Origin of the sequence: Limnohabitans sp. Hippo3 (genome assembly GCF_003063665.1) — a bacterium.
In the GTDB taxonomy this organism is placed as follows: Bacteria; Pseudomonadota; Gammaproteobacteria; order Burkholderiales; family Burkholderiaceae_C; genus Limnohabitans_A.
The window spans coordinates 1-54,719 of sequence record NZ_NESF01000002.1 but is presented as its reverse complement, the minus strand read 5'-3'; the positions used below and the strand labels follow the sequence as shown (position 1 = coordinate 54,719).

The window sequence follows — 54,719 nt, the reverse complement described above, 5'->3', positions numbered from 1 at the left end:
CTTGGCACCCGGTGTGCAACCGATTGCCGAAGTCTTGCCCGGCTACGAGTCCAACACCTGGTTTGGTTTGTTTGGTCCCAAAGGTTTGCCACCCGAAGTGGTGAGCCGTGTGAACGCAGCGGCCAACCAAGTGCTGCAGGACCCGGAAGTCATCGACAAGCTGCAACGCCTGGGCATTGAGCCCGTGGGGGGCACGCCCGCTCAGTTCAGCGCCATGCTGGCCAAAGAGTCGGCCAAGTGGAAAAAGATCATCACCGAACGCAAGATCACCTTGGAATGACATGAACTTCGACTACCAGTTCCCCTACACCAGCACCCGCTTGCCGCTGTTTGCGCGCAATGTGGTGTCCACCTCTCACCCGCTGGCCGCGCAAGCGGGTTTGCGCATGATGCTCAAGGGTGGCAACGCGGTCGATGCCGCCATCGCCGCTGCCGCCGTGATCACCCTGACCGAGCCGGTCAGCTGCGGCCTGGGCTCGGATGCGTTTGCCATTCTTTGGGACGGCAAAGAACTGCACGGCCTCAACTCGTCTGGCCCCGCGCCCGCCACCTGGACACCGGAATACTTTCACCACAAATACGGCGCCGAGACCAAAACACCGCCCAAGCGCGGCTTTGACTCGGTCTCCGTGCCTGGTGCCGTCGCTGGATGGGTGGCCCTGAGCGACCGCTTTGGCAAGCTGCCTTTTGCCGATTTGATGGAGCCCGCCATCGAGGTGGCCGAGCGCGGCTATCTGATCCCCGTGGTGGTGCAGCAAAAGTGGGCGGCCGCCACCCCAGAGTTGCAGTCGCAACCGGGCTTTGCACAAAGCTTTTTGCCCTGGGGCCGTGCGCCGCAAGTGGGCGAGTTGTTCCAGTTCAAGAACGCGGCGCGTGGACTCAAGGCCATTGCCGCCACCAAAGGCCAGGCGCTGTATGGCGGTGAGATCGCCGAAGCGATTGAAAAATTCGCCAAAGAGAACGGCGGCAGCATCACCGCCAAAGACCTGGCCGACTTCAAGCCCGAGTGGGTCAAGCCCATGGCGCAAGACTACCGGGGCTACACCCTGCACGAGATCCCGCCCAACGGCCAAGGCATCGCCGCTTTGATCGCATTGGGCATCCTGTCCAACTTCGATCTGGCCAGCCACAAGGTCGATAGCGCCGATTCGCAGCACCTGCAGATCGAGGCCATGAAGCTCGCTTTTGCCGACGTGTACCGCTACGTGGCCGACCCGCGCTTCATGGAGCTGCCGCCCGAGCAAATGCTCGACCCAGCTTATCTGGCCAGCCGCGCCAAGCTGATCGACATGAAAAAGGCGCAAGACTTCAAGGCGGGCAACCCGGTCAAGGGCGGCACGATTTACCTCACGGCCGCCGATGAAAACGGCATGATGATCAGCTTCATCCAGAGCAACTACATGGGCTTTGGCTCGGGCGTGGTCGAACCCACTTACGGCATCAGCTTGCAAAACCGGGGCCATGGTTTCAGCACCGACCTGCAAGGCCAAAACCCCGCCAACCTGGTCATGCCAGGCAAGCGGCCGTTCCAGACCATCATCCCGGCCTTCCTCACCAAAGACGGTCAGCCTGTGATGAGCTACGGTGTGATGGGCGGCAACATGCAGCCGCAGGGCCACATGCAAACCCTGGTGCGCATGCTCGACTACGGGCAGAACCCGCAAGCGGCCTGCGACGCACCGCGCTGGCGCTTCAACACGGGCCTGAACATCAACGTCGAAGCGGCAATGAATGGCCAGACCGTGCAAGAGCTGATCGCACGCGGCCACCAGCTCGACATCATCAACGACTCCTACCAGGACTTTGGCGCTGGCCAGTTCATTTGGCGCATGGGCGATCCGGCCGTGCAAGGCTACCAAGTAGCCAGTGACCCGCGGCGCGACGGTCAAGCAGTGGGCTTTTGATGGCGGTGAGCCCAGCCCCGCAACTGAGCACAGGACTTTTGCTGGCGATGACTGGCTCCATCGCATTCAGCGGCAAGGCCATCATCGTCAAGCTGGCTTACCGCTATGGTGTGGATGCGGTGACCTTGGTCATGTACCGCATGCTGTTTGCATTGCCCTGGTTTGTGCTCATGGCCTGGTGGGCCGGGCGTGGCAAAGCGGCCTTGACCCGGCGCGACTGGCTGGGCGTGGTGGGTTTGGGCTTTTGTGGTTATTACCTGTCGAGCTTTCTGGACTTCTGGGGGCTGGAGTACATCAGCGCCTCACTCGAGCGCTTGATCCTTTACCTCAACCCCACCTTGGTCCTGGTGCTGGGTTGGGTGCTGTTCAAGAAGCGCATCACACACCGCCAAGGCGTGGCCATGGCCATCAGCTATGCCGGGGTGTTGTTGGTGTTTGGTCATGAAGTTAGTCTGGCCGGAACGCATGCCGCGCTGGGGGCGTTTTTGGTGTTGCTCAGTGCCATCACCTATGCCACCTACCTGACCTACAGCGGGCAAATGGTGCAGCGCCTGGGGGCCTTGCGCCTGGCCGGGTTGGCCACCACCGTGGCCTGTTTTTTCTGTATTCTGCAGTTTGCGCTGCTCAAGCCGATGGCCAGTGCCCAGGTGCCCGAACAGGTGCTGTGGCTGTCATTGTTGAACGCCATCGCCTGCACGGTGCTGCCGGTACTTCTGGTCATGATGGCGATCGAGCGCATCGGTGCGGGGCTCACCGCGCAAACCGGCATGATTGGCCCTATGTCCACCTTGTTGATGGGCGTGTGGTTGCTGGACGAACCCTTTAACATCTGGATCATTGCCGGGACCTTGCTGGTCTTGAGCGGTGTGTTTTGGGTCACGCGGCCTGCTGGCCGTGTACCGTCATGAGGCCCGTGGGTCGCACAACATCAACTTTTTGGAGATTGACATGGATTTGGGCATCGCAGGCAAATGGGCTTTGGTCGGTGGCGCAAGCAAAGGCTTGGGCTGGGGTTGCGCACGGGCTTTGGCGCAGGAAGGCGTGAATGTGGTCATGGTGGCACGTGGCGGCGAGGTGCTGAACAAAGCCGTCGATGACTTGCGTGCCGAAACAGGCGGCAAGGTTCAGCTGATCGGCGTGGCGGTGGACATCACCACCGAAGCTGGCCGCGAAGCCATCTGGAATGTGCCCGGCGGCCCCGGCAAGGACTATGACATCGTGGTCACCAACGCAGGCGGCCCACCGCCCGGCGACTTCCGCGACTGGAATCGCGAGGCCTGGATCAAGGCGATCGATGCCAACATGCTCACGCCCATCGAACTCATCAAAGCCACGGTGGACCGCATGGCTGCCCGTGGTTTTGGCCGCATCGTGAACATCACCTCCAGCGCCGTCAAAGCGCCCATCGACGTGTTGGGCCTGTCCAACGGTGCCCGCAGTGGCCTCACGGGTTTTGTGGCCGGGGCTTCACGCAGCGCCATCGCCGCCAAAGGCGTGACCATCAACAACCTGCTGCCCGGCAAATTCGACACCGACCGCATCCGCTCGACCCTGCCCGTCATGGCGCAAAAGGTGGGCAAGACGGTGGAAGAGCTGCGTGCGATCCAGCAAGCGCAAATCCCGGCGGGCCGTTATGGCAACCCGCAGGAGTTTGGCGCGATCTGCGCCTTTCTGTGCAGCCAGCATGCGGCCTACATGACGGGCCAGAACGTGCTGGCCGATGGTGGGTCTTACGCCGGGACGTTTTAAGCCCGGGTGCCTTGTCCGGGTTCAGACATTCGGCTGCAGGGGCAGCCCGGCGGGTCATCCCTGCGTGGCGAGCCCTTGCTCGCGAATCTCAGCTGGCATCGTGCTTTCAATGCCGTGACGACACCCAAATGCCACCGATGATCATTGCAAACGCCAGCGCGTGAAACAACTGTGGCAGCTCGCCCAGAAAAGCCGCCGAGAAGATGGCCGCGAACAGCGGTGTGAGGTTGGCAAAAAAGCCGGCCACTGCGGGGCCTGCCCGCTGGATGCCGAGGCCCCAGCAGCGGTAGGCCAGCACGGCCGGGCCGATGGCCACAAAAGCCAAGGCGCTGATCAGTGGCCAGCCCCAGGTGATGTGGGCATCGGTCAAACCCCATTCCAGGCCCGCAAACAGGCCGGACCAGGCCAGGCCAAACACCACTTGCGCGAGCAAAAATGCGGCCCAGTCCTGGCGAATGGCTTCGGGCTCGTCCTTGCGGCTGAGCAGCCAGCTGTACCAGGACCAACACGCCACGGCCAGCAAGATGAACAAATCGCCAATCACCAGGCGCACGGCCAAAAGCTGCGCCCAGTCGCCTCGCGACAGCACCACCAGCACTCCAACGATTGACAGCGCTGCGCCATACACCTGGGCGCGGCGCACCGGAGCCTGAAAAAACAGCGCCCCGATGGCCAGCATCCAGACCGGGCCACTGGCGGCCACCAAGGTCACATTCAGTGGGGTGGAGGTTTGCAGCGCCAGGTATTGCAGCGCGTTGTAGCAGCCCACGCCCAGTAAGCTGAGCAAGGCAAAACGCCGCCAGTGGGGCCATAGCCCACTGCTGCGGCGCAAAACCCAGGAAGCCAGCGGCAACAAAATCACGAAGGCCACGGCCCAGCGCAATAGGTTGAGTGTGATGGGCGGCACCAGGGTGTTGACCAAGCGGCCGATGACCGCGTTGCCAGCCCACAGCAGGGGGGGCACGGTCAGCATCAAGGCCGTGCCGGGAGAGAGTTTTTGGGACATGCGGCACTGTATCGGCATTCGGGTTTTCCCGCTGTCGCCGACCTGTCCCCACCCCGAACGCCGGCTCGTGATTCGTGGCAAAGTCACGCATCGTTTGCTTTCACACTTTCAGGAGAAATTCACATGACCCTTGCAGTCCAGATCGATCAACACGGTGGTCCCGAAGTCATGAAACTGGTCGATGTGACCGTGGGCGAACCCGGTCCCGGCGAGATCCGCATCCGCCACAAGGCCATTGGCCTGAACTTCATCGACGTTTACCAGCGCAGCGGCTTGTACCAGCTGCCCATGCCGCTCAAGTTGGGCATGGAAGCCTCGGGTGTGGTTGAGGCCGTAGGCGAAGGCGTGACGCACCTGAAGGTGGGTGACCGCGCAGCGTACGCCAGCCAGCCACCCGGCAGCTACTGCGAAGTGCGTGTGATGCCTGCCAAGTGCGTGTGCAAGCTGCCCGATGCGATCTCGTTCGAAACAGGCGCGGCCATGATGCTCAAGGGCCTGACAGCCCAATATTTGCTCAAGCGCACGCTGCCCCAGGGCGGCTTGAAAGCAGGTGACTTTGTGCTGTTCCATGCCGCTGCTGGCGGCGTGGGCCTGATCGCCTGCCAGTGGGCCAAGGCTTTGGGCCTGCGCCTGATCGGCACGGCGGGCAGCGATGCCAAGTGCGCACTGGCCAAAGCCAATGGCGCGGAGTTCTGCATCAACTACGCCACCGAAGACTTTCAGGCCAAGGTCAAAGAGATCACGGGCGGCGCGGGCGTGAAAGTGGTGTACGACTCGGTGGGCAAAGACACCTGGGACAAGTCGCTCGACTGCCTGGCCCCGTTTGGCCTGATGGCCAGCTTTGGCAATGCCTCAGGCCCTGTGCCGCCGTTCCCCCCCGGCATCCTGGGCAACAAGGGTTCGATCTATGTGACACGCCAGACCTTGTTCAGCCACATCACCACACGCGAAAACACACAGGCCATGGCCGATGAACTGTTCGAGGCAGTGACCAGCGGCAAGGTCAAGATCCATATCGAACAGACCTTCCCTTTGGCGCAGATCCAGGAGGCCCACAAGGCACTGGAAGCCCGCAAGACCACGGGTTGCACCATCATCACTTTGTGATGGTCGAGGCGTTGGCGCTGACCAGCGTCGGCCCAAGATGAAAAAACCGCTGACCTGAGAGGGCAGCGGTTTTTTTATTGGGCGATTGACCTGAATCAGGCCGCCAACTTGGCCTTCGGTGCAATGGTTTCCAGCGCATCGCGAAGGTGCTGCAGCGTGCGCGGCACCTGGTGCCACTTGTCCAGACCGAACAGGCCCATGCGGAAGGTGCGGAAGTCGGCGGGCTCGTCGCACTGCAGGGGCACCCCTGCGGCCGTCTGCAGACCCAAGGCCAGGAACTTTTTGCTGCTCTGGATCTCGGGGTCGGTGGTGTAGCTCACCACCACACCGGGTGCTTCAAAGCCGGGCGCGGCCACGCTGGGGAAGCCGTGCTCCAGCAGCAAGGCGCGCACCGCGCGGCCCAGCGTCATTTGCTCTTCGCGCACCTTGGCAAAGCCGTAGGCCTCGGTTTCCAGCATGGCTTCCTGCAGGCGCTGCAGCGCGTCGGTGGGCAAGGTGGTGTGGTACATGTGGCCACCGCCTTCGTAGGTCTCCATCACCTGCAGCCATTTTTTGAGGTCCATGGCAAAGGTGGTGCTGGTGGTGTTGTCGATGGCCTGGCGGGCACGTGCGCTCATCATGACCATGGCGCAGCAAGGTGAGCTGCTCCAGCCTTTTTGCGGGGCGCTGATCAGCACATCGACGCCTGTGGCCTTCATGTCCACCCACATCGCGCCCGAGGCGATGCAGTCGAGCACGAACAGGCCGCCCACGGCATGCACCGCATCGGCCACGGCCTTGAGGTAATCGTCGGGCAGGATCATGCCGGCCGCAGTCTCGACGTGCGGGGCAAACACCAAGGCGGGTTTTTCGGCGGCTATGGCGGCGGTCACTTCGGCGATCGGGGCCGGAGCCCAGGCCGCTTGCGCGCCGTCTGCGATGCGGCGGGCCTTGAGTACGCTGTGGCTCTTGGGGATCTGGCCCATGTCAAAAATCTGCGTCCAGCGGAAGCTGAACCAGCCGTTGCGGATCACCATCACATGCTGGCCAGTAGCGAACTGGCGGGCCACCGACTCCATGCCGAAGGTGCCGCTGCCGGGGACCAGCGCGACCGAGTGCGCGCCGTACACGGTTTTGAGCATGCGCGAGATGTCGGTCATCACGCCGCCAAAGCGCTTGGACATGTGGTTCAGGGCGCGGTCGGTGTAGACCACCGAGAATTCGAGCAGACCATCGGGGTCGATGTGGGGCAGCAATCCGGGCATGGGGATCTCCGTGTTTTTCAATCAGGTCGACCAGCTTACATGAGATCTGGCCATTGTGGGTGTTGGCCACCGGGCGGTGCAGATGGCCTCATCAGTCGCTTCCCGCCAGCAAATCGGCCCTCCGCACCGCCCATTGGCCAACTCGGTGGGGTTGAAGGTGCAGGCGGTGTGGCTCAACGCCCGCGCCGGACCCGCAAAATTTCGTCCAGGATCAGCAGAGCCGCACCCACGCTGATGCCGCTGTCGGCCACATTGAAGGCCGGGAAGTGCCAGCCACCCCAGTAAAAATCCAGAAAGTCGACCACGTAGCCGTGCAGCAGGCGGTCAATCACATTGCCAATGGCTCCGCCCAGGATGAGCGCGATGGCCAGGCAAAAGAGTTTTTGGCCCGCGTGCGAGCGCAGCATCCAGACCATGAAGAGGGCCGCCACCACGCCGATGCCGGTGAAAAACCAGCGCTGCCAGCCGCCAGCACCCGCCAGAAACGAAAACGCCGCGCCGTGGTTGTGCACCCGCACCAGGTTGAAAAACGAGGTGATGGGCGTGCTGTCGCCCAGCTGAAAGGCGCCCAGCACCAGCACCTTGGTGAACTGGTCGATCAACAGCACCAAGAGGGCGATGCCCAGCCAGAGCGCCATGCCGGGGCTTTTGCCGGAGCCGCCTTTGCCGAATTTTCTGGAGCTGGCCATGGGTTTGCCTTGTGTGGTGGGTGCTTGAATTTCAGGCGACCTGGCGGGTTTCGCCCGCGCCGTGCAGGTTGCTCACGCAGCGGCCGCAGATCGTGGGGTGGGCGGTATCAACACCCACGTCGTCCGCGTAGTGCCAGCAGCGCTCGCATTTGGTGGCTTGGCTGGGCGTTACTTGCACGGCCAATGCATCGCCCGCCTGCAAAGTGACTTTGGAGGTGATGAACACGAACTTGATGTCCGCGCCCAGGCTGGCCAGCAAGGCGTGGTCAGCGGCAGGCGCGGTGAGCGTGATCTCGGCTTGCAGCGAGGCCCCCACCTGGCCAGCAGAGCGCAGGTTTTCGATGTCCTTGTTCACCAGGTCGCGGATTTCGCGGATGCGGGCCCATTTGGTGAGCAACGCGGCATCGGCCGCACCGAAGTCGCTGAAGGTTTCCAGGAAGATGGACTCCGACTGGCCAAAGGTGCTCCAGGCTTCTTCGGCGGTGAAGGACAGGAAGGGCGCCATCCAGCGCAGCATGCCGTGGGTGATGCGGTAGAGCGCGGTTTGCGCACTGCGGCGGGCCAGCGACTTGGGCGCGGTGGTGTACAGGCGGTCCTTGAGCACATCCAGATAGAACGCGCCCAGGTCTTCCGAGCAGTAGATCTGCAGCTTGGAGACCACGGGGTGGAATTCGTACATGTCGAAGTGGGCGCGGATGTCGGCCTGCAACTGGGCAGCGCGGGCCAGCGCAAAGCGGTCGATTTCCAGCAGCTGGTCATCGGGCACGGCATCAAGCGCCGGGTCGAAGTCGCTCACGTTGGCCAGCAAAAAACGCAAGGTGTTGCGGATGCGGCGGTAGGCATCGACCACGCGGGCCAGGATCTTGTCGTCGATGTTCAGGTCGCCCGAGTAATCGGTGGACGCCACCCACAGGCGCACGATTTCAGCGCCCATTTTGCTGGTCACGGTTTGCGGGTCCACCGTGTTACCCAAACTCTTGCTCATCTTGCGGCCCTGGCCGTCGGTGGCAAAGCCGTGGGTCAAGAGGCCCCGGTAAGGCGCGCGATCGTACAGGGCGCAGCCCAGCAAGAGCGAAGAGTGGAACCAACCGCGGTGCTGGTCGTGGCCTTCCAGGTACAGGTCGGCCTCAGGACCTTCGTTGTGAAACGGCGGCACGCCGTAAGCATACTTGTGGCTGCCGCGCAGCACATGCTGGAAGGTACTTCCCGAGTCAAACCAGACCTCCAGGATGTCGGTGCTCTTGGTGTAGTGGGGCGCGTCTTGTGCGCCCAGCATCTCTTCCACCGTCACCCGGCTCCAGGCTTCGATACCGCCTTTTTCAACGATGTCCGCAGCCTGGTCCAGGATTTCCATGGTGCGCGGGTGCAGCTCGCCGCTGTCCTTGTGCAGGAAGAAAGGCACGGGCACGCCCCATGAGCGCTGGCGCGAGATGCACCAGTCCGGGCGGTTGGCGATCATGTCGCGCAGGCGCGATTTGCCGTTCTCAGGGTAGAACTGGGTTTGCTCGATGGCGTCGAGCGCCAGCTGGCGCAGGGTTTTGGGCGCTTTGTCCTTCGTGAACACACCCTCGCCCTCGTCCATGCGCACAAACCACTGGGCGGCGGCGCGGTAGATGACGGGCGTTTTGTGACGCCAGCAGTGCGGGTAGCTGTGGGTGATGGTCACGGTGGACAGCAAGCGGCCCGCGCCCCGCAGGGCGTCCAGGATGATCGGAATGGCTTTCCAGATGTGCAGGCCGCCGAACAGGGGGAAGTCGGCCGCGTAGGTGCCATTGCCTTGCACCGGGTTGAGGATGTCGTCGTACTTCAGGCCGTTGGCGATGCAGGAGTTGAAGTCGTCCACGCCGTATGCGGGCGAGGAGTGGACCAGGCCTGTGCCGTCGCTGTCGCTGACGTATTCGGCCAGGTACACGGGAGTCAGGCGCTTGTAGCCCTCGTTCACGTCGTACAAGGGGTGGCGGAAGTTCAGGCCGCCCAGCGCCGTGCCTTTGGCGGTGGCCAGCACCGTGCCGCCTTGCAGGCCAAAGCGCTCCAGGCATTTTTCCACCAGCGATTCGGCCAGCACCAGGCAGCCCTTGTCGGTTTGCACCAGCGCATAGGTCAGCTCGGGGTGGGCGTTCAGGGCCTGGTTGGCGGGGATGGTCCAGGCGGTGGTGGTCCAGATCACGGCAAAGCCGCTTTGGCCCGCGGGCAGTGCCGTCAAGCCAAAGGCGGCAGCGAGCTTGGCTGCGTCATCGGTTTCAAAGGCCACGTCCAGCGTGTCGCTTTGTTTGTCCTGGTATTCGATCTCGAACTCGGCCAGCGAAGATCCGCAGTCAAAACACCAGTACACGGGCTTGAGGCCCCGGTACACAAAGCCGCGCTCGATCACGCGTTTGAAGGCGCGGATTTCACCGGCTTCGTTGGCCGGGTCCATGGTGCGGTAAGGACGCTCCCAGTCGCCCAGCACGCCCAGGCGCTTGAAGTCTTCGCGCTGCTGGCTGATTTGCTCGGTGGCAAATGCGCGGCTCTTGGCCTGCATGTCATCGCGGCTCAGGTTGCGGCCGTGCAGTTTTTCAATCGCGTTTTCGATCGGCAGGCCGTGGCAGTCCCAGCCGGGGATGTATTGCGCGTCAAAGCCAGCGAGCTGCTTGGACTTGACGATCATGTCCTTGAGCACTTTGTTGAGTGCGTGGCCGATGTGCAGCTTGCCGTTGGCATAGGGCGGGCCGTCGTGCAGCACGAACAGTGGGGCACCCTGGCGGGCGGCGCGCAGTTTTTTGTACAGACCGCCGTCGTTCCATTCTTTCACCCAGCTCGGCTCGCGCTTGGGCAGGTCGCCGCGCATCGGGAAGGGGGTGTCCATCATGTTGATGCGGGTGTCGGGGTTCTGGGTTTTGTCGGTCATGGTGCGTCGGGTCGAGAGGGCTTCGACAAGCTCAGCCCGAGCGGCGGGCCGTTCGGAGAGATCAAGAGGGGGTGGGCCGTGGAGGTCGTTCGCCCTGAGCCTGTCGAAGGGCAGCAAACGAGGGCCGGAGCGTCAAATTCGGTCGCGGGTGGTTTGGCGGCTGGTTTCACCATGGCGGGAGGCAAACCACGCTTGTGCATCGTCGCAGTCTTTGGCAATGCCCTGTGTCAGGGCGTCCAGACCGTCGTATTTGAGCTCGTCGTGTAATTTATGCAGCAAGTCCACGCGGATGATTTTACCGTAGCCCCCCTCGGCCCCCAGATGGGCGGGCCAGTCGAAGGCGTGGGTCTCGAGCAGCACGCGCCCGCCATTCACATCGTTCGGGTCCAGCGAGGGCCGGATGCCTAAGTTGGCTACGCCCTTCAGGGCCTGTTCGGCCAGGCCATGCACCTGCACCACAAAGATGCCGCTGGCGGCTGGTTTCCAGTGCGAGAAACGCAAATTCAACGTCCGAAAGCCGTCGCCAGCGCCTTGCGCTGTGGCGGCCAACTCGCGGCCCAATTTGCGCCCATGCACCACATGGCCGCTGATGCTGTAGGGGCGACCCAGCAGAGCGGCCACGTCCTGCATGCGGCCCTGGCCCAGTGCCTCGCGCACGGCCGAGCTGGACACGCGCAGGCCATGCACCTCGTAGCTGTTCATGCGGGCTACGTCAAAGCCCAGGCGCTGGCCTGCGGCGTCGAGCATGGCGTAGTCACCCGCGCGTTTGGCGCCAAAGCGGAAATCGTCGCCCACCAGCACGTAGCGCACGCCCAGGCCCCGGGCCAGCACCTGCTGGATGAAGTCTTCGGGCGACTGGCTGGCCAGCCGCGCATCAAAAGGCAGCACCACCACCTGGTCCACGCCACAGCGCTCGAGCTCCTGCAGTTTGTCGCGCAGCGTGGCGATGCGGGCCGGGGCCAGATCGGGCTTGTTTAGGGCCTTGGCAAAGTAGTCACGGGGGTGGGGCTCGAAGGTCATCACGCAGCTGGGCACGTCGCGGTGCGCGGCTTCGCTGCGCAAGAGGGCCAGCATGGCCTGGTGGCCACGGTGTACACCGTCGAAGTTGCCAATGGTCAGAGCGCAAGCGGGGGCCAAGTCGGGGTGGTGGAAGCCTCGGAAAACCTTCATGTCGCTGCTCATGTCCTGCCTGTGCGCTGGGCAAGCGCCAGCTTTCACGGATTTGTCAATGTAAGAGGGTATATTGTGACTGAGCCCGATTCCCCAGCGGTGGCACCCCAGCGCTCGGGGCCCAATCGAGACGGAACTTTTCGTGTCAGTGGTTTTTTTGAACTGTTGGATGGAGGCGTCTGTGAAGGTTTTGAAACTCTCGGCCCAAGGCTTGCCGCAATCGTGGATCACGCTGGAGCAGGCGGTCACGCATTACGCGGCCGATGAGGTGCGTTGGGAAGCGGGTCAGCAAGTGGCCGTTTTTCATGGCGGACACAACGCGCTCACCGGACAGCAATCCATCATCACCGTCAACAGCATCATCGGCACCCAGGGCGTGCCTCGCATCAACCCGTTTGACATGCGCCCGGGCCTCACCAACACCAAACTGTTTGTGCGCGACCGCAACCTGTGCGCGTATTGCGGTGGGCATTTCCATGAGTCGGTGTTGACCCGTGAACACATCGTGCCCCTGTGCCAGAACGGTCCCGACCACTGGATGAACGTGGTCACGGCTTGCCGCTCCTGCAACCACCGCAAAAGCAGCCGCACGCCCGAACAAGCCAAGATGCCTTTGCTGTACGCGCCCTATGTGCCCAGCCTGTGGGAGGACTTCATCCTGCGCAACCGCCGCATCCTGGCTGACCAGATGGCGTTTTTGATGGCACATGTCCCCAAGAATTCACGTTTGATGGCCTGAACGGGCAGCTTGGCCAGGCGGCTTGCGTTGGCGGGCAAAGCGCCGCATCATCACTTCCTGAAAACAAAAAAACACATACCCGCTGGCTTCCAAGGCTACGCCCGGGTATTGGGGCTTTCAGGGAGACTGACCATGCACCATCCACTCTTGGCTTTTTTGCCGGGCAGCGACGCAGCAGGCCTTAAGGCCAGTACCTCACAACTGCCTCTGATTCAGCCCCCCACTTTGAGCCTGAGCCGACGCACCAGCTTGTCGGTCCTGGTCCTGTCGCCTTGGCTGATGCCAAGTGTTCGGGCCCAGGCCTCGGGGCCGGTTCAGTCTGGGGGATCGCGTGGCGTTCAGCTGGCCATGCCCTGGCCTCCAGGACGCTCCCCGCAAGGTTTTCTGTTGAGCGAAAAATTTGACGGTGTTCGGGCGGTTTGGGATGGGCAGGACTTGCGTTTTCGCAGTGGCCGGGTGATTGCGGCCCCGGCTTGGTTCTTGTCGGCGCTGCCCCGGGTGGCGCTCGACGGCGAGCTGTGGATGGCGCGCGGGGCGTTTGACCGGCTCTCGGGTGTGGTGCGCCAGGCCGAACCCGACAACGAGGCCTGGCGGGCGGTGAAGTACCTGGTGTTTGACGCGCCTGGCCATGCCGCCCCGTTTGCGCAGCGGGTAGCTTTTGTGCAATCCACACTGGCGCAAGCGCAGCAGCCCTGGCTGGTGCCCGTGGCGCAGCGCGAGGTGAGCGATGCCCGCGCTTTGCAAGCCTTGTTGCAGGACACAGTGCGCCAAGGCGGCGAGGGGCTGATGCTGCACCGGACCGATGCCATGTGGCAGCCCGGCCGCAGCGATGCGCTCTTCAAGCTCAAGCCCGAGCCTGATGAAGAGGGCTTGGTGGTGGGCCACCAGCCGGGCAAGGGGCGTTTGGCGGGCATGACCGGGGCTTTGCTGGTGCAGATGCCGTCGGGCCAGCGCTTTGCCTTGGGGTCTGGATTGAGCGATGCTCAGCGCCGCAACCCGCCGCCCGTGGGGGCTTGGGTCACTTACCGTTACCGCGAGCGCACACCCTCGGGTTTGCCGCGTTTTGCTTCTTTTTTGCGGGTGCGCGAGTCGGAGTGAGCCATCAAGGCTATTCAGAACCTCTAAAAATTTGCAACCTTAATTTAATGTGCATACAATAAAATGGTGAAGATTGGATTCGATCCAGCCAAAAACGCCACCAACATAGCGAGCCGAGGTTTGCCGTTTGAGCTTGTCGAGCAGCTTGACTGGGCCCATGCGCTGATGGAGGAAGACACCCGCAAAGCCTATGGAGAGCGGCGATTTCAGGTGCTAGGGTTCATCGGGGGGCGGTTCACGTCGTTGTATTCACGCCGCGCGAAGGCAGGGTGCATGTCATCAGTTTGCGCAAGGCCAATTCGAGAGAGGTCAAGAGATATGCCAAAACGCCCAAATCCAGAACTGATTGATTCCGACAACCCGGAATGGACGGATGCAGACTTTGCCCGCGCCCGCCCTGCAGCAGAGGTGTTGCCCGAGCTGTTCGGGAACCAGGCCGTACAGACGATGCTCAAGCCACGCGGGCGACCCCGCTCTGAGGTCGTCAAAGAACGCATCACCATCCGCTTGGATGCAGATGTGCTGGAAGCTTTCCGTTCCACCGGTAAGGGTTGGCAGACCCGAATGAATGACGCCATGCGTGACTGGGTGCGAGCCCACTCTCCGGTGTAGCCAACCGGAAGTTTTGAGCATCAAAAAGGCCCCACTCGGGGCCTGCTTGTTGGGCTGCTCATTCAGAAGAATCTGATTTTTAGCCGCAAGCCGGAAGGGCGCACGGGTCGGGCTCAGAGGCACTTCGCTTTGCCACATCGCCCGGCCAGTGCAGCCCTCCCCGCTTGCTCGGGTTCCTGGTTCTCTTCAGGCGAACACGCCTGCCGTCTCCTGCATGCGGGCCGACACTTCGCCCAGCTGGTGCAGGGTGTCACCAAAGGTCATGTCCAGCTGCGTCAATTTCTTGAAGTAGTGGCTCACGATGTACTCGTCGGTGACGGCAATGCCGCCGTGCAGCTGCACCGCTTGCTGGCCGATGAAACGCATGGACACGCCCAGCTGGTACTTGGCACGGGCCTGGGCGCGGCGGCGCTCGTCGGCGGGCGCGTGCAGCTTGAGGCTGGCGTAGTAGCTCATCGAGCGGCCCAGCTCCAGCTGCATCTTCATGTCGGCCACGCGGTGGCGCAGGGCCTGGAAGCTGGCAATCGCCACCCCAAACTGCTTGCGCGTGTTCATGTAGTCCACGGTGATGGCCATGGTTTTGTCCATCACGCCCACGGCTTCGGCGCAGGTGCAGGCGATGCCGATGTCCACGGCTTCTTCCAAAGCGCTCAGGCCGTTCAGGGTAATCAGCTGCGCGGGGGCTTGCTTGAGCACGACTTCGGCAGCGCGTGAGCCGTCTTGCGTGCCGTAGGCCTGGGTGCTCACACCGCTGGCGCTGCGCTCCACCAAAAACAGGGCGATCTGGCCGTTCACGGTGGCGGGCACCACAAAGGCATCGGCCTGGTCACCCACAGCCACCACGCTCTTGGTGCCGGTCACGGTCCAGGCGCCGCCCGATTCGCTGGCAAGCGCAGCGCAGCGGTTCAGTTGGTAGCGGGCAGCGCGCTCTTGATGCGTCAGCACCACGATGGCTTCGCCTGCCGCGATGCGCGGCAACCAAGCGGCTTGCAGGGCAGCCGGGGCGTGGGTTTGCAGCGTGGCGCTGGTGATCAGGGTTTGGGTCAGGGGTTCGAGCACGATGCCGCGGCCGAGTTCTTCCATGGCCACCATGGCTTCGGTGGGGCCCATGCCCATCCCGCCGTGCTCTTCGCTCACGTACAGGCCCGTCAGGCCCAGCTCGGCCATTTCGCCGTAAGCAGCGCGGTCAAAACCGCCTGCAGCGACGATGGCGCGGCGGCGGTCAAAGTCGTAGCCCTTGTCCACCCATTTGCGCACCGCGTCGCGCAGTTGTTCCTGGTCGTCAGAAAAATCGAAATCCATGTGTGTCTCCTTAACCCAGAACTGTCTGGGCGACGATGTTGCGTTGCACTTCGTTGCTGCCGCCGTAAATGGTGGTCTTGCGCATGTTGAAGTAGTTGGCGGCCAGGGGGGCGTTGGCCAGCGTGCCGCCGGGGAAGTTGCCCTGCCAGCCTGCGTCCATGGCTTCGAAGATGAAGGGCAGGGCAAAGGGGCCTGCGGCTTGCATCATCAGCTCGGTGTAGCGTTGCTGGATCTCGCTGCCCTTGATCTTCAAGAGGCCTGCGATGTCGAGCGAGTTTTTGCCGGATTTTTCGGCCGACAAGACGCGCAGCACCAGCATCTCCAGCGCCACGATGTCGACTTCGAGCTTGGCGATCTCGTCACGGAAACGCAGGTCGTCGTACACGCCTTCGGTTTTGGCGATGCGCTTCAAGCGCTCCAGCTCACGCTTGGCGCGGTTCACGTCGGCGATGTTGGTGCGCTCGTGGGCCAGCAGGTGCTTGGCGTAGTTCCAGCCCTTGTTTTCTTCACCGATCAGGTTTTCAGCGGGCACTTCGACGTTGTCAAACCAGACTTCGTTGACTTCGCACTCGCCGTCCAGCAGCTTGATGGGGCGCACGGTGATGCCGGGCGACTTCATATCGATCAATAAGAAGGAAATGCCGGTTTGGGGTTTGCCTTCGGTGCTGGTGCGCACCAGGCAGAAGATCCACTCGCCGTATTGGCCCAGGGTGGTCCAGGTTTTCTGGCCGTTGACGATGTATTTGTCTCCCACGCGCTCGGCGCGGGTTTTGAGCGAGGCCAGGTCCGAGCCGGAGCCCGGCTCGCTGTAGCCCTGGCTCCACCAGACTTCGCCGCTGGCGATGCCGGGCAAAAAGCGTTTTTGCTGCTCGGCGTTGCCAAAAGCCATGATCACGGGGGCCACCATCACCGGGCCAAAAGGCACGACACGGGGGGCACCGGCCAGGGCGCATTCTTCTTCGAACAAATGCTTTTGCACGGCGGTCCAGCCGGGGCCGCCAAACTGCGTGGGCCAGCCCCAGCCCAGCCAGCCTTTTTTGCCAAGGATCTTGGCCCAGCGCTGCATGTCGTCACGCGTCAGGCGCATGGCGTTGTGCACTTTGTGCGAAATGTCAGCGGGCAAGTTTGCCTTGACCCAGGTGCGAATCTCGTCGCGGAATGCGAGCTCTTCGGGGGTGAATGCCAAATCCATGGGGTTTTCTCTCAAAATCAAACGACCGTGCTTTTTATCACGCGCAGGGCGATCCGGCTTGTCCTTGGTGCGACAAATGTCGGCAGACCCGGGGCCTGCAGGGATAATCCAGCCCTTCATGAGAAACATCGTCATTCTGATTTCGGGCTCGGGCTCCAACATGGCTGCGATCGTGCGTGCCGCAGAGCGGGGCCACTGGGCCCAACGCTTGAACGCCCGGGTGGCCGCCGTGCTCAGCAACCGGGCCGATGCCCCGGGTCTGGCTTTCGCCCAAGACCACGGCATCGCGACCCAGGTGCTGGACCACAAGGCTTTTGCCAGCCGCGAAGACTTTGATGCGGCGCTCATGGCCGAGATCGACCGGCATGCGCCCGCTTTGGTGGTGCTGGCGGGCTTCATGCGCATCCTGACCCCTGGTTTTGTGGCGCACTATGCCGGGCGCTTGCTCAACATCCACCCGTCCTTGTTGCCGGCCTTCCCGGGGTTGAACACGCACCAGCGGGCGATCGATGCCGGTTGCCGTTTTGCCGGGGCCACGGTGCATCAGGTTACGGCCGAGCTGGACCATGGCACCATCCTGGCGCAGGCGGTGGTGCCAGTTTTGGCCGATGACACGGCCGACAGCCTGGCCGAGCGGGTGCTGGGCCAAGAGCACATCATTTACCCGCGGGCGGTGGCTGAATTTCTGCGTGGCCTGCCTTCTTAGGCCGGCGGCTTCAGCCCCGACATGGGCTTCAGGCCAGCCATGCCTGTCGGGGCTGAAGCCACCGACGTGCCAATCCCTCGTCAGTCCCCGATCCGGGTGAAGCGGGGCTGGACTTTGCCATTGAACTCGGCCACTTCTGCAAACATGGCTGCGGGCCGCACCCACAGGCCTTGCTCGCCATAGAGCGCCTGGTACAGCGTCATGGGCTGCAGGTCTTCGCTGTGGCGCACGGTGCCCAGCACGCGGTACTGGCCGCCTTTGTAATGGCGGTACAGCCCTTTGGGCGTTTCGATCATCGGTGGCAGTGGTTCTGACATGTCTTTCCTGTGTTGTGTGTCTGATCCAGGGGCGGGGATGGGACAATGCAGCCCTATGCATCCAAAAGCCCTTTTAGACGCCTGCGCCGATCTGGTCAGGCTGATCCTCCAATTTGAACATCCTGCCGACGCTGTGGTGTCGCGCTATTTCCGTGAACACCGCTCGCTGGGCCCCCGTGAGCGTGCCACCCTGGCCGAAACCGCTTTTGCGGTGCTGCGCAAAAAGTTGCTGTTTGAACAACTGGCCCGCTCGGGCTCCGGCGCCAAAGAGCGCAAGCTGGCGATTTTGGGCTTTTTTGGCCCGCGCGATTTTCTGGCCTCTGCGCTCAACGACACCGAGAAAAAGTGGCTGGCCACTTGCGACGCCATCCCGGCCGACGCCTTGATGGCCCCGCACCGCCACAACCTGCCCGACTGGATGGCGCAAGCCCTGCAAGCCCAGCTGGGCGAGGATTTTTGGGACTTGGCCGAGCATTTGCAGCAACCTGGCACGCTGGACTTGCGCGTGAACATGCTGCAAGCCAAGCGCAGCGACATCCAGAAAGAGCTGGCGCAAGCGGGTATCGCCTCCGAGCCCACGCCTTACTCGCCTTGGGGCCTGCGCCTGCAAGGCAAACCCGCTTTGCAAAAGACCGACGCATTCACCCGGGGGGCGATCGAGGTGCAGGACGAAGGCTCGCAGCTGCTGGCCTTGCTGGTGGACGCCCACCGTGGCGAGATGGTGGTGGACTTTTGCGCGGGCGCGGGCGGCAAAACGCTGGCGCTGGGCGCGGCCATGCGCAGCACGGGCCGTTTGTACGCCTTTGACGTGTCGGGTCACCGCCTCGATGCCCTCAAACCCCGCATGGCCCGCAGCGGTCTGTCCAATGTGCACCCCGCGGCCATTGCGCACGAGCGCGATGAGCGCGTGAAACGCCTGGCGGGCAAGATTGACCGCGTGCTGGTCGATGCCCCGTGTTCGGGTCTGGGCACCTTGCGCCGCAATCCCGACTTGAAGTGGCGGCAAAAGCCCCAAGCTGTGCAAGAGCTGACTGAAAAGCAGCAAGCCATCCTGCAAAGTGCTTCCCGGATGGTCAAATCGGGCGGTCGCCTGGTGTATGCCACCTGCAGCGTGTTGCCCGAGGAAAACGAGTTGATTGCGCAAGCTTTCAGTGCCGCCAACCCGGACTTTGTCCCTTTGAATGTGGCTCAAGAGCTCGACAGGCTCAAAGTGCCCCACGCCGCCAGTCTGTGCTCACTGGCCCCATCGGGCGATACCCACCCCGATGCCCCGCCAGCCGGCACATTCCTGAGACTTTGGCCTCACCGCCATGCGACGGACGGATTTTTCGCCGCGGCTTGGGTCAGAAAGTGAATTTTCTGTTTCATTCTGTTTGAAAACGGTCGAAACAGCTGTCCTTTTGGGGCTGGAAAACTTAAAATCAACAAATTGCCTGAAATCAGGCGTCAGTAGAAAGACGAACTCATGTTGTTGCCTGATTGGGCTTTTCTCGATGCAATCATTCATTGGATGGGCCACGGCCTGTTCGATTTGGCTTGGTGGCAAATGGTGTTGATCACCTTGGGCCTGACCCACATCACCATCGCCAGCGTCACGATTTTCCTGCACCGCCACCAGGCGCACCGCGCCTTGGACCTGCACGCCATTCCCTCGCACTTTTTCCGTTTCTGGCTGTGGTTGACCACCGGCCAGGTGACCAAGGAGTGGGCGGCCATCCACCGCAAGCACCACGCCAAGTGCGAGCAGGCCGAAGACCCCCACAGCCCGCATGTGCATGGCATCAAGACCGTGTTGTTCACCGGGGCCGAGCTGTACCGCAAGGAATCCAAGAACAAGGAAACCCTGCAGCGCTACGGCCACGGCACGCCTGACGACTGGATCGAGCGCAATCTCTACACCCGCTTTTCCTGGCAAGGTGTGGCCCTGATGCTGATCATCGACGTGGCGCTGTTTGGCTTCATCGGTCTGACCGTCTGGGCCGTGCAAATGGCCTGGATCCCGATCACGGCCGCTGGCATCATCAACGGTGCAGCGCACTACTGGGGTTACCGCAACTTTGAGGCGCACGACGCCAGCACCAACATTTCGCCCTGGGGCATCCTGATCGGTGGCGAAGAGTTGCACAACAACCACCACACCTACCCCACCTCGGCCAAGCTGTCGGTCAAGCCCTACGAGTTCGACATCGGCTGGTTGTACATCCGCACCCTGGAAACGCTGGGTCTGGCCACCGTCAAGAAGACACCGCCCCGCTTGGCTTATGGTGACATCCGCCCTGTGGCCGACGAGAAGACGCTGGAAGCCCTGATCGCCAACCGCTACGAAGTGATGGCCGGTTACGCCCGTAACGTGAAAACCGTCATGCAGCAAGAAGCCAGCAAGATCAAACTGGATGCCCATGCCCTGAAGACGGCGCAACGCTGGTTGCACCGCGATGCGGCCAAAGTCCCTGTGTCTGCTCAAGCCCAGCTCAAACAAGCTCGCGCCGCGAGCCCTGTGCTCGACAAAATGGTGCAAATGCGTGAAGAGCTCAGCCAGATTTGGCTGAACACCTCGCACTCACGCGAGCAACTGGCCGCTGATTTGCAAGCCTGGTGTCGCCGCGCCGAAGAAAGCGGCATCGCCGCCTTGCGCGACTTCTCGGTCAAGTTGCGCGCCGTTCGCCAGGCGGCCTGATCTTTGCCAGCAGTCGTTCCAAACAGGGCCTTCGGGCCCTGTTTGCTTTTGGGGCACGGGGATGTGTTGGCGTGGGCAGAGGTGTCATACCCGCGCATGCGGGTATCCATGCCGGTCGAAGGCTCTTAGGGCCGGGTTGGTATGGCTATTGATGTGTCGTAGCTGGCAGTGCGTAGCTGAACAGAGTGCCACATTCGCCCATTTCAGGCATAAAAAAACCCGCTGCATGAACAGCGGGTTTTTTGTTGCAAGGCTCAGGCCGAATCACTTCAGCTTGATTTCCTTGTATTCCACGTGCTTGCGAGCTTTGGGGTCGAACTTCATGATCGACATTTTCTCGGGCATGGTTTTCTTGTTTTTGCTGGTCGTGTAGAAGTGACCAGTGCCAGCTGTGGATTCCAGCTTGATTTTTTCGCGTCCGCCTTTGGTTGCCATGGTAGATGACTCCTAATGTTCTGGGTTTAGGCTTGACCGCGTTCGCGCAGGTCAGCGAGAACGGCATCGATGCCATTTTTGTCGATCAGGCGCAGGGCGGCGCTGGAGACGCGCAGACGCACCCAACGGTTCTCGCTCTCGACCCAGAAACGACGGTATTGCAGGTTCGGCAGGAACCGGCGCTTGGTTTTGTTGTTGGCGTGGGAAACGTTGTTCCCGGTCATTGGGCCTTTGCCCGTTACGTCGCAAACGCGTGCCATGTGGACACTCCGATACTTTTCAAACAGCCGGTGCCGATGGGCCTCATGCAGATTTGCATGGGGCCTGGCGTTCCAGCCTCACCTCGCCAAGATGGGTGGCGGTATCCCAGATCGCTGGCTCCGTGATCCCGAATGACAACCCGGGCAGTTCCAGCAAAGCTTTGAATTATAGCTAGAAAGCGGGGGCTTTTTTGTTGAATGCCTTGAAGCCTGGGGAGTTTTGCCCCTGGTGGGTGGGCGCAGGGGGGGCTGCCGGGGTGATGTGGCAAAGCGAAGCGCCTCTGAACCCCGGAAGGCACCCCCCTGCGCCCATTTGCAATCCGTTGGCAGGAAAACTCAGGTCCGCAAGGCGTTAACCGTTGTGCTGTTCCAGAAAACGCTGCGCATCGAGCGCGGCCATGCAGCCCGTGCCTGCGCTGGTGATGGCCTGGCGGTAGACGTGGTCTTGCACGTCACCCGCAGCGAACACGCCCGGCACCGAGGTCTGGGTGGCAAAGCCTTTGAGGCCGCTTTGGGTCACGATGTAGCCGTTTTCGAGCTCCAGCTGGCCCTGGAAGATGTCGGTGTTGGGGGCGTGGCCAATGGCGATGAAGCAGCCCTTGAGTTCGACGTCGTGCAGGGAGCCATCTTTGGTGCTTTTCAGGCGAACGCCAGTCACTCCCGAAGCGTCGCCCAGCACTTCTTCCAGGGTCTGGAAGGTTTTGAGCTCGATCTTGCCAGCGGCGACCTTCTCCATGAGCTTGTCGACCAAGATGGGCTCGGCCTTGAACTTGTCGCGGCGGTGGATCAAATAGACCTTGCTGGCGATGTTGGACAGGTACAGGGCTTCTTCGACGGCGGTGTTGCCGCCACCCACGACGCAGCAGACCTGGTCGCGGTAGAAGAAGCCATCGCAGGTGGCGCAGCCGCTCACGCCGCGGCCCATGAAGGCAGTTTCAGAGGGCAGACCCAGGTATTTGGCCGATGCGCCCGTGGCGATGATCAGGCTGTCGCAGGTGTAGGTGCCGCTGTCACCGATCAGGGTGAAGGGGCGTTGCTCCAGCTTGACGGTGTGGATGTGGTCAAACACGATTTCGGTGTTGAAGCGCTCGGCATGCTCCTGAAAGCGTTGCATCAGGTCCGGGCCTTGCACGCCGTGCACGTCGGCGGGCCAGTTGTCCACTTCGGTGGTGGTCATGAGCTGGCCACCCTGGGCCATGCCGGTGATCAGCAGAGGTTTCAGGTTGGCGCGGGCGGCGTAGACGGCGGCGGTGTAGCCGGCAGGGCCGGAGCCCAGAATCAGGACTTGGGCGTGTTTGGCAGAGGCAGACATGGTGAGCGATCAGGTTGGGCGGACGGTTGAAAGGAAAGCCAGTGCAATGCACCGAATCGTCTGATTGTAAGAAACCGTCAAAGACAAAGCGCAAAGAGGTCTTGCGCCTGCGCTGTCCGCGGTCTGGATGGGGCCTGATCGGGTAAGCTTGAGGCTTAATTTATGACCTATTCCCTGCACACATTGACCAACCCGACGGCCCGGGACAAGGCGCTGGAGGCGCCTCAGACTTTCTGGGCCCGATTCGCCCAGGAAATCGTTTTGTTGATGGGCGGTGCCTTGTTGCTGCTGTGCCTGCTGGCTTTGATGAGTTACCACCCTGCCGATCCGGCTTGGTCTACCTCGGGCAGCGGCCAGGGGGTGCGCAATTGGGTGGGGCCTTTGGGCGCCTGGCTGGCCGATTTGGCTTATTTCGGTTTGGGGTATTCCGTCTGGTGGTGCCTGGCGGCCGCTGGCCGTGCCTGGTTGGTCGGCTTGGCCCGCTGGATGCGCGGTCCTTCCGACGAAGAGTCGTCAGGCCAAGTGGCGGCTGGCCCGCGCAGCCGTTGGATTTTCTGGCTCGGCCTGCTGGTGCTGCTGACCGCCAGCGCCAGCATGGAGTGGGCACGCTTGTACCGGCTGGAGGCCCATTTGCCCGGGCACAGTGGCGGCGTTCTGGGCTATCTGGTCGGCTCCGCCAGCGTGCGCTGGCTCGGTTTCACGGGCGCGGCCTTGATGGGCATCGCCTTGGTGGTGGCGGGTGTCGCCATGGTGTTCCGGTTTTCATGGGGGCAGTTGGCCGAATCGATCGGTGCCCGCATTGACGGTCTGATCCAGTCCCGCCATGTGAAGCGGGAAATTGAGGAGGATCTGGCCCTGGGCCAGAAGGCACTGCGCGAACGCGAGCAAACCACACCCTTGCAGGCCATTGAGCCGCAATGGGACCTGAACCCTCTGACGGCCGCACCCGAAGGTCAACTCGATCTGGAGCCCGTGCCATTGCCTGCGCCGCCCCCTGTCCCCAGGGTCATTGAGCCCACCGTGATGGAGGTGCCGCGCAGCGACCGGGTGGTCAAGGAGCGCCAGAAGCCCCTGTTCACCGAACTGCCCGACAGCAAGCTGCCGCAAGTGGATTTGCTCGACAGCTTGTCCGTGCGGCAAGAAACGGTGTCCCCTGAGACGCTGGAAATGACCAGCCGCCTGATCGAGAAAAAGCTCAAGGATTTTGGTGTCGAGGTGCGTGTGGTGGCCGCAGCCCCAGGCCCGGTGATCACGCGTTACGAAATCGAACCGGCCACGGGCGTCAAAGGCTCGCAGGTGGTGAATCTGGCCAAAGACCTGGCGCGCTCGCTCAGTCTGGTGTCCATCCGGGTGATCGAGACCATTCCCGGCAAGAATTTCATGGCGCTGGAGTTGCCCAACGCCAAGCGCCAGTCGATCAAGCTCAGCGAGATTTTGGGGTCACAGGTTTACAACGAGGCCAAGTCCCTGCTGACCATGGGCCTGGGCAAAGACATCATTGGCAACCCGGTGGTGGCTGATCTGGCCAAGATGCCGCACGTTTTGGTGGCCGGTACCACGGGTTCGGGCAAGTCGGTGGGTATCAACGCCATGATTTTGTCGCTGCTCTACAAAGCCGAAGCACGCGATGTGCGCCTGTTGATGATCGACCCCAAGATGCTGGAAATGTCGGTGTACGAAGGCATTCCGCACCTGCTGGCCCCGGTGGTCACCGATATGCGCCAGGCCGCTCACGGCCTGAACTGGTGTGTGGCCGAGATGGAAAAGCGCTACAAACTGATGAGCAAGATGGGTGTGCGCAACCTGGCCGGTTACAACCAGAAAATCGACGAAGCCACTGCCCGCGAAGAGTTCATCTACAACCCCTTCAGCCTCACACCCGATGACCCGGAGCCGCTCAAGCGCCTGCCGCACATCGTGGTGGTGATTGACGAGTTGGCCGACTTGATGATGGTGGTCGGCAAGAAGATTGAAGAGCTGATTGCACGCTTGGCCCAGAAGGCCCGTGCGGCCGGTATCCATTTGATCTTGGCCACCCAACGCCCCAGCGTCGACGTGATCACGGGCCTGATCAAGGCCAACATCCCGACCCGCATTGCCTTTCAGGTGTCGAGCAAGATCGACAGCCGCACCATCCTCGATCAGATGGGTGCCGAAGCCCTGCTGGGCATGGGCGATATGTTGTACATGCCCTCGGGCACGGGCTTCCCAATTCGCGTGCACGGTGCTTTTGTCAGCGACGAAGAAGTGCACCGCGTGGTGAGCTACCTCAAGAGCCAGGGCGAGCCCGACTACATCGAGGGCGTGCTCGAAGGTGGCACGGTGGACGACGATGGCGGCATGCTGGGCGAGGGCGACAGCGGCGAGAAAGACCCGATGTACGACCAGGCGGTGGAAGTGGTCTTGAAGAACCGCAAGGCCAGCATTTCGCTGGTGCAGCGCCACCTCAAGATTGGCTACAACCGCGCTGCCCGCTTGGTGGAAGACATGGAAAAAGCCGGTCTGGTCAGCGCCATGAGCGGCAGTGGTCAGCGTGAAATTTTGGTGCCCGCACGGGCCGAGTGAGTGCGATGACCCGCCTGTTTTTCACCCGTCGCATGGCGCTGGCTTTTCTGGGCAAGGGCTGGCTGGCTGTGGCGCTGTGGGTTTGGATCGCACCTCTACAGGCCAGCAGTTTGGACCTGCTGGCCCAGTTCATGAAGCAGGCCCGCAGCGGCCGCGCCGACTTCACCCAGGTGGTCACTTCGCCCAGCCGCGCGGGCCAGACCCCGCGAACCAAAACATCGAGTGGCCGTTTCGAGTTCCAGCGACCTGGCAAGTTCCGCTTTGACTACCGCAAGCCTTTTGTGCAAACCCTCGTGGCCGATGGGCAGACCTTGTGGCTGCACGATGTGGACCTGAACCAGGTCACGGCCCGCCAGCAATCACAGGCGCTGGGCTCAACCCCGGCCGCTTTGCTCACCGGGGCCTCGGATTTGCAGGCCCTGAAAAACGACTTTCAGTTCACGCCCGAGCCTGACCGTGACGGTCTGCAATGGGTGCGGGCCACGCCCCAATCGCCGGACGGGCAAATTCGCTCGGTGATGGTGGGTTTGCGTGCAGCGCCCTCCGGCCCCGAGCTGGCCGTGCTCGATGTGCAGGACAGCCTGGGTCAGCGCTCCTTGCTGACTTTCACGGCTTTTGAGCTCAACCCGGTTTTGCCCGTCAGCACTTTTGTGTTCAAGGCTCCGGCGGGCGTGGACGTCATTCGGCCTTGATGCCGTTCGAGTGCCGATGAAAGCCGCCAGTCTGTCGCCCCATGCCCCCTTGGCCGAGCGCTTGCGCCCGCGCCACTTGGGGGAGGTGATCGGCCAGCAGCATTTGTTGGGCGAGGGCATGGCCTTGCGTTTGGCGTTTGAGTCGGGTCAGCCGCACAGCTGCATTTTGTGGGGGCCGCCAGGGGTGGGCAAAACTACCATCGCCCGCTTGATGGCCGATGCGTTTGATGCGCAATTCTTGAGCATCAGCGCGGTGCTCGGCGGCGTTAAGGACATCCGCGAAGCGGTGGAAAAAGCCGAAGCCGCCCGCACAGGCTTGCACCCTCAGCGCACCATCATGTTTGTGGACGAGGTGCACCGCTTCAACAAAAGCCAGCAAGACGCGTTTTTGCCGCATGTGGAAAGCGGCCTGTTCACCTTCATCGGGGCCACCACCGAGAACCCTTCTTTCGAGGTGAATTCGGCCTTGTTGTCGCGGGCGGCGGTGTATGTGCTGCAGCCTCTGACCGAAGAAGATCTGCAAAGCATCGTGTTGCGGGCGCAGGCCATTCAAGCCATCCCCGCCATCGAGCCTGAGGCTCTGGCGCGCTTGCTGGCCTATGCCGATGGCGATGCCCGGCGTTTGCTCAACACCCTGGAAACCCTGGCCATGGCGGCCCAGCAGGAAAGCATCGACCCGGTGACCGACGCTTGGCTGATGCGTGTGCTGGGCGAGCGCATGCGCCGCTACGACAAAGGTGGCGAGCAGTTCTACGACACCATCAGCGCCCTGCACAAATCGGTGCGCGGCTCCGACCCCGATGCCGCCCTGTATTGGTTCGTGCGCATGCTCGACGGCGGTGCAGACCCGCGCTACATGGCGCGGCGTTTGATCCGCATGGCCAGCGAAGACATTGGCCTGGCCGACCCGCGTGCGCTGCGCATGGCGCTGGACGCCGCCGAGGCGTACGAGCGCTTGGGCAGCCCTGAGGGGGAGCTGACGCTGGCCCAGTGCGTGATTTACCTGGCCGTGGCCCCCAAATCGAATGCCGCTTACAAGGCCTTCAACGAGGCCAAGGCCTGGGTCAAAAAAGACGGCACCCGCCCGGTGCCCATGCATTTGCGCAATGCGCCCACCCAGCTCATGAAGCAGCTGGACTACGGCAAGGGCTACCGTTACGCCCATGATGAAGAGGACGGTTTCGCTGCGGGCGAGCGTTATTTGCCCGAAGGCATGCCCGAACCCGGTTTTTACAAACCCGTGCGCAGGGGCCTGGAAATCAAAATTGCCGACAAACTGGAAGAACTGCGAAAGAAAAATTCGGCCACAGGGTAATTCCGGACGGGAATGAATACTGAGGGGATACTTTCTTTCACTACAATCCCGCCACCCCCGCCAGATGCTGCGCAAATCTGGCGGGGTTTTTGCTAGTTGTCAGCCCTCACCCAAAAGGTGATTCTTGACATGAGAACAACAACCGACGCGAAGATCCGCTAAGCGCAGATCAACAACGGAGAAATACATGGACGTCTTCTTCCAGCAGGTCATCAACGGCCTGGTCATGGGCAGCATGTACGCCTTGGTGGCCTTGGGCTACACCATGGTGTACGGCATCATCAACCTGATCAACTTTGCACACGGTGAAGTGCTGATGGTGGGGGCTCTGACGAGCTGGTCCGCCATCGGCATGATGCGTGACGCCATGCCGGGTGCACCAGGATGGGTCATCCTGATCCTGGCCACGCTGATTGCGTGTGTGGTGGCCGTGGTCTTGAACTATTCGATTGAAAAAATCGCTTACCGGCCCTTGCGCAACAGCCCCAAACTGGCCCCCCTGATCACCGCGATTGGCATGAGCATCTTGCTGCAGACCCTAGCCATGATCATCTGGAAGCCCAATTACAAGGCTTACCCCACCTTGCTGTCCAGCACCCCCATCAACATGGGTGGCGTGGTCATCACGCCCACCCAAATCATGATTTTGGGCGTCACGGCCGTGTCGCTGGCCATCCTGATGTGGCTGGTCAATTACACACGTCTGGGCCGCGCCATGCGGGCCACAGCTGAGAACCCGCGTGTGGCGGGTCTCATGGGCGTCAAGCCCGACATGGTGATTTCGGCCACCTTCGTGATCGGTGCCATTTTGGCGGCCATTGCGGGTGTGATGTACGCCTCCAACTACGGCACGGTGCAACACGCCATGGGCTTCTTGCCAGGCCTGAAGGCCTTCACCGCGGCGGTGTTTGGCGGCATTGGCAACTTGTCGGGCGCGGTCATTGGCGGCATTTTGCTGGGCCTGATCGAAGCCATTGGCTCGGGCTACATCGGCCACCTCACGGGCGGTATTTTGGGCAGCCATTACACCGACATCTTTGCGTTCATTGTCTTGATCGTCGTGTTGACCTTGCGTCCCTCGGGCCTCATGGGTGAACGTGTGGCCGATCGCGCTTGATGGAGCCGAACATGAAAAACAACAAGACACTTCAATACATCCTGATCGGTGCAGCGCTCATCGCCTTGCCCCTGATCCTGCAGATGTTCGGCAACGCCTGGGTGCGCATCGCCGACATGGCCTTGCTCTACATTTTGTTGGCCATTGGCCTGAACATCGTGGTGGGCTATGCGGGTCTGCTGGACCTGGGTTACGTGGCCTTCTTCGCTGTGGGGGCCTATATGTACGGTCTGCTGTCCTCGCCGCACCTGACCAACACCTTTGCCTGGATCGCTGCGGCGTATCCGACCGGCATGCACATGCCCATCTGGCTGATCGTGCCGGTGGGTGCGGCGCTGGCCGGTTTGTTCGGCATGTTGCTGGGTGCGCCCACACTCAAGCTGCGCGGTGACTATTTGGCCATCGTGACTTTGGGCTTTGGCGAAATCATCCGCGTGTTCATGAACAACCTGGACCACCCGGTCAACATCACCAACGGCCCCAAGGGCCTGGACCAGATCGATCCGATTTCGATTTTTGGGCTGAACCTGGGCAAGAAACTGATGATTGGCGATTTTGAAATCGCTTCGGTCTCGCTGTATTACTACCTGTTCCTCAGCTTGGTGCTGGTCACGATTTTGATCTCGCACCGACTGGAAATTTCCCGCATTGGCCGCGCCTGGATGGCGATCCGCGAAGACGAAATTGCAGCCAAAGCCATGGGCCTGAACACCCGCAACCTCAAGCTGCTGGCCTTTGGCATGGGCGCTACCTTCGGCGGCGTTTCGGGTGCGATGTTTGCCGGCTTCCAGGGCTTCATCTCGCCCGAGTCCTTCAGCCTGATGGAGTCGGTGATGATCGTGGCCATGGTGGTGCTGGGTGGCCTCGGCTATTTGCCGGGCGTGATTCTGGGCGCCATCTTGTTGTCGGCTTTGCCCGAAGTGTTGCGCTACGTGGCGGGTCCCTTGCAAGAGATGACCGGGGGCCGACTGGACTCGGCCATTTTGCGCCAGCTGCTGGTGGCGCTGGCCATGATCGTGATCATGTTGATGCGTCCCCGTGGGCTGTGGCCTTCGCCTGAGCATGGCAAATCGCTCAAGACGAAATGAAGGAGCAGAACATGAACCCAACAGCCAACCAAGACACCGTACTCAACGTCTCGGGCATTTCCAAGCGATTTGGCGGTCTGCAAGCCCTCACCGACGTGGGCATGACCATTCAACGCGGTCAGGTCTATGGCCTGATCGGCCCCAACGGCGCAGGCAAGACCACGTTCTTCAACGTGATCACGGGCCTGTACACCCCCGACAGCGGCACTTTTGAGCTGGCCGGCAAGCCCTACCAGCCCACAGCCGTGCACGAAGTGGCCAAGGCGGGCATTGCCCGCACCTTCCAGAACATCCGTTTGTTCGCCGAAATGACGGCGCTCGAAAACGTGATGGTGGGCCGCCATGTGCGCACCCACTCGGGTTTGCTGGGTGCGATTTTCCGCACTGCCGGTTTCAAGGCCGAAGAAGCCGCGATTGCAAAGCGTGCGCAAGAGTTGCTCGATTACGTGGGCATTGGCAAATACGCCGACTACAAGGCCCGCACACTGTCGTACGGCGACCAGCGTCGACTGGAAATCGCCCGTGCTTTGGCCACCGACCCGCAATTGATCGCGCTGGATGAGCCCGCTGCCGGCATGAACGCGACCGAGAAGGTGCAGTTGCGCGAGCTGATCGACCAGATCCGCAAGGACAACCGCACCATCTTGCTGATCGAGCACGATGTGAAGCTGGTCATGGGCTTGTGTGACCGGGTCACGGTGCTGGACTACGGCAAACAGATTGCCGAGGGCACGCCTGCTGAAGTGCAGAAAAACGAAAAAGTGATTGAAGCCTATCTGGGCACAGGAGGGCACTGAGATGGCCAATGTTCTTTTGAAAGTCAAAGACCTGCAGGTCGGCTACGGCGGCATTCAGGCCGTGAAGGGTGTGAGCCTGGAGGTGCGCGAGGGCGAACTGGTGTCGCTCATCGGCTCCAACGGCGCGGGCAAAACCACCACCATGAAAGCCATCACCGGCACCTTGCCTCTGCAGGCCGGTGACATCGAGTACCTGGGCAAAAGCATCCAGGGCCAGGGCCCTTGGGACCTGGTCAAGCAAGGCCTGGCCATGGTGCCGGAAGGCCGCGGCGTGTTCACCCGCATGACCATCACCGAAAACCTGCAAATGGGCGCGTACATCCGCTCGGACGCTGCAGGCATTGCCGACGACATCGAGAAGATGTTCACCATCTTCCCGCGTCTGCGTGAACGCAAGGACCAGCTGGCGGGCACCATGTCCGGCGGCGAGCAGCAAATGCTGGCCATGGGCCGTGCTTTGATGAGCCGCCCCAAGGTCTTGCTGCTCGACGAGCCGTCCATGGGCTTGTCGCCCATCATGGTCGACAAGATCTTTGAGGTGGTGCGCGATGTGTACGCCCAGGGCGTCACGGTGCTGCTGGTGGAACAAAACGCCAGCCGCGCCTTGGCCATTGCCGACCGCGGCTATGTGATGGACTCTGGTCTCATCACCATGACCGGCGTGGGCAAGGACATGCTGGAAGACCCCAAAGTGCGTGCAGCCTATTTGGGTGAGTGATCGCAGTCTGGATACCGGATCAAGTCCGGTATGACAACGCTCTGTTGTCACCCCGGACTTGATCCGCGGGGTCCATCTTCTTGCCTCTACAGCAACGGGTTCAATCCACCCGTGCGCCGCTGGCCTTGACCACGCTTTCGTAGCGTGCCAACTCTTTCTTCATGAAGGCGCCAAACTGTTCAGGCGTGTTGCCGACAGGTTCTGCCAGCAGTTGGGCGAAACGGGTTTTGGTTTCGGGCGCTTGCAGCGTTGCCGCAAAGGCCTTGTTCAGCCGCTCAACCACATCGCGCGGTGTGGCGGCTGGGGCGACCAGGCCCCACCAGGTGTCGATTTCAAAATCTTTGAGCGTCTCGCTCATCGCCGGGATATCGGGCAAGGCGCTGTTGCGTTGGGCGGTGGTGACCGCCAGCGCCTTGAGTTTGCCCGCTTTGATGTTGGCTGCAGCCGTGGCCAGGTTGTCGAAGTTGAAATCGACCTGACCCGACAACAAGGCCAGTTGCGCGGGGTTGCCACCGTTGTAGGGGATGTGCACCGCAAAAATGCCAGCGGCCCGCTTGAACATCTCACCCGCCAGGTGGCCGGCACTGCCGTTGCCGCCTGAGCCAAAGTTCAGCTTGGCCGGGTTGGCTTTGGCATACGCCACCAGATCGGCCAGGGTGTTGATTTTCAGGCGCTGTGCGGTTTCGGCGTTCATCACCAGTACATTGGGCACGCGCAGCATTTGCGTGATAGGCGCAAAGTCGCGGCTGGCGTCGTAGGGCATCTTGGCGAACAGCCAGGGGTTGATGGCGTGCGTGGCCGTGGCCGCGATGCCGATCGTCAGGCCATCGGGCGCAGCCTTGGCTACCAGGTCAGCGCCCAGGTTGCCGCCTGCGCCGGGCCGGTTTTCAATGATCACGGTGCCCAAGCTGTCTTTGACCCGCTCGGCCAAGGCCCGCGCCGTGACGTCGATCGGGCCGCCGGGTGCGTAAGGCACGATGATGCGGATCGGCTTGCCTTGCGCCCATGTTGGGGCAGTGAATGCGAGTGAAGCGGCAGCAAATTGGCGGCGGGTGATCAAAGTCATTTCAGGCTCCTGGCGAAAGAAGATCAGTGCAAAGGCTTTTTGTGGGAGCGAGCCCCTGCTCGCGAATGTTTGCCATGGCTGGTGCGGTCGTTCGGCTGCAGGGGCAGCCTCCCACGGTAAATTTTGGGGGCTGCCCCCAAGCTGTCGACTAGGCTTTCGCTTTGTCCGCCTCAGACGTGAACGAGTCGGCATAAAACTCTTCTTCAGGCAAACCGCCTTGGGCCACATAGTCGCGCTTGGCCGAGTCCACCACGATGGGCGCGCCGCAGGCATAGACCTGGTGGCCCGAGAGATCAGGGAAGTCCTGCAGCACGGCCTGGTGCACAAAGCCGGTGCGGCCGGTCCACTGGTCTTCGGCTTCAGCATTCGAGATCACAGGCACATAACGCAGGTTGGGCATCTCGGCCAGGCGCGCTTCGATCCAGTCGCTCATGTACAGGTCGGCCGGGCGGCGGCCGCCCCAGTACAAAGTGGCCGGGCGGGTGATGCCCCGGTGCTGCATGTGCTCGATCAGTGCCTTGATGGGCGCAAAGCCTGTGCCCGAGGCCAACAGCACCATGGGCTTGTTGCTGTCTTCGCGCAGGTAAAAGCTGCCATACGGACCTTCGGCCCGCAGGATGTCCTTTTCCTTCATGGTGGTGAACACCGGGTCGGTGAACTTGCCGCCGGGCATGTGGCGGATGTGCAGCTCCACCGTGGGCGGTGCCACCTCGAGGGTGTGCGGGGCGTTGGCCATGCTGTAGCTGCGGCGCGAGCCGTCACGCAACAAAAACTCGATGTACTGGCCCGCGTGGAACTTCATCACGTCGTTGGCGGGCAGTTGCAGCTTCAGCACGATCACGTCATGCGACTTTTTCTCCAGGCTGACCACGCGCACCGGCATCTTTTTGACGGGCAGGCCGCCCTCTGCGGTCACTTGTTTGGATTCGAGCACCACATCGCTCTGGGCGGTGGCGCAGCAGGTCAGCACCAAGCCTTGGGCTTCTTCCTCGTCACTCAGGGCTTTGGCCTGGTGCGGACCGTGCACCACGGTGCCCGAGATTTTTTTGCATTTGCACGAACCGCAAGCGCCGTCCTTGCAGCCGTAGGGCAGCCCAATGCCCTGGCGAATGCCGGCTGCGAGCAGGGTTTCGTTGTCGTCGGCGGTGAAGCTGCGGCCGCTGGGCTGCACGGAAATTTGAAAGCTCATCTTTTCGGTATCCTTGAGGGCTTGTTTCTGACCCGGAACCCCTGATTTTGCCTTCAAACCAAACCCCCTTGGGCGCACTGCCTGCCCGCTTTCGCCGCCAGCGTGTTTTGATCGTCGGCTGCGGCGATGTGGGGCTGCGCACGGCGGGCCAATTGGGGGCTCCGCAAAGCCAACGCGTGCGCCTGATGGCCCTGACGTCATCGCCCGAGCGCGTGCGGCTGCTGCGGGCCTGCGGCATCACCCCTTTGCAGGGCAATCTGGACGATGCGGCCAGCTTGAAGCGCCTGGCGGGCATTGCGCACCGGGTGATCCATCTGGCACCACCGCCCACCGACCGACGCGGCGAATCCGAGCGCGATCCGCGCAGCCTGGCTTTGGTGCGTGCCCTGCGTTTGCGCACGCCACCGCAAGCGCTGGTCTACGGTTCCACCACGGGAGTTTATGGCGACTGCGGGGGCCATCGTGTCGACGAGACCCGGACCGTGAACCCGCACACGCCACGCGCCCAGCGCCGTGTCGATGCCGAAAACCTGATGCGTTTTCTGGGACGCAGCGGCGTGCGGATGAGTGTGTTGCGTATCCCAGGCATTTACGCCCCCGACCGCGAAGGCGGTACGCCGCGTGAGCGCTTGCTCAAAGGCACGCCCGTGCTGGTGGCCAAGGAAGACGTCTACACCAACCACATCCATGCCAACGATCTGGCCCGTGCCTGCGCTGCGGCTTTGTGGCGCGGCAAGCCGCAGCGCGTGGTCAACGTCACCGACGACACCGATCTGAAAATGGGCGACTACTTTGACCTGGCCGCCAGCCTGTATGGTTTGCCCAAACCGCCTCGCATCTCGCGCCATGACGCCAACACCGCGCTGCCCTTGATGCTGCTGAGCTTCATGAGCGAGTCTCGCCGTCTGGACAACACCCGCATGAAGCACGAGTTGAAAATCCGTTTGCACTACCCGCATGTGCGCGACGGCCTGAGCCCGCAAGGCGCTTTGTTTTCGGGTACGCGATGAATTGCTTGCGCATCGACAAATGGCTGTGGGCAGCCCGCTTTTATAAAACCCGCAGCCTGGCCAGTGATGAGATCGGCAAGAGTCGAGTGCAGGTCAACGGTCAGGATGCCAAGCCCTCCAAGGAGGTCAAACCCGGCGACACGGTGCGTTTGCGACAAGGGGCCGTGGAGCGCACGGTGGTGGTGCAAGGCCTCAGTGGTGTGCGCGGTCCGGCCCCGGTGGCGCAGCTGCTGTACACCGAAACCCCGGAAAGCATCGCGGCCCGCCAAAAAGCCGCCGAGCAACACCGTCTGGCCCGCGAACCCGCACTCAGCATCGAGCAAGGCCGCCCGACCAAGCGAGACCGCAGGCAAATCGATCGCAACTGGAACGACCGCTGGAGTGCGGGGATCGATTGAGGGTGCGGGGGCGATCGAAGTGCCCAAGAAAAAAGCCGCAAGTTGCGAGAACTTGCGGCTTTGCTCTGGTGCCCGGGGCCGGACTCGAACCGGCACGCCTTGCGGCGGGGGATTTTGAGTCCCCTGAGTCTACCAATTTCACCACCCGGGCGGTATTTGTGAAGATCCAAATTATGGCACATTATTGGGATGATTTATCCAACCATTGAAGATGCGATCGGCAAGACCCCCTTGGTGGCTTTGCAGCGTTTGGGGGCTGCCGACATGGCGGCTCGAAACAATGTGATCCTGGGCAAGCTGGAGGGCAACAACCCTGCCGGATCGGTGAAAGACCGTCCTGCCCTGTCGATGATCCGGCGGGCCGAAGAGCGGGGCGAAATCAAGCCGGGCGATACCTTGATCGAGGCCACGTCCGGCAACACCGGTATCGCGCTGGCGATGGCCGCGGCCATCAAGGGCTACCGCATGGTCTTGATCATGCCCGAGGACCTGTCGATTGAACGCGCCCAGACCATGAAAGCCTTTGGTGCCGAGCTGATCCTCACACCCAAGAGCGGTGGCATGGAATACGCCCGCGATTTGGCGGACAACATGGCTGCGCAAGGCAAGGGCCGCATCCTGGACCAGTTTGCCAACGCCGACAACCCGCGCATCCACTACGAAACCACTGGCCCCGAAATTTGGGAGCAAACCGGCGGCAAGGTCACTCATTTTGTGAGCGCCATGGGCACCACCGGCACCATCACGGGGGTGTCGCGGTTTTTGAAAGAAAAGAACCCGGCCATCCGCATCATTGGTGCCCAGCCCAGCGAAGGCTCGCGCATTCCGGGCATCCGCAAGTGGCCCCAGGAGTACCTGCCCAAAATTTACGACCCCAGCCAGGTGGATGAGCTGATTTATGTGAGCCAGAACGACGCCGAGGAAACTTGCCGCCAGATGGCCCGGACCGAAGGCATTTTTGCGGGCATCTCGGCAGCAGGGGCTTGCTGGGTCGCCCAGCAGGTGGCCAAGACGGCGCAAAACGCCACCATCGTCTTCATCGTGTGTGATCGCGGTGACCGTTATCTGTCCACGGGCGTTTTCCCCGCCTGACCGGAGTTTTCATGGCTGAATACCGTTTTTGTCCCCAGTGCGCCAATCCGCTGGCTTGGCTCTCGCAAATGGAAGACGGGGGCGAGACGATGCGCCTGCGTTGCACCGCTTGCGACTTCACCCATTGGAACAACCCCACGCCCGTGCTGGCGGGCATTGTTCAGGTGGGCGACCAGATTTTGCTGGCACGCAATGCCGCATGGCCCGGGCGGCGTTTTGCGCTGATCACTGGTTTTATGGAGGCGGGAGAAACACCCGAAGAAGGCATCAAACGCGAGATTGCCGAAGAAACCAATTTGAAGGTGTCAGCGCTCAAGCTGATTGGCGTGTACGACTTCCAGCGCATGAACCAGGTGATCATCGCCTACCATGCCGTGGCCGAGGGCGAGGTGCGTTTGTCGCCCGAGTTGGCCGAGTACAAGATGTTCGACTTCCAGGATCTGATCTGTTGGCCTGCCGGCACGGGCTACGCCTTGGGGGACTGGTTGCGCACCATCGGCATCGAGCCCAAGTTCATGACCTGGGAAGAGCGTGCCGCGCAAAGCCAAGAACAAAGTCAGGACACATGATGCACATCGACAAGGAAATCGACACCAGCGGCCTGAACTGCCCTTTGCCCATTCTGAAGGCCAAGAAGGCCCTGAACGACATGAGCAGCGGTCAAGTGCTCAAGGTGATCGCGACCGATCCGGGTGCGGCCCGCGATTTCGAGGCCTTTGCCCGGCAGACCGGCCATGAGCTGGTCATGCAGGAAAAGACCGAGACGGCATTTGTGTTTGCACTCAAACGCCGTTGAAGAACCGACACTCTCACTTCTTCTGTGGGAGGCCGCCCCTGCGGCCGAATGATGGCCATGGCTTAAGCACCATTCGCGAGCGGGGGCTCGCTCCCACAGGGAGCTGATCAGAGGGTCAAACCCTTGAGGTAGTCGCGGAACGACGTGCCCACTTGCGGGTGTTGCAAGGCCAGTTCCACTGTGGCTTCCAGAAAACCCTCCTTGCTGCCGCAGTCGTAGCGCTTGCCTTCGTACTGGAAGGCGTAAACCGCTTCGCGCTGCATCAACCGGGCAATCGCATCGGTCAGCTGGATCTCGCCACCCACACCGGTAGGTTGGTTGCGGATTTCCTCGAAGATGCCCGGCGTGAGGATGTAGCGGCCCGCCACGCCCATGCGGGATGGCGCTTTGTCCGGGCTGGGTTTTTCCACGATTTTTTCAACGCGGATGAGCTGTTTGCCTGCGGGTTCGCCCGCCACGATGCCGTAGCGTTTGACGTGTTCCAGCGGTACTTCCTGCACAGCCAGAATGGAGTGGCCTTGCTGGGTATGCGCCGCCACCATTTGGCTGAGCACCGAAGGGCCGCCTTGCAAGCCCACCATCAGGTCATCGGCCAGCAGCACAGCAAAAGGCTCGTTCCCCACCATGGCTTCGGCGCACAAGACCGCGTGACCCAGACCCAGCGAGCGGGGCTGGCGCACATAGGCGCAGACCATGTCGTCGGGCTGGACGGAGCGCACCAGGGCCAGCAGTTCGTCCTTGTGGGCCGCTTCGAGTTCGTTTTCGAGTTCGTAAGCGGTGTCGAAATGGTCTTCGATGGCCCGCTTGCTGCGGCCCGTGACAAAGATCATGTGGCGCACGCCCGCGCTGTAGGCTTCTTCCACCGCATACTGGATCAAGGGTTTGTCGACCACCGGCAGCATCTCTTTGGGAGCGGCTTTGGTGGCGGGTAAAAAGCGGGTGCCCAGGCCTGCCACCGGGAAGACGGCTTTGCGAATGACGTTCTGGCTCATGGTGTCTCCGATGGTCAAGGCTGTATCAGCCCAGGCGCTGAAGTTGTTGGCGAATTTTGTCGAGCGTGGCCCCGAAGTCGGCCACGCGCTTCTTGGTTTCGTCCAGCACGGCTGGCGGGGCTTTGGCCACAAAGGCCTCGTTGCCTAGCTTGGCGTTGGCTTTGGCGATTTCGCCTTCGAGGCGGGCGGCTTCTTTGGCCAGGCGAATTTTTTCGGCAGCCACATCCACTTCGATGAACAGGCACAGACGCGCTTCGCCGACCACCGCCACAGGCGCGGCTTGCGCGGCAGCGGCCCATTCGGCTTCGGTGTCAAACACTTTGACTTCGCTCAGCTTGGCGAGCGACTGCAGCACAGGTGCCACACTTTGCATGAAGGCGGTGTCGCCCAACACATACAGGGGCATGCGGGTGGCGGGCGAGACGTTCATCTCGCCGCGCAGGTTGCGGCAGGCGTCGACCAGGGTCTTGAGCTTGGCCACATGGGCCTCGGCGGCCTCGTCGATGCGCTCGGGTTGGCTCACGGGGTAGGCCGCGATGCTGACCGACTCACCCGGACGGCCAGCGACGACCGACACTTTTTGCCAAAGCTCTTCGGTGATGAAGGGGATGATCGGGTGCGCCAGGCGCATGATGGTCTCGAGCGTGCGGATCAGGGTGCGGCGCGTCGCGCGTTTTTGCGCGTCGTCTCCGGTGTTGATCTGCACTTTGGCGATTTCCAGGTACCAGTCACAGAATTCGTTCCAGACGAAGTCGTAAATCGTGTTGGCCACGTTGTCGAGGCGGTATTCGGCAAAGCCTTTGGCCACGTCGGCCTCGATGCGCTGCAGCTGTGAGCTGATCCAGCGGTCGGCCTGGCTGAAGGCCAAATAGCCGTGCACCGGGCCGCCCACTTCGCATTCGGCTTTCGTGTGCTCTTTGAGGCCGCAGTCCTGGCCTTCGCAGTTCATCAGCACAAAGCGGGTGGCGTTCCAGAGTTTGTTGCAGAAGTTGCGGTAGCCCTCGCAGCGCTTGGAGTCGAAGTTGATGCTGCGGCCCAACGACGCGAGCGCCGCGAAGGTGAAGCGCAGGGCGTCGGCGCCGTAGGCCGGGATGCCTTCGGGGAACTCTTTTTCCGTTTGCTTGCGGACCTTGGGCGCGGTCTCGGGTTTGCGCAGGCCTTGGGTGCGTTTTTCGAGCAGGGGTTCGAGCGTGATGCCGTCGATCAGGTCGACCGGGTCGAGCACGTTACCCTCGGACTTGCTCATCTTCTTGCCTTGGGCGTCGAGCACCAGGCCGTGGATGTAGACATGCTTGAAGGGGACGCGACCTGTGAAGTGCGTGGTCATCATGATCATCCGGGCGACCCAGAAGAAGATGATGTCGTAGCCGGTGACCAGGACGCTGCTGGGGAGGTAGAGGTCGTAGTCGCTTGGGCTGTTGTTGGTGTTGCTATTCGTTGTGGCGTTGGTTCCGCTGGCGAGCGTGCCGGAACCGGTCTTGCTCCCACTCGCTTCGCTCGCAATGTCGCGGCGTCCGGTCCCGGCACGCTCGCCAGCTGCGTTGCGTGTGTTCTCGTCATTGCCCCAGCCCATGGTACTGAATGGGACCAGTGCACTCGAGTACCAAGTGTCGAGCACATCTTCATCACGCTTGAGCGTTTTGCCTGGGGCCTTGGCTTGTGCTTCGGCTTCGTTGCGTGCAACGTACACGTTGCCATCTTCGTCGTACCAAGCGGGAATCTGGTGGCCCCACCACAACTGGCGCGAGATGCACCAGTCCTGGATGTTGTTCATCCACTGGTTGTAGGTGTTGACCCAGTTCTCGGGCACAAAGCTCACTTGGCCGGATTGCACCGCGTCAATGGCTTTTTGCGCAATGCTCTTGCCGGTGGCGTCGCCTTTGCCGACCTGGTTCATCGCGACGAACCATTGGTCGGTCAGCATGGGCTCGATCACCTGGCCCGTGCGGGCGCAGCGGGGCACCATGAGTTTGTGTTTTTTCACCTCGACCAAAGCGCCTGCGGCCTCCAAGTCGGCCACCACGGCCTTGCGGGCCACGAAGCGGTCGAGGCCCCGGTATTTCTCGGGTGCGTTGGCGTTGATGGTCGCGTCCAGGTTCAGCACGCAGATCATCTCGAGTTTGTGGCGCTGGCCGACTTGGTAGTCGTTGGTGTCGTGCGCGGGCGTGACCTTGACCACGCCCGTGCCGAAGGCCTTGTCCACGTACTCGTCGGCAATCACAGGGATGGTACGGCCGCACAGGGGCAGGTTGACTTGCTTGCCGATCAGGGCGCTGTAACGCTCGTCTTCGGGGTGCACCATCACGGCCACGTCGCCGAGCAGGGTCTCGGGGCGGGTGGTCGCTACGGTTAGTGAGCCACTGCCATCGGCCAAGTCATAGCGGATGTGCCACATCGAGCCGTCTTCTTCTTCGCTCTCGACTTCGAGGTCGGACACCGCGCTCATCAGCACCGGGTCCCAGTTCACCAGGCGCTTGCCGCGGTAGATCAGACCTTGCTCGTACAGCTGCACAAAGGTCTCGGTCACCGTTTGGGACAGCTTGAGGTCCATCGTGAAGTATTCGCGGCTCCAGTCCACGCTGTCGCCCATGCGGCGCATTTGGCTGGTGATGGTGTTGCCGGATTCTTCCTTCCACTCCCAGACCTTGCTCACGAAGTTCTTGCGTGCCTCGGCAGGCGTGGGGCCCATGTCGTGGCGGCTGATGCCTTTGGCTTGGAGCTGGCGCTCGACCACGATCTGCGTGGCGATGCCCGCGTGGTCGGTGCCGGGAATCCAGGCGGTGTTGAAACCCATCATGCGGTGGTAACGCGTCAACGAGTCCATGATGGTCTGGTTGAAGGCGTGGCCCATGTGCAGGGTGCCCGTCACGTTGGGCGGGGGCAGCTGGATGGCAAACGCTGGCGCACCGTCTTTGGCGGCCTGTGTGCCACGGAAACCGGCCACGCCGTAGCCGCGCTTTTCCCATTCGGGGCCCCAATGCGCTTCGAGGGCGGCAGGTTCGAACGATTTGGACAGGCTCTCAAGCCCGGGCTGGTGGACCGGGGTGGCGGGGGCGTTGCTCATGGCGGGGTCTTTTTCCAAAAGAAAACGGCAGCTCAGCAGATGCCGTGCAGGACCGTGTGCGGTCCCAAAGGATTGATTTTACCCAGCCCATGCAGGCCCTCCGTGGGGACCGTGAGGCCACGCTGATCACGGGCTGCGCCCCGGAACAGGAGGCCGATGGCGGCGCCCTCGGTGCTTTGTTGATATTTATCAATCCTCCGGGTCAATAGCGCTGACTAATCGGAGTCATTGCATCAATCTATTGGGCAGACTGGACAGTACAGAGTTAATCTATGTCGTCTCTGGCGATCCTGCCAGAGCCATTCAATCAAAACCCACAAGGAGATATCCATGGCAGCACTCAAAGGCTCGCGCACGGAACAATGCCTGAAAGACGCCTTCGCAGGCGAATCCCAGGCCAACCGTCGCTATTTGTACTTCGCGAACAAAGCTGACGTTGAAGGTCAGAACGACGTGGCAGCCCTGTTCCGTTCCACCGCAGAAGGTGAAACAGGTCACGCCCATGGTCACCTGGAGTTCCTGGAGCAATCCGGCGACCCCGCAACCGGTCTGCCCATTGGCTCCACACGCCAGAACCTGGCTTCGGCTGTGGCGGGTGAAACCCATGAGTACACCGACATGTACCCCGGCATGGCCAAGACCGCTCGCGAAGAAGGTTTTGACGAAATCGCCGACTGGTTCGAGACCCTGGCCAAGGCTGAGCGTTCACACGCCAACCGTTACCAGAAGGCCCTGAACGAATTGGTGGATTGATTCCCCCATGACGTCACCCGCTGCCCCGCAAGGTGCAGCGGGTTTTTCTCAGGGCTCGGCTGCAGAGTCTTCAGAAAAACCCTAAAAAAATCCCAAAGGAGCACAACATGGCCAAAGAAGGCAACCTCGAAGCCCCCACACGACATGCCCTCGGATGGGAGAACCCCGATTTCTACAACGAAGAAAAATGCTTCGACGAGCTCGAGCGCATTTTTGACATCTGCCACGGTTGCCGCCGCTGTGTGAGCCTGTGCAATTCTTTCCCCACCTTGTTCGACCTGGTGGACGAAAGCAGCACCATGGAAGTCGATGGCGTCGACAAGAAGGACTACTGGAAAGTGGTGGACCAGTGCTTCATGTGCGACCTGTGCTACATGACCAAATGCCCCTACACACCGCCGCACGAGTGGAATCTGGACTTCCCGCACACCATGCTGCGGGCCAAGGCCATCAAGTTCAAGAAGGGTGAAGTGGGCGCAGCCGAAAAGTTTTTGGCCTCCACCGACACACACGGCTCGTTTGCGGGCATCCCGATCGTGGTGCAGGCGGTCAACGCCATCAACAAGACCGAAGCGGCCCGCAGCGTGATGGAAAGCGTGGCGGGCGTGGACAAGAACGCCTGGCTGCCTTCGCTGGCCACCAAAAAGTTCCGTTCCAGCGCACCCGATGCCAAGGCGTCCAAAGTGGTGGATGGCGAAAAGACGCCCGGTAAAGTCGCCATCTATTCGACTTGCTACATCAACTACAACGAGCCCGGCATCGGCCACGACTTGCTCAAAATCCTGGACCACAACGAGATCCCGTACGTGCTGGTTGAGAAAGAAAAGTGCTGCGGCATGCCCAAGCTGGAGTTGGGTGATCTGGACTCGGTCAAGGCCTCCAAAGAAGCCAACATCCCGGTGCTGGCCAAGTACGCCAAGGACGGCTTCGCCATCATGGCGGCCGTGCCCAGTTGCGCCTTGATGTTCAAGCAGGAAATCCCGCTGATGTTCCCGGATTGCGCCGACACCCAGCTGGTCAAGGACGCGATGTGGGACCCGTTTGAGTACTTCATGGCCCGCAAGCGCGATGGCTTGCTCAAGACCGAATTCCCGCAAAAGCTGGGCAATGTGAGCTACCAGATCCCGTGCCATGGCCGGGTGCAGAACATCGGCCGCAAAACCGAAGAAATGCTCAAGATGATCCCGGACACCGAGATCAACACTATCGAGCGCTGCTCGGGCCATGCCGGCACCTACGGCGTGAAAAAAGGCTCGCACGAGATGGCGATGAAGATCGGCAAACCGGTGTTCAAGGCCATGGCCACCATGAAGGACGGCTCCAAGCCCGACTTCATCAGCTCCGACTGCCCGCTGGGCGGCCACCACATTGCCCAGGGCTTTGAGGTCAATGGCCTGGGCGCGCCCGAACTGAACCACCCCTTGACCCTGGTGCGCAAAGCCTACGGTCTCAAATAAGGAACACCGCCATGCAACTGACCGGAAAAATCACGCCCGAGACCCTAATGTCTTTGGAGGCCTACACCAAGTGGCGCAAGGTCCACAAGCCCGAGGTGATTGCCCACCGCAAACTGCGCAGCGTGCAGCTGGGTGAGCACATCAACATGCAGTTCGAGAGCGAGACCACCATCCGCTACCAGATTCAGGAGATGCTGCGCATCGAAAAAGTCTTCGAAGAGGAGGGCATCCTGCAGGAGATCGAGGCCTACGCCCCTCTCGTGCCGGACGGCAGCAACTGGAAAGCCACCATGATGATCGAGTACACCGACATCAACGAGCGCAAGCGCGAGCTGGCCAAACTGATCGGCGTGGAAGACCGCATGTTTGTCGAAGTGGAAGGCCATGGCCGTGTGTACGCCATTGCCGACGAAGACCTGGACCGTGAGACCGATGAAAAGACCTCGGCCGTGCACTTTGTGCGTTTTGAATTGACGCCGACCATGCGTGCGGCCGTGAAAGCGGGTGCGGGTGTCAAGCTCGGCTGCGACCACACGCACTACCCCTCGCACATCGAAATCGCGGCCGATACTTTGGCCAGCCTGGCGGGCGACCTGAAGTAAGCCGCACCGATCCGCCAACAAAAAAGCCGGAGCAGGCCCCATGGCCTGCTCCGGCTTTTTGATGTCTGGCGCTCAGTCCAGCTTGATGTTGGCCGCTTTGATGGCTTGGGTCCAGTCGGAGATGTCGCGGTCCAGAATTTTGGTCATGTCGGCCGGGGCCACAAAGCGCACCTCGATACCTGCCTGGTCGGCGCGTTGTTTGCTCTCGGGCAGGTCCAGGCTGCGTTTGACAGAATCGGCCAGTTGATTGACTGCAGCAGCAGGTGTGCCTGCTGGGGCGTACAGGGCCACCCAGGATTCGAGGTCAAAGTTGGGGTAGCCGGCCTCCGCCATGGTGGGCACCTGGGGCATGCCGGTATGGCGTTTTTTACCCGTGACGGCCAGCGCCTTGAGCTTGCCTGCCTGGATGTGCTGCATCACCGAAGGCGGGGTGGTCATGAACACCTGCACTTGCCCAGCCAACACGTCGGCAATGGCCTGGCCCGAACCTTTGTAAGGCACATGCACCAGGTTCACCCCGGTTTGCTGTTTGAAGATTTCGGTGCCAATGTGCGAGACCGAGCCATTGCCCTGCGAGGCGTAGTTCAGCTTGCCGGGGTTTTGTTTGGCGTAAGCAATGAACTCCTTCATGTTGTTCACCGGTACCGAGGGGTGCACCGCCACCACGTTGGTGGCCACGGTGATCAGGCCCACGGGCGTCAGGTCTTTCAGCTCCCAGGGCAGCTTGCTCATCAGGATCGGGTTGGCCACGTGGTAACCCGAGTACGACACCAGCAATGTGTGGCCGTCTTTGGGCGCGCGGGCCACTTGTTGATAAGCCAGGTTGCCGCTGGCGCCGCCCTTGTTTTCCACCACGATGGACTGGCCGATCAGGCGGCTAAGAGGCTCAGAAATCAGGCGGGCTGAGGTGTCGACCAAGCCGCCTGGCGGCACGGGCACGACCAGGGTGATGGGTTTGCTGGGGAAGGCCTGGGCCATCAGGGCCATGGGGGCGCACAAGCTGGCCACGGCCAGCAGTTTGGAAAATTGACGGCGAGTGTTCATATGTCTCTTTCTTTTTGAGGTTTGGAAATCAGCGCATGCCAATTTTGGCGTCGTTGAAAATGTTTTTGGCTTCGCGGGGCAAGCTGCGCCAGTACTGGTGTTGGGCATCGACCGTGCCGTCCAAGGCCACAGCGGCTTCCCAGCCCCAGCGTGGCTTGTACAGGAAAGAGCGCGCCAGCGCCACCAGATCGGCGTCGCCACGTTGCAGCACGGCCTCGGCCTGGGCGGGCTCGGTGATCAGGCCCACGGCGATGGTGGTCAGGGCCGATGCTTCTTTGACCGCTTTGGCCAGGTGCACCTGGTACTCGGGACCAATGGCAATTTTTTGCTGAGGCGAGACACCGCCCGACGAGATGTGCACGAACTGCGCCCCGGCTTGCTTGAGCAGAACGGACAGCTCGGCGGTTTCTTCCACCGTCCAGCCGCCGTCGACCCAGTCGGTGCCCGAGATGCGCATGCCCAGCGTGCCGCCAAAGGCCTCGCGCACGGCTTTGAACACCTCCAGCGGAAAGCGGATGCGGTTTTCAAACGAGCCGCCATACGCGTCGGTGCGCTGGTTGGAAATAGGCGACAAAAACTGGTGCAGCAAATAGCCGTGCGCGGCGTGCAGCTCCACCGCCTCGATGCCCAGCTCTTGGCTGCGCCGGGCGGTGTTGACGAAGTCGGCCTTGATTTGCGCGATGTCGGCCAGGCTCAGTTCGGTGGGCGCAGCTTCTTGCGGCAGGTGGGGCAGGGCGCTGGGGGCCACGGTTTGCCAGCCGCCGTTTTCGGGGGCGATCAGCATGCCGCCGTTCCACGGGGCTGCACTCGATGCCTTGCGGCCCGCATGGCTGATCTGGATGCACACGGGCATGGCGGGGGCCAGGCGTCGGGCACGGTGCAGTTTGTCGGCCAGCGCCGCTTGGGTGGCGTCGTCCCACAGGCCCAGACACCCGGGGCTGATGCGGCCCACGGCCGACACGGCCGTGGCCTCGATGGTGAACAGGCCCGCGCCGCTGTTGAGCATGTTGGTCCAGTGCGTCAGGTGCCAGTCGGTGGCCTGGCCGTGGTGGGCCGAGTACTGGCACATGGGCGCGATCACGATGCGGTTGGGCAAGGTAAGGGGGCCGGAGGGCGCGTGGAAGGTGAAAGGCGTGAAAAGCAGGCTCATGGGGTGTTTTGTCGCGGTCGGTTAAGTCTTGGCTCGCGGTAGCAAGCGCAGCCGTGCATCTTATGGAAAACTGGCAAGACGCTTATCCGTTGGGTGACATCACCCCTGTCACCCCGGACTTGATCCGGGGTCCATGTATTCAGGGGAAGATATAAAAAGGGGATGGATCCCGGGTCAAGCCCGGGATGACGGCTGATGGGTCAAGTCTGGAATCACTTCTCGTTAGCCAAAAGCGTTCCAAAGTGCCCATTCTTCAGGCAAGGGCGATTCCAGTTGCAGCCGCTGCCCGTTCACCGGGTGGGGCAGTGTCAGACTCTCTGCATGCAACCACAAGCGCTGCAGCCCAAGCAAACCCGCCACCGCCCGGTTGAGCGGCCCTTTGCCGTGGGTGGCGTCGCCAATGATGGGATGGGCGATGTGCTTCATGTGGCGGCGCAGCTGGTGGCGGCGGCCCGTGAGGGGGTGCAGGGCCAGTTCGGCGCAGCGGGTGCTGGCAAAGCCTTGCTGGGGCAGGGGGAGCTCGAAGCGGCGCAAACTGGTAAAGCGGCTTTGGGCGGGTTGCGCCTCCAGGCGCTCGGTGCGCATGTCGTCGGGCATGCGCTTTAAGGGGTGGTCGATCAAGCCCTCATCGGCGGGCCAGCCACGCACCACGGCGCGGTAGGTTTTTTGCAGGCCATCGCCGCTTTCAAAGACCTGGCCCAGCGATCGGGCGGTTTCGGGGTTCAGGGCAAACAGCAGCACGCCGCTGGTGCCTTTGTCCAGGCGGTGCGCGGGCCAGACCGGGCGGCCGAGTTGGTCGCGCAACATTTGCAGGGCAAACCGGGTTTCACCCGCGTCCAAACCAGTGCGATGCACCAGCAGGCCGGGCGGCTTGGTCACGGCTGCAAGATAATCGTCCAGGTAAAGGATGTCGAGCATGTTGTTCTTATTGTCACCCGCCAAATCTCTGGACTACGAAACCCCCGCAGCGTGCGTGCCCCACACGCTGCCGCAGTTCGTGCCGCAATCGCAGGCCCTGATCGAGGTGCTGCGCCAAAAGTCTCCCCAGCAAATCGCCGAGTTGATGGACCTGTCGGACGCGCTGTCGGCCCTGAACGTGGCCCGCTACGAAGCCTGGAGCCCGAAGTTCACCGCCAAAAATTCCAAGCAAGCCGTGCTGGCCTTCAATGGCGATGTGTACGAGGGCCTGGACGCCAAGACCCTGTCTGCGCAAGACCTGGAGTGGGCCCAGGCCCATGTGGGCATTTTGAGTGGTTTGTACGGCGTGTTGCGCCCGCTGGACTGGATGCAACCCTACCGCCTGGAGATGGGCACCACGCTGCAGACCGACAAGGGCAGCAACCTCTACAAGTTCTGGGGGCCGCAGATTGCCGAGTACCTGAACGCGCAACTGGCCAAAGACAAAACCCCGGTCATCGTCAACCTGGCTTCGCAGGAGTACTTCAAGTCGGTGGACCTCAAAACCCTCAAAGCCCGGGTGATCGAGTGCGTGTTCGAGGACTTCAAGGGCGGCAAATACAAGATCATCAGCTTCAACGCCAAGCGGGCGCGTGGCTTGATGGCGCGGTATGCGATTCAAAACCGCATCAGCCACCCCGAAGGTTTACTGGGTTTTGACCTGGAAGGCTATGCCTACGACCCGGCCGTGTCCGAGCCGGACCGATTGGTCTTTCGCAGAAAAGTGCAAGCATGAACACCCCCGAACAATCGCAGCTGGGCAAGTCCAGCGCCTATGTGGACCAGTACGACGCGAGTCTGCTGTTTCCCATCCCCCGCGCCACCAAGCGGGCCGAGATCGGCGTCACCGGGCAGCCCGTGTTTTTTGGGGCTGACTTATGGACCGCGTTCGAGCTGTCCTGGCTCAACCCCAAAGGCAAGCCGCAAGTGGCGCTGGCGCACATCACGGTGCCCGCTGAAAGCACACACATTGTGGAGAGCAAGTCTTTCAAGCTGTATCTGAACAGTTTCAACAACACGCGGCTGGAGAGCGCTGATGTGGCGCGCGACATGATCCGCCGCGACATCAGCGCGGCCATCTGGCACGGCGGTGCGGTGCAAGCCAGCGTGGGCGTGAAGCTGCTGCTGCATGAGCAATTTGACGCCGAGCCCGTGCACGAGCTGGACGGCCTGAACCTGGACCGCATGGACATCGAATGCAGCCGCTATCAGCCCGCGCCCGATTTGCTCACGGCCAACCAGGACGAGCAGCCGGTCACCGAAACGCTGGTCAGTCACCTGCTCAAAAGTAATTGTTTGGTGACAGGCCAGCCCGACTGGGGCAGCGTGCAGATCAGCTACAGCGGCCCGCAGATCGACCAGGCGGGCCTGCTGCAATACATCGTGAGTTTTCGCAACCACAACGAGTTCCATGAGCAATGCGTCGAGCGCATCTTCATGGACATCTGGACACGCTGCAAACCCACCAAACTCACGGTCTATGCCCGCTACACCCGGCGCGGCGGGCTGGACATCAACCCCTGGCGTACCAGCGCACCGGGTGCGTTGCCGCCCAATGTGCGCACGGCTCGGCAGTGAGCGCCCTCACTTGCTGAAGCGGGCGGTCTGGACCACGGCTTCCACTTTGGGCAGCAACTGGCCATAAAAGTGCAGGCGGGGCGCGGTGAACACAGCTGCAAAGAAATGCTGGTCTTGCTCGGTGGCCCAGCCCACGCCTCTGAAAGCCAGGTCATCGTGTTTGCGGGTCATTGAAAACTCAAACCGAACGGCTTTCATCCCTGCCCATGTGGAGGGCTCTACTTTGTCAACATGGACGGTGGAGCCATCGGACGCGTAGCTCGTCTCCAGCAGCGCCACCCATTGGTCTGGCCGCAGGCCCGGTTTAAAGACAGGTGCTTTGGCAGCTTTGGTGCCATCGGATGCAGGCTTGATGATCAGGGCTTGATCGGGTTTGACAGCGGCCCAGATCCGCAGCTGATCGAGCATGATCCCTTCTTGGGTCCAGACTTCGAAGGGCACGCTCGCAGGTTGAGAAAACTTGTTCCAAGCGCTGGGCAGTGTCAGGCTCAGCCGGTTACCCAAGCGTTGCTCGCCCTCGATTTGCGTGACCGTGGTGCAAGCGCTCAGGATCAGCGCCAGGCTCAATGCGGCGATTTTTTTCATGACTGGAGTTCCGTGATGTAGCTGCGCACCAAAGCCGAGTCTGGTGCTTGCGGGGCAAGTTGGAGGTATTTTTCAAACGAAGCCAAGGCCTCGGGTTTTTGAGCCTGTTGCTTGTGGATCAGGCCCAAAGATCGGTGCGTCACCGCAGGCGCATCGGGCAATTGAACAGCTTGCTGCAAATCCTTCAGGGCCAGCGGCAAGTCCATGTCCTGACCACGTTGGCGGTAGATTTCTCCCCGCCCGTACCAAGCCTGCGCATCGCTGGGTCGGGTTTTGACCATGCGCCCAAAAAGGACCAGGCTTTCTTCGTGCTGACCACGCCGGATTTCGTCATGGATCCAGTCCAGTCGGTGCGGTGCCAACATTTGCGCCAGCGTTTCGGCTCGGGTTTCGCCCGTGTCATCGCCTGCCAGCTTGAGCAGGTCGTCGCGCCGGGTGGCCACCGGGGGGTGTGTGGCCATCATGGGGCTGCGCTGGCCCACATCGGTGCCACCGCGGATCTGCAATTCGCCGAGCAGGTTGTCCCAGACCTGGGCCGCCTCCTGGGCGCGGTAGCCTGCACGCTTGAGCAATTGCATGCCCAACACATCGGCCCGGGTTTCGTGCTCGCGCGAAAATGCAAAGGCTCCGGCCAACACGCCCAACTGCGCCAGTGCACCCACCGCGCCAAACATGCCGATGAACTGGCCAAAAGCCGCACGAGACTTCATATCGCGCAGCCGCTCCAGAGAATGCCGCTCCAGGTAATGGCCTATTTCGTGACCAATGACGGCCGCCAGCTGGGCTTCGTTGTCCACGCGCAGCAACAGGCCACTCCAGATCTGCATCATGCCGTTGGGGGCCATGGTGGCATTGAAGAACGGTGTGCGCACGATGTGCACCCGGATGTCCGGGCAGTGGTCGCCGACCAGGCGGCACACCATGTCTCGCAGGTAGTCTTGCAGCCGGCTGTCGCGCACCACCTGCGAGCTGCGACGAAGGCGGGCTTCTTCCCGGTCCATCATGGCCCACAGGCCACCTTCGTCCGTGTCGATAGGGGGGCGGTCAAAGCGGCTGGTCAGCAGCGACTGCCATGGGGCTTGGCTGGCCTTTTGGGCATCAATGCTTTGCGCCCAAGCGCCACTGGCCCCGAGCAGACCCGTCAGCCCCAAACCTTGGCAGCAAGTGGCCCGCAAAAAACCACGTCGGTGGATGTGCGACCGCTCCATCATGGCGCCCTTGGGAAGTTCCTCAGCAAGACCTGCACCGTTTCCTCGGCCGCTTTGGCTTCGCGCAAGTCGCCGCTGGCGCGGTTCAAGGCGTTGAACCAGACTACCTGGCCGTCCTTGAGATTGACCAGGGAGGCATAACCCACTTGCGCACCACCGGTGAGGCCCACACCTAGAAACGCCATGGCGATCATGGCAGCCTTGCGCTCGGCGCTGGCGTAGCTGTCGCGTATCCAGACAAACAAGGCGTAATCCGCCTGGGTCTGGTCGCGCAAGTCTTTCACGGCTTCACCCAGTGTCCAGCGCAGTTCCCCGTTTTTGGTAGGCAGTTTGGAAATGCCCTGAATGTGGTGCAAAAAGATGGACTGGGCCACCGCGCCATGCAGGCCATTGAGCTCGGCCATGGGATCTTGCAGTTCGGATTTCAGTGGGCTCACCTGCCGGGCCAGGTTACTGCGCTGGTGCAGCAATTCCTGCTGCAGGTGCTTTTGGGCTTGCTCGGTCCAGTCGGCACGGGGCTCCTGCACACCGCCCGCGCTGATGGAAAACAACTCCACATCGGCGGGCATGATCACCACCCGGGCTTGTTCCGGCAGACGGGTGAACCCAGGGGCCAGATTTTTCGATTGCGCCCAGCCCGTTGCGCTGTGCAGCAGCAAGGACAAAAACAGGCCTGTGAGCCAGGAAAGCCGATGGAACATGGCGTTGTTCTCCGATGACGGTGTGAATACTTTGGGAGTATAGAAGGTTCCATGACAGGAGCTGACGACAGGTGGTCAGCCGCGCAAACCTTCCAGCACATTCACCGTGTTCACCCCCACCTCGGCCACCGCATACCCGCCTTCAAAGGTCAGCACCGTCGGCAAGCCCAATTGCGCAATCGCTCGGCCGACCTGCAGGTAATCCGCGCTGCGCAACTTGAAGCCCGAGATCGGGTCGCCCTCGAACGTGTCCAGCCCCAGTGGTACCACCAGTGCCTGCGGTGCAAAGTCGCTCACGGCTTGCATGGCGGTTTGCAGCGTGGCCCACCAGACTTCAAACCCGGTGCCTCGCGGCAGTGGCAGGTTCAGGTTGAAGCCCTCGCCTGTCCCCGCGCCGCGCTCGTCCGCATGGCCCAGAAAGAACGGGTATTCGGTGCGCGGATCGCCGTGGATGGACGCGGTGAACACATCGCTGCGCTCATAAAAAATAGTCTGCGTGCCGTTGCCGTGGTGGTAGTCCACATCCAGCACGGCCACGCGCTGCAGCCCACCATCGCGCAGGGCCTGCGCCGCCACGGCGGCGTTGTTGATGAAGCAATAACCGCCCATGTAGTTGGGGCCTGCATGGTGGCCCGGTGGGCGGGTCAGCGCCTTGGCAAAACGGTCGCCACCCAGCACCGCGTGCGAGGCCGCCAATGCGCAGGCGGCGCCTTCGCGCGCGGCGACCCAACTGCCCGCCGTCAAAGGCGTGCCCGAGTCAAACGCAAACTGCCCCAGTCGCGCCGCAAAGTTGAGCGGCGGCGCATCGGTGCGAAAACCGTGCCCGGCAGCCAGCGGCCAGACCGAGGGCAGGACGTCCACCGCCGCATTGGTTGGGTCCAGCGCCACCCAATCGCCCCATGCACGGGCCAAAAAGTCCAGATAGTCGGCACTGTGCACACGGCGCAAAGCCGCGTCCAGCGGCAGGTCGGCTGCGGGCTGCACCAAGGTGCCGACAGGGCGCTTGTTCAGTTCATCGAGCACATGCTGCAGTCGCTGCGGCACTTCGTGGCAATCGACCAAGCGGCCCCTGAACATTTCCTGGCGGCCTGAATGTTGGTTGTGAAGGGTGTTGTGGAAGATTTTCATGGGTCTGTGACTTGTTGGGGGTCAAGTGTGCCAGTGCCCAAGGAGGGCAAACCGTTGTTTGCCTTGACAGGGGTAAGATTTATGAGCAGACTAGATGGCTGACTAGTTTAAGGGGGCTGAGATGCACACATGGCCAGTACAAGACGCGAAAGCGCGGTTCAGTGAGTTTTTGGATGCGTGCTTGGTCGAGGGACCTCAAATGGTCACCCGCCGCGGTGCCGAAGCTGCCGTGCTGGTGCCCGTGCATGAGTGGCGGCGTATGCAGTCGGCAGCGCGCCCCTCTCTCAAGCAACTGCTGCTCTCTGATCAGGCCCGTACCGATTTGATCGTGCCGACACGTGGGCAAGCCAAGCGGCGACCTGTGGAGCCGCTGCTGTGACGCAGCGCTATTTGCTGGACACCAATGTGGTGTCAGAGTTGCGCAAGCCACGCCCGCATGGAGGCGTTGTGGCTTGGCTGGAAACGCTGGATGATGCTCAGCTTTACGTGTCGGCGGTCACTCTGGGGGAAATCCAAGCGGGCATCGAACTGACGCGTGAACAAGACCCAGCCAAGGCTCAGCAAATTGAAGACTGGCTGGCCTTGGTGGCGGGCGCTTACAACGTCTTACCCATGGACGCGGGAGCCTTCACGGCTTGGGCGAAATTGATGTACCGAAAGTCAGACACCTTGTATGAAGATGCCATGATTGCCGCCACAGCTAAGGTGCATGGGCTGACCGTGGCGACGCGGAATGTGGCGGACTTTCAGGCGCTGGGATTCGAGGTGTTTAACCCGTTTGCACCGGTGTAATCAGACACTTTGCATGGGGTTCGGCTAAGCCTTCACCTAAACTCCCGAAACCCCTTGAGCGCTGGCAGCGGCGCAAAGTTCGCTTCGCGTTTTTGCTGGAAGGCGCTGATGGCTTCGCGCACGTTGGCGTTGCTCCAGATCGCGCCTTGCAGCCAGCCCATGTGGCGCAGGCTGTCTTCGGTGCTGTGGTCGCGGGCGTAGTGCAGCACTTGCTTGGTGCCCCAGATGGCCACGGGCGGTTTGTTGGCGATTCCTTTAGCGGCTTGCAGGGCGGCGGCCACAGCCGCTTCGTGGGTGGGCAGCACGTCGTTGACCAGGCCGTGGGCCAGCGCCTTGTCGGCGCCCAGGCGCCTGCCTGTGTAGGCCAGTTCTTTGACCAGCGCCATGGGCAGCAGCTTGGGCAGGCGCTGCAGCGTGCCCACGTCGGCCACCATGCCGATGTTGATTTCCTGGATGCAGAAGAACGCATCGGCTGAGGCATAACGCATGCAGCAGGCGGTCACCATGTCCACCGCGCCGCCAATGCAGCCGCCGTGGATAGCCGCGATCACCGGGATGCGCAGTTCTTCGAGCAGGGTGAAGGTGTGCTGCATGTCGGTCAGCAGGTCGTACACAGCCGAGCGGCCTTCGGCGCTGCTGTCGTCCATCTGGATGGCGCTGCCAAAGGTTTGCAGGTCCATGCCCGCGCTGAAGTGTTTGCCTGTGCTGGAGATCACCAGCGCCCGGGCTGTGCCTGCCTTGTGGATGTCGGTCAGCACCTCGTGCAGCTCGCGCCAAAACGTGGGGTGCATGGTGTTCATCGCCTCGGGGCGATTCATCACCAGGTGTGCAACGTGGCCTTCATTCGTCAAAGAAAAGCAGTTGAGTTTGTCCATGGTCATTCACTTGGGGTGGTGGGTTGGCAATGGCTTCACTGTAAGAGGCGCCGGGGGTAGGCGCTGTCCCCGCCTTGACCAGCGAGCCCACCCGCACGCCCAGCAGCCGTATGCGGCGTGACAGGTCGACGCGTTTGAGGCATTGGCCCGCCACTTGGCGGATGCGTTTGGCGTCGGCCGTGTAGTCGCTCAGGCTTTGGTCGCGCGTCACGGCCTGGAAGTTGTCATAGCGCAGCTTGATGCCGATGGTTTTGCCTTCGTAGCCTTTGCGCTGCAAATCAGCTGCCACCTGTTCGCACAGCCGGGTGAAAACGGCCCCGAGTTCTTCGCGGTCGCGCACGGCGTGCAGGTCGCGCTCAAACGTGGTTTCGCGGCTCATGCTCACGGGTTCGCTCTCGGTCTCGACCGGGCGGTCGTCGCGGCCCCAGGCGGCCTCGTGCAGCCAGGCGCCGTAGCTTTTGCCAAAGTTGTCCACCAGCCAGGACAGCTCGCGGGCGGCCAGATCGCCGATGGTGTGGATGCCAAAGCCCTTGAGCTTTTCATCGGCCTTGGGGCCTACGCCGTTGATCTTGCGGCAGGCCAGCGGCCAGATCAGGGTTTGCAGGTCGGCCTCGAGCACGATGGAGATGCCGTTGGGTTTGTTGAATTCGCTGGCCATCTTGGCGATCAGCTTGTTGGGCGCCACGCCAATCGAGCAGGTCAAGCCCGTGGCGTCGAAGATGCTTTTCTGGATGAGGCGCGCCAGCACGCGCCCGCCTTCGCGCTGGCCACCGGGCACCTCGGCGAAGTCGATGTAGACCTCGTCCACGCCGCGGTCCTGCATGACGGGCGCGATGTCGGTGATGATACTTTTGAAGGTGCGCGAGTAATGCCGGTAACGGTCAAAGTCCACAGGCAGCAGGATGGCCTGCGGACACAGCTTGGCAGCTTTCATCAGCCCCATGGCAGATCCGATGCCGAATTGCCGCGCCGCATAAGTGGCGGTGGTGATCACGCCGCGCCCGGTGTAGCCCTCGATGCGCGGGAAAAAGTCGACCGGGATGCGGTCCAATTGCTCGGCAAAGGTGTCTTCGGACCATTCGCCCTCGGGGTAGGCGGCTTGCAGCTTGCTCAGCAAATCATCTTCTTTGCGCCTGCCGCCGCCAATGACCACGGGCAAGCCCTTGAGCTGCGGGTAGCGCAGCAACTCGCATGACGCGTAAAACGCGTCCATGTCGAGGTGGGCGATGCGGCGGGTGGGCTGGGTCAAGGCTGAGAGCTTGTGCGTTTTGGGCGGTGCCTCATGAGGCTGGGTGGTGCCTCATGCACATGGCCCCCAGATTTTGTCATCCCCGGGCTTGCTCCGAGGATCCAGCTTGACCAAGATGGATTCCCGATCGAGTCGGGAATGACAAAGTTGATGGCGGTGCGATGAAGTCGGGAATGACAACTCAGCTGTCATACCCGCGAATGCGCATATGCGCTAACTTAATATCTTACGCAACGTTGCCCTCTGTGAGCGGCGTTTTCGGCTCGGTTCAGCCAAACGGTAGCGTAGGTCCTGCCATCGCCTGATCGCATCGGTCACCCGAAGATTAGGCGCGA

The 54,719-nt window shown here is 61.8% G+C and carries 54 protein-coding genes and 1 tRNA gene (1 of these 55 running past the window's edge); 30 read left to right on the top strand and 25 right to left on the bottom strand.

What is annotated here, in order from left to right; translation table 11 throughout:
• The 4 genes in view from B9Z34_RS04665 to B9Z34_RS04650 are tightly spaced (at most 40 nt apart) and all read left to right on the top strand, a layout consistent with a single transcriptional unit that may run on beyond the window.
• Window positions 1-280: the 3' end of a tripartite tricarboxylate transporter substrate binding protein gene (locus tag B9Z34_RS04665; RefSeq protein WP_108426952.1), read on the top strand. The gene continues 695 nt to the left of window position 1, outside the view; the window shows 280 of its 975 coding nt (coding positions 696-975); the start codon falls outside the window, past its left edge; the stop codon is at window positions 278-280.
• 1 nt (window position 281) lies between these two features.
• Complete coding sequence (locus B9Z34_RS04660) at window positions 282-1,904, top strand: gamma-glutamyltransferase family protein (RefSeq protein WP_108426951.1); 1,623 nt, start codon at window positions 282-284, stop codon at window positions 1,902-1,904.
• Entirely contained in the window at window positions 1,904-2,812 is a 909-nt protein-coding gene (locus B9Z34_RS04655; RefSeq protein WP_108426950.1) for a DMT family transporter, read from the top strand. Before B9Z34_RS04660 ends, B9Z34_RS04655 begins: the two co-directional genes overlap by 1 nt.
• Before the next feature lie 40 nt (window positions 2,813-2,852).
• Window positions 2,853-3,653 carry an SDR family oxidoreductase gene (locus B9Z34_RS04650; protein WP_108427150.1) on the top strand — a complete coding sequence of 267 codons (801 nt, stop codon included), beginning with the start codon at window positions 2,853-2,855 and terminating at the stop codon, window positions 3,651-3,653.
• Window positions 3,654-3,759: 106 nt separating this feature from the next.
• Here B9Z34_RS04650 and B9Z34_RS04645 read toward each other — a convergent pair whose 3' ends face one another.
• Entirely contained in the window at window positions 3,760-4,659 is a 900-nt protein-coding gene (locus tag B9Z34_RS04645) for a DMT family transporter (protein ID WP_108426949.1), read from the bottom strand.
• 123 nt (window positions 4,660-4,782) lie between these two features.
• Here B9Z34_RS04645 and B9Z34_RS04640 point away from each other — a divergent pair, with 123 nt between their 5' ends.
• Window positions 4,783-5,766, top strand: a complete 984-nt coding sequence (locus B9Z34_RS04640) for a quinone oxidoreductase (protein WP_108426948.1) — start codon at window positions 4,783-4,785, stop codon at window positions 5,764-5,766.
• Window positions 5,767-5,861: 95 nt separating this feature from the next.
• On the opposite strand, the gene B9Z34_RS04635 is transcribed toward B9Z34_RS04640, so the two are convergent.
• The 4 genes from B9Z34_RS04635 to B9Z34_RS04620 form a co-directional block, all read right to left on the bottom strand.
• Window positions 5,862-7,010: an aminotransferase class V-fold PLP-dependent enzyme gene (locus B9Z34_RS04635; protein ID WP_108426947.1), complete on the bottom strand. Its 1,149-nt coding sequence runs from the start codon at window positions 7,008-7,010 to the stop codon at window positions 5,862-5,864.
• Window positions 7,011-7,183: 173 nt separating this feature from the next.
• The gene (gene lspA, locus B9Z34_RS04630; RefSeq protein WP_108426946.1) at window positions 7,184-7,699 is read right to left on the bottom strand and encodes a signal peptidase II; all 516 of its coding nucleotides are present in this window, start codon (window positions 7,697-7,699) and stop codon (window positions 7,184-7,186) included.
• A gap of 31 nt (window positions 7,700-7,730) precedes the next feature.
• A complete protein-coding gene (gene ileS, locus B9Z34_RS04625) occupies window positions 7,731-10,586 on the bottom strand; it encodes an isoleucine--tRNA ligase (RefSeq protein WP_108426945.1) in 2,856 nt (951 codons plus the stop codon).
• Window positions 10,587-10,718: 132 nt separating this feature from the next.
• Window positions 10,719-11,756: a bifunctional riboflavin kinase/FAD synthetase gene (locus B9Z34_RS04620; protein ID WP_108427149.1), complete on the bottom strand. Its 1,038-nt coding sequence runs from the start codon at window positions 11,754-11,756 to the stop codon at window positions 10,719-10,721.
• Window positions 11,757-11,937: 181 nt separating this feature from the next.
• Between B9Z34_RS04620 and B9Z34_RS04615 the strand changes: the two genes are divergently transcribed.
• The 3 genes from B9Z34_RS04615 (at window position 11,938) to B9Z34_RS14700 (ending at window position 14,205) form a co-directional block, all read left to right on the top strand.
• Window positions 11,938-12,495, top strand: a complete 558-nt coding sequence (locus B9Z34_RS04615) for an HNH endonuclease (protein WP_108427148.1) — start codon at window positions 11,938-11,940, stop codon at window positions 12,493-12,495.
• Window positions 12,496-12,627: 132 nt separating this feature from the next.
• A complete protein-coding gene (locus B9Z34_RS04610) occupies window positions 12,628-13,593 on the top strand; it encodes a DNA ligase (RefSeq protein WP_233249412.1) in 966 nt (321 codons plus the stop codon).
• 63 nt (window positions 13,594-13,656) lie between these two features.
• Window positions 13,657-14,205, top strand: coding sequence for a BrnA antitoxin family protein (locus tag B9Z34_RS14700; protein WP_233249411.1), 549 nt, complete (start codon window positions 13,657-13,659; stop codon window positions 14,203-14,205).
• A 186-nt stretch (window positions 14,206-14,391) separates the two neighbouring features.
• Here B9Z34_RS14700 and B9Z34_RS04595 read toward each other — a convergent pair whose 3' ends face one another.
• Together B9Z34_RS04595 and B9Z34_RS04590 are read right to left on the bottom strand one after the other, a co-directional pair.
• Window positions 14,392-15,507 (bottom strand): acyl-CoA dehydrogenase family protein, encoded by a 1,116-nt coding sequence (locus B9Z34_RS04595; RefSeq protein WP_108426943.1) that lies wholly within the window; start codon window positions 15,505-15,507, stop codon window positions 14,392-14,394.
• Between the two features lie 10 nt (window positions 15,508-15,517).
• Window positions 15,518-16,699, bottom strand: a complete 1,182-nt coding sequence (locus tag B9Z34_RS04590) for an acyl-CoA dehydrogenase family protein (protein ID WP_108426942.1) — start codon at window positions 16,697-16,699, stop codon at window positions 15,518-15,520.
• A 118-nt stretch (window positions 16,700-16,817) separates the two neighbouring features.
• On the opposite strand from B9Z34_RS04590, the gene purN reads away from it, so the two are divergent.
• Complete coding sequence (purN, locus tag B9Z34_RS04585; RefSeq protein ID WP_108426941.1) at window positions 16,818-17,405, top strand: phosphoribosylglycinamide formyltransferase; 588 nt, start codon at window positions 16,818-16,820, stop codon at window positions 17,403-17,405.
• 80 nt (window positions 17,406-17,485) lie between these two features.
• On the opposite strand, the gene B9Z34_RS04580 is transcribed toward purN, so the two are convergent.
• Complete coding sequence (locus tag B9Z34_RS04580) at window positions 17,486-17,722, bottom strand: DUF1653 domain-containing protein (protein ID WP_108426940.1); 237 nt, start codon at window positions 17,720-17,722, stop codon at window positions 17,486-17,488.
• 55 nt (window positions 17,723-17,777) lie between these two features.
• On the opposite strand from B9Z34_RS04580, the gene B9Z34_RS04575 reads away from it, so the two are divergent.
• Together B9Z34_RS04575 and B9Z34_RS04570 are read left to right on the top strand one after the other, a co-directional pair.
• Entirely contained in the window at window positions 17,778-19,076 is a 1,299-nt protein-coding gene (locus tag B9Z34_RS04575) for an RsmB/NOP family class I SAM-dependent RNA methyltransferase (RefSeq protein ID WP_108426939.1), read from the top strand.
• Between the two features lie 111 nt (window positions 19,077-19,187).
• Window positions 19,188-20,399 carry a fatty acid desaturase gene (locus tag B9Z34_RS04570; RefSeq protein WP_108426938.1) on the top strand — a complete coding sequence of 404 codons (1,212 nt, stop codon included), beginning with the start codon at window positions 19,188-19,190 and terminating at the stop codon, window positions 20,397-20,399.
• Window positions 20,400-20,663: 264 nt separating this feature from the next.
• On the opposite strand, the gene rpmG is transcribed toward B9Z34_RS04570, so the two are convergent.
• The 3 genes from rpmG to trxB all read right to left on the bottom strand — a co-directional run bounded on the left by rpmG (window position 20,664) and on the right by trxB (window position 22,406).
• Window positions 20,664-20,834 (bottom strand): 50S ribosomal protein L33, encoded by a 171-nt coding sequence (gene rpmG / locus B9Z34_RS04565; protein ID WP_006298735.1) that lies wholly within the window; start codon window positions 20,832-20,834, stop codon window positions 20,664-20,666.
• A 26-nt stretch (window positions 20,835-20,860) separates the two neighbouring features.
• The gene (gene rpmB, locus B9Z34_RS04560; RefSeq protein WP_108426937.1) at window positions 20,861-21,094 is read right to left on the bottom strand and encodes a 50S ribosomal protein L28; all 234 of its coding nucleotides are present in this window, start codon (window positions 21,092-21,094) and stop codon (window positions 20,861-20,863) included.
• A gap of 352 nt (window positions 21,095-21,446) precedes the next feature.
• On the bottom strand, window positions 21,447-22,406 hold the full coding sequence (gene trxB / locus B9Z34_RS04555; RefSeq protein ID WP_108426936.1) for a thioredoxin-disulfide reductase: 960 nt from the start codon (window positions 22,404-22,406) through the stop codon (window positions 21,447-21,449).
• Window positions 22,407-22,568: 162 nt separating this feature from the next.
• Between trxB and B9Z34_RS14785 the strand changes: the two genes are divergently transcribed.
• The 7 genes from B9Z34_RS14785 to B9Z34_RS04520 all read left to right on the top strand — a co-directional run bounded on the left by B9Z34_RS14785 (window position 22,569) and on the right by B9Z34_RS04520 (window position 30,698).
• On the top strand, window positions 22,569-24,971 hold the full coding sequence (locus B9Z34_RS14785; RefSeq protein ID WP_108426935.1) for a DNA translocase FtsK: 2,403 nt from the start codon (window positions 22,569-22,571) through the stop codon (window positions 24,969-24,971).
• Window positions 24,972-24,976: 5 nt separating this feature from the next.
• Window positions 24,977-25,663, top strand: coding sequence for an outer membrane lipoprotein chaperone LolA (gene lolA, locus B9Z34_RS04545; RefSeq protein WP_233249410.1), 687 nt, complete (start codon window positions 24,977-24,979; stop codon window positions 25,661-25,663).
• 16 nt (window positions 25,664-25,679) lie between these two features.
• On the top strand, window positions 25,680-26,978 hold the full coding sequence (locus tag B9Z34_RS04540; RefSeq protein ID WP_108426934.1) for a replication-associated recombination protein A: 1,299 nt from the start codon (window positions 25,680-25,682) through the stop codon (window positions 26,976-26,978).
• 187 nt (window positions 26,979-27,165) lie between these two features.
• Window positions 27,166-28,095: a branched-chain amino acid ABC transporter permease gene (locus B9Z34_RS04535; protein WP_108426933.1), complete on the top strand. Its 930-nt coding sequence runs from the start codon at window positions 27,166-27,168 to the stop codon at window positions 28,093-28,095.
• An 11-nt stretch (window positions 28,096-28,106) separates the two neighbouring features.
• Window positions 28,107-29,183 carry a branched-chain amino acid ABC transporter permease gene (locus B9Z34_RS04530; protein WP_108426932.1) on the top strand — a complete coding sequence of 359 codons (1,077 nt, stop codon included), beginning with the start codon at window positions 28,107-28,109 and terminating at the stop codon, window positions 29,181-29,183.
• An 11-nt stretch (window positions 29,184-29,194) separates the two neighbouring features.
• Entirely contained in the window at window positions 29,195-29,980 is a 786-nt protein-coding gene (locus tag B9Z34_RS04525) for an ABC transporter ATP-binding protein (RefSeq protein WP_233249409.1), read from the top strand.
• A gap of 1 nt (window position 29,981) precedes the next feature.
• Complete coding sequence (locus tag B9Z34_RS04520; protein WP_108331346.1) at window positions 29,982-30,698, top strand: ABC transporter ATP-binding protein; 717 nt, start codon at window positions 29,982-29,984, stop codon at window positions 30,696-30,698.
• Window positions 30,699-30,798: 100 nt separating this feature from the next.
• Here B9Z34_RS04520 and B9Z34_RS04515 read toward each other — a convergent pair whose 3' ends face one another.
• On the bottom strand, window positions 30,799-31,764 hold the full coding sequence (locus tag B9Z34_RS04515; protein ID WP_108426930.1) for a tripartite tricarboxylate transporter substrate binding protein: 966 nt from the start codon (window positions 31,762-31,764) through the stop codon (window positions 30,799-30,801).
• A gap of 148 nt (window positions 31,765-31,912) precedes the next feature.
• Entirely contained in the window at window positions 31,913-32,953 is a 1,041-nt protein-coding gene (locus B9Z34_RS04510) for a CDP-6-deoxy-delta-3,4-glucoseen reductase (RefSeq protein WP_108426929.1), read from the bottom strand.
• A gap of 47 nt (window positions 32,954-33,000) precedes the next feature.
• Here B9Z34_RS04510 and B9Z34_RS04505 point away from each other — a divergent pair, with 47 nt between their 5' ends.
• Together B9Z34_RS04505 and B9Z34_RS04500 are read left to right on the top strand one after the other, a co-directional pair.
• The gene (locus B9Z34_RS04505) at window positions 33,001-33,963 is read left to right on the top strand and encodes an SDR family oxidoreductase (protein WP_108426928.1); all 963 of its coding nucleotides are present in this window, start codon (window positions 33,001-33,003) and stop codon (window positions 33,961-33,963) included.
• Complete coding sequence (locus B9Z34_RS04500; RefSeq protein ID WP_108426927.1) at window positions 33,960-34,361, top strand: RNA-binding S4 domain-containing protein; 402 nt, start codon at window positions 33,960-33,962, stop codon at window positions 34,359-34,361. Before B9Z34_RS04505 ends, B9Z34_RS04500 begins: the two co-directional genes overlap by 4 nt.
• 66 nt (window positions 34,362-34,427) lie before the next feature.
• Here B9Z34_RS04500 and B9Z34_RS04495 read toward each other — a convergent pair.
• Window positions 34,428-34,512, bottom strand: a tRNA-Leu gene (locus B9Z34_RS04495).
• Window positions 34,513-34,550: 38 nt separating this feature from the next.
• Between B9Z34_RS04495 and cysM the strand changes: the two genes are divergently transcribed.
• From cysM to B9Z34_RS04480, 3 genes are read left to right on the top strand one after another with little or no spacing between them, the layout of a single operon-like run.
• Window positions 34,551-35,453, top strand: a complete 903-nt coding sequence (cysM, locus tag B9Z34_RS04490) for a cysteine synthase CysM (protein WP_108426926.1) — start codon at window positions 34,551-34,553, stop codon at window positions 35,451-35,453.
• Window positions 35,454-35,464: 11 nt separating this feature from the next.
• Entirely contained in the window at window positions 35,465-36,022 is a 558-nt protein-coding gene (locus B9Z34_RS04485) for an NUDIX domain-containing protein (RefSeq protein WP_108426925.1), read from the top strand.
• A complete protein-coding gene (locus tag B9Z34_RS04480; protein ID WP_199220064.1) occupies window positions 36,022-36,249 on the top strand; it encodes a sulfurtransferase TusA family protein in 228 nt (75 codons plus the stop codon). The genes B9Z34_RS04485 and B9Z34_RS04480 overlap by 1 nt, the downstream gene beginning before the upstream one ends.
• Before the next feature lie 107 nt (window positions 36,250-36,356).
• Here B9Z34_RS04480 and galU read toward each other — a convergent pair whose 3' ends face one another.
• Window positions 36,357-37,241: a UTP--glucose-1-phosphate uridylyltransferase GalU gene (gene galU / locus B9Z34_RS04475; RefSeq protein WP_108427145.1), complete on the bottom strand. Its 885-nt coding sequence runs from the start codon at window positions 37,239-37,241 to the stop codon at window positions 36,357-36,359.
• A 25-nt stretch (window positions 37,242-37,266) separates the two neighbouring features.
• The gene (locus B9Z34_RS04470; protein WP_108427144.1) at window positions 37,267-40,305 is read right to left on the bottom strand and encodes a valine--tRNA ligase; all 3,039 of its coding nucleotides are present in this window, start codon (window positions 40,303-40,305) and stop codon (window positions 37,267-37,269) included.
• A 330-nt stretch (window positions 40,306-40,635) separates the two neighbouring features.
• Between B9Z34_RS04470 and B9Z34_RS04465 the strand changes: the two genes are divergently transcribed.
• The 3 genes from B9Z34_RS04465 to B9Z34_RS04455 all read left to right on the top strand — a co-directional run bounded on the left by B9Z34_RS04465 (window position 40,636) and on the right by B9Z34_RS04455 (window position 43,117).
• A complete protein-coding gene (locus tag B9Z34_RS04465) occupies window positions 40,636-41,058 on the top strand; it encodes a rubrerythrin family protein (protein ID WP_108426923.1) in 423 nt (140 codons plus the stop codon).
• 107 nt (window positions 41,059-41,165) lie between these two features.
• Complete coding sequence (locus tag B9Z34_RS04460; protein WP_108426922.1) at window positions 41,166-42,515, top strand: (Fe-S)-binding protein; 1,350 nt, start codon at window positions 41,166-41,168, stop codon at window positions 42,513-42,515.
• 11 nt (window positions 42,516-42,526) lie between these two features.
• Window positions 42,527-43,117 (top strand): DUF3501 family protein, encoded by a 591-nt coding sequence (locus tag B9Z34_RS04455; RefSeq protein WP_108426921.1) that lies wholly within the window; start codon window positions 42,527-42,529, stop codon window positions 43,115-43,117.
• A gap of 72 nt (window positions 43,118-43,189) precedes the next feature.
• On the opposite strand, the gene B9Z34_RS04450 is transcribed toward B9Z34_RS04455, so the two are convergent.
• From B9Z34_RS04450 to B9Z34_RS04440, 3 genes are all read right to left on the bottom strand, one after another.
• Window positions 43,190-44,161: a tripartite tricarboxylate transporter substrate binding protein gene (locus tag B9Z34_RS04450; protein ID WP_108426920.1), complete on the bottom strand. Its 972-nt coding sequence runs from the start codon at window positions 44,159-44,161 to the stop codon at window positions 43,190-43,192.
• A gap of 28 nt (window positions 44,162-44,189) precedes the next feature.
• On the bottom strand, window positions 44,190-45,311 hold the full coding sequence (locus tag B9Z34_RS04445; protein ID WP_108426919.1) for an NADH:flavin oxidoreductase/NADH oxidase: 1,122 nt from the start codon (window positions 45,309-45,311) through the stop codon (window positions 44,190-44,192).
• Window positions 45,312-45,533: 222 nt separating this feature from the next.
• Complete coding sequence (locus tag B9Z34_RS04440) at window positions 45,534-46,229, bottom strand: pseudouridine synthase (protein ID WP_108426918.1); 696 nt, start codon at window positions 46,227-46,229, stop codon at window positions 45,534-45,536.
• Between B9Z34_RS04440 and yaaA the strand changes: the two genes are divergently transcribed.
• Entirely contained in the window at window positions 46,228-47,004 is a 777-nt protein-coding gene (gene yaaA, locus B9Z34_RS04435; protein ID WP_108427143.1) for a peroxide stress protein YaaA, read from the top strand. The genes B9Z34_RS04440 and yaaA overlap by 2 nt on opposite strands.
• Window positions 47,001-47,846 carry an NADPH-dependent 7-cyano-7-deazaguanine reductase QueF gene (gene queF, locus B9Z34_RS04430; RefSeq protein ID WP_108426917.1) on the top strand — a complete coding sequence of 282 codons (846 nt, stop codon included), beginning with the start codon at window positions 47,001-47,003 and terminating at the stop codon, window positions 47,844-47,846. The genes yaaA and queF overlap by 4 nt, the downstream gene beginning before the upstream one ends.
• Before the next feature lie 6 nt (window positions 47,847-47,852).
• Here queF and B9Z34_RS04425 read toward each other — a convergent pair whose 3' ends face one another.
• The 4 genes from B9Z34_RS04425 to B9Z34_RS04410 form a co-directional block, all read right to left on the bottom strand.
• Complete coding sequence (locus tag B9Z34_RS04425; protein WP_108426916.1) at window positions 47,853-48,431, bottom strand: hypothetical protein; 579 nt, start codon at window positions 48,429-48,431, stop codon at window positions 47,853-47,855.
• Window positions 48,428-49,642, bottom strand: coding sequence for a M48 family metalloprotease (locus tag B9Z34_RS04420; protein ID WP_108426915.1), 1,215 nt, complete (start codon window positions 49,640-49,642; stop codon window positions 48,428-48,430). The genes B9Z34_RS04425 and B9Z34_RS04420 overlap by 4 nt, the downstream gene beginning before the upstream one ends.
• Window positions 49,639-50,340 (bottom strand): hypothetical protein, encoded by a 702-nt coding sequence (locus tag B9Z34_RS04415; RefSeq protein ID WP_108426914.1) that lies wholly within the window; start codon window positions 50,338-50,340, stop codon window positions 49,639-49,641. The genes B9Z34_RS04420 and B9Z34_RS04415 overlap by 4 nt, the downstream gene beginning before the upstream one ends.
• Before the next feature lie 75 nt (window positions 50,341-50,415).
• Entirely contained in the window at window positions 50,416-51,468 is a 1,053-nt protein-coding gene (locus tag B9Z34_RS04410; RefSeq protein ID WP_108426913.1) for a histone deacetylase family protein, read from the bottom strand.
• Between the two features lie 121 nt (window positions 51,469-51,589).
• On the opposite strand from B9Z34_RS04410, the gene B9Z34_RS04405 reads away from it, so the two are divergent.
• Both B9Z34_RS04405 and B9Z34_RS04400 read left to right on the top strand, forming a co-directional pair.
• Window positions 51,590-51,847, top strand: coding sequence for a type II toxin-antitoxin system Phd/YefM family antitoxin (locus B9Z34_RS04405; RefSeq protein WP_108426912.1), 258 nt, complete (start codon window positions 51,590-51,592; stop codon window positions 51,845-51,847).
• Entirely contained in the window at window positions 51,844-52,260 is a 417-nt protein-coding gene (locus B9Z34_RS04400) for a type II toxin-antitoxin system VapC family toxin (RefSeq protein WP_108426911.1), read from the top strand. The genes B9Z34_RS04405 and B9Z34_RS04400 overlap by 4 nt, the downstream gene beginning before the upstream one ends.
• Before the next feature lie 32 nt (window positions 52,261-52,292).
• On the opposite strand, the gene B9Z34_RS04395 is transcribed toward B9Z34_RS04400, so the two are convergent.
• Complete coding sequence (locus B9Z34_RS04395) at window positions 52,293-53,135, bottom strand: enoyl-CoA hydratase-related protein (protein WP_108427142.1); 843 nt, start codon at window positions 53,133-53,135, stop codon at window positions 52,293-52,295.
• Entirely contained in the window at window positions 53,101-54,348 is a 1,248-nt protein-coding gene (gene dinB, locus B9Z34_RS04390; RefSeq protein WP_108427141.1) for a DNA polymerase IV, read from the bottom strand. The genes B9Z34_RS04395 and dinB overlap by 35 nt, the downstream gene beginning before the upstream one ends.
• Window positions 54,349-54,719: the final 371 nt, after the last annotated feature.

What these genes read in the sequence shown, in the direction of transcription:
- B9Z34_RS04660 (WP_108426951.1), top strand. Translation starts at nt 282, where the DNA reads ATGAACTTCGACTACCAGTTCCCCTACACCAGCACCCGCTTGCCGCTG.
- B9Z34_RS04655 (WP_108426950.1), top strand. Translation starts at nt 1,904, where the DNA reads ATGGCGGTGAGCCCAGCCCCGCAACTGAGCACAGGACTTTTGCTGGCG.
- B9Z34_RS04650 (WP_108427150.1), top strand. Translation starts at nt 2,853, where the DNA reads ATGGATTTGGGCATCGCAGGCAAATGGGCTTTGGTCGGTGGCGCAAGC.
- B9Z34_RS04645 (WP_108426949.1), bottom strand. Translation starts at nt 4,659, where the DNA reads ATGTCCCAAAAACTCTCTCCCGGCACGGCCTTGATGCTGACCGTGCCC.
- B9Z34_RS04640 (WP_108426948.1), top strand. Translation starts at nt 4,783, where the DNA reads ATGACCCTTGCAGTCCAGATCGATCAACACGGTGGTCCCGAAGTCATG.
- B9Z34_RS04635 (WP_108426947.1), bottom strand. Translation starts at nt 7,010, where the DNA reads ATGCCCGGATTGCTGCCCCACATCGACCCCGATGGTCTGCTCGAATTC.
- lspA (WP_108426946.1), bottom strand. Translation starts at nt 7,699, where the DNA reads ATGGCCAGCTCCAGAAAATTCGGCAAAGGCGGCTCCGGCAAAAGCCCC.
- ileS (WP_108426945.1), bottom strand. Translation starts at nt 10,586, where the DNA reads ATGACCGACAAAACCCAGAACCCCGACACCCGCATCAACATGATGGAC.
- B9Z34_RS04620 (WP_108427149.1), bottom strand. Translation starts at nt 11,756, where the DNA reads ATGAAGGTTTTCCGAGGCTTCCACCACCCCGACTTGGCCCCCGCTTGC.
- B9Z34_RS04610 (WP_233249412.1), top strand. Translation starts at nt 12,628, where the DNA reads ATGCACCATCCACTCTTGGCTTTTTTGCCGGGCAGCGACGCAGCAGGC.
- B9Z34_RS14700 (WP_233249411.1), top strand. Translation starts at nt 13,657, where the DNA reads ATGGTGAAGATTGGATTCGATCCAGCCAAAAACGCCACCAACATAGCG.
- B9Z34_RS04595 (WP_108426943.1), bottom strand. Translation starts at nt 15,507, where the DNA reads ATGGATTTCGATTTTTCTGACGACCAGGAACAACTGCGCGACGCGGTG.
- B9Z34_RS04590 (WP_108426942.1), bottom strand. Translation starts at nt 16,699, where the DNA reads ATGGATTTGGCATTCACCCCCGAAGAGCTCGCATTCCGCGACGAGATT.
- purN (WP_108426941.1), top strand. Translation starts at nt 16,818, where the DNA reads ATGAGAAACATCGTCATTCTGATTTCGGGCTCGGGCTCCAACATGGCT.
- B9Z34_RS04580 (WP_108426940.1), bottom strand. Translation starts at nt 17,722, where the DNA reads ATGTCAGAACCACTGCCACCGATGATCGAAACGCCCAAAGGGCTGTAC.
- B9Z34_RS04575 (WP_108426939.1), top strand. Translation starts at nt 17,778, where the DNA reads ATGCATCCAAAAGCCCTTTTAGACGCCTGCGCCGATCTGGTCAGGCTG.
- B9Z34_RS04570 (WP_108426938.1), top strand. Translation starts at nt 19,188, where the DNA reads ATGTTGTTGCCTGATTGGGCTTTTCTCGATGCAATCATTCATTGGATG.
- rpmG (WP_006298735.1), bottom strand. Translation starts at nt 20,834, where the DNA reads ATGGCAACCAAAGGCGGACGCGAAAAAATCAAGCTGGAATCCACAGCT.
- rpmB (WP_108426937.1), bottom strand. Translation starts at nt 21,094, where the DNA reads ATGGCACGCGTTTGCGACGTAACGGGCAAAGGCCCAATGACCGGGAAC.
- trxB (WP_108426936.1), bottom strand. Translation starts at nt 22,406, where the DNA reads ATGTCTGCCTCTGCCAAACACGCCCAAGTCCTGATTCTGGGCTCCGGC.
- B9Z34_RS14785 (WP_108426935.1), top strand. Translation starts at nt 22,569, where the DNA reads ATGACCTATTCCCTGCACACATTGACCAACCCGACGGCCCGGGACAAG.
- lolA (WP_233249410.1), top strand. Translation starts at nt 24,977, where the DNA reads ATGACCCGCCTGTTTTTCACCCGTCGCATGGCGCTGGCTTTTCTGGGC.
- B9Z34_RS04540 (WP_108426934.1), top strand. Translation starts at nt 25,680, where the DNA reads ATGAAAGCCGCCAGTCTGTCGCCCCATGCCCCCTTGGCCGAGCGCTTG.
- B9Z34_RS04535 (WP_108426933.1), top strand. Translation starts at nt 27,166, where the DNA reads ATGGACGTCTTCTTCCAGCAGGTCATCAACGGCCTGGTCATGGGCAGC.
- B9Z34_RS04530 (WP_108426932.1), top strand. Translation starts at nt 28,107, where the DNA reads ATGAAAAACAACAAGACACTTCAATACATCCTGATCGGTGCAGCGCTC.
- B9Z34_RS04525 (WP_233249409.1), top strand. Translation starts at nt 29,195, where the DNA reads ATGAACCCAACAGCCAACCAAGACACCGTACTCAACGTCTCGGGCATT.
- B9Z34_RS04520 (WP_108331346.1), top strand. Translation starts at nt 29,982, where the DNA reads ATGGCCAATGTTCTTTTGAAAGTCAAAGACCTGCAGGTCGGCTACGGC.
- B9Z34_RS04515 (WP_108426930.1), bottom strand. Translation starts at nt 31,764, where the DNA reads ATGACTTTGATCACCCGCCGCCAATTTGCTGCCGCTTCACTCGCATTC.
- B9Z34_RS04510 (WP_108426929.1), bottom strand. Translation starts at nt 32,953, where the DNA reads ATGAGCTTTCAAATTTCCGTGCAGCCCAGCGGCCGCAGCTTCACCGCC.
- B9Z34_RS04500 (WP_108426927.1), top strand. Translation starts at nt 33,960, where the DNA reads ATGAATTGCTTGCGCATCGACAAATGGCTGTGGGCAGCCCGCTTTTAT.
- cysM (WP_108426926.1), top strand. Translation starts at nt 34,551, where the DNA reads ATGATTTATCCAACCATTGAAGATGCGATCGGCAAGACCCCCTTGGTG.
- B9Z34_RS04485 (WP_108426925.1), top strand. Translation starts at nt 35,465, where the DNA reads ATGGCTGAATACCGTTTTTGTCCCCAGTGCGCCAATCCGCTGGCTTGG.
- B9Z34_RS04480 (WP_199220064.1), top strand. Translation starts at nt 36,022, where the DNA reads ATGCACATCGACAAGGAAATCGACACCAGCGGCCTGAACTGCCCTTTG.
- galU (WP_108427145.1), bottom strand. Translation starts at nt 37,241, where the DNA reads ATGAGCCAGAACGTCATTCGCAAAGCCGTCTTCCCGGTGGCAGGCCTG.
- B9Z34_RS04470 (WP_108427144.1), bottom strand. Translation starts at nt 40,305, where the DNA reads ATGAGCAACGCCCCCGCCACCCCGGTCCACCAGCCCGGGCTTGAGAGC.
- B9Z34_RS04465 (WP_108426923.1), top strand. Translation starts at nt 40,636, where the DNA reads ATGGCAGCACTCAAAGGCTCGCGCACGGAACAATGCCTGAAAGACGCC.
- B9Z34_RS04460 (WP_108426922.1), top strand. Translation starts at nt 41,166, where the DNA reads ATGGCCAAAGAAGGCAACCTCGAAGCCCCCACACGACATGCCCTCGGA.
- B9Z34_RS04455 (WP_108426921.1), top strand. Translation starts at nt 42,527, where the DNA reads ATGCAACTGACCGGAAAAATCACGCCCGAGACCCTAATGTCTTTGGAG.
- B9Z34_RS04450 (WP_108426920.1), bottom strand. Translation starts at nt 44,161, where the DNA reads ATGAACACTCGCCGTCAATTTTCCAAACTGCTGGCCGTGGCCAGCTTG.
- B9Z34_RS04445 (WP_108426919.1), bottom strand. Translation starts at nt 45,311, where the DNA reads ATGAGCCTGCTTTTCACGCCTTTCACCTTCCACGCGCCCTCCGGCCCC.
- yaaA (WP_108427143.1), top strand. Translation starts at nt 46,228, where the DNA reads ATGTTGTTCTTATTGTCACCCGCCAAATCTCTGGACTACGAAACCCCC.
- B9Z34_RS04440 (WP_108426918.1), bottom strand. Translation starts at nt 46,229, where the DNA reads ATGCTCGACATCCTTTACCTGGACGATTATCTTGCAGCCGTGACCAAG.
- queF (WP_108426917.1), top strand. Translation starts at nt 47,001, where the DNA reads ATGAACACCCCCGAACAATCGCAGCTGGGCAAGTCCAGCGCCTATGTG.
- B9Z34_RS04425 (WP_108426916.1), bottom strand. Translation starts at nt 48,431, where the DNA reads ATGAAAAAAATCGCCGCATTGAGCCTGGCGCTGATCCTGAGCGCTTGC.
- B9Z34_RS04420 (WP_108426915.1), bottom strand. Translation starts at nt 49,642, where the DNA reads ATGATGGAGCGGTCGCACATCCACCGACGTGGTTTTTTGCGGGCCACT.
- B9Z34_RS04415 (WP_108426914.1), bottom strand. Translation starts at nt 50,340, where the DNA reads ATGTTCCATCGGCTTTCCTGGCTCACAGGCCTGTTTTTGTCCTTGCTG.
- B9Z34_RS04410 (WP_108426913.1), bottom strand. Translation starts at nt 51,468, where the DNA reads ATGAAAATCTTCCACAACACCCTTCACAACCAACATTCAGGCCGCCAG.
- B9Z34_RS04405 (WP_108426912.1), top strand. Translation starts at nt 51,590, where the DNA reads ATGCACACATGGCCAGTACAAGACGCGAAAGCGCGGTTCAGTGAGTTT.
- B9Z34_RS04395 (WP_108427142.1), bottom strand. Translation starts at nt 53,135, where the DNA reads ATGGACAAACTCAACTGCTTTTCTTTGACGAATGAAGGCCACGTTGCA.
- dinB (WP_108427141.1), bottom strand. Translation starts at nt 54,348, where the DNA reads ATGGACGCGTTTTACGCGTCATGCGAGTTGCTGCGCTACCCGCAGCTC.